Below are 57,671 nucleotides of genomic sequence, written 5' to 3'. Positions count from 1 at the left end.
GTCGGCCGGGACCCGAGCGGCCGATCACCGTGGAGCTCGAGCTTGGCGCCGACGTCAACGATGTGCGCCTCGTGATGCCGGCGGTCGGCACGGTCCGCGGGCGGATCATCGATCAAACGGGCGCCCCAGTCGCAAAGGCCGAGATCCAGGCCGCCTACATTGGTGGCCGTGCGCATGGGTTTGGGTCTGTGTACAGCAATGACGCCGGGGAGTTCGTGATCGAGGAGCTGCTGCCTGGCCAAACCCGGGTGACGGCGAAGTTGCCCACGCTCGGTCGCGGGGTCTCGCTGCGCAAGCCCGGGACCACCGACGACGATCTTCAAGGTGAGGTCGTCGAGGTCGTCGCCAACGAGGTCGTCGCGGTCACGCTGACCGTCGAATCGCTGACTGGCAAGCTCAGCGGTGTCGTCGTTGACGAGGGCGGTGGCCCGGTCGCGGACGCGTTCATCGACGTCGAGCGCATGTCCGAGAGCGCCGAGTCCAACGCCTCGATCGCCCGCCACAGCGTCCGCTGGGGCTGGGGCCACCGACCGGTCTTGACCGACGTCGAAGGCCGCTTCGAGATCAGCGACCTGCCCGAGGGCAAGTTTGTCGTCCGTGCCAATCGCAAGGGCGGGGGCGAGGCGCTGGCCGAGGGCGTCGCGCTTGGCAGCCACGTCGAGCTGATGATCGCGAGCACCGGCGAGCTGGCCGGCACGGTCGCGCTGGACGACGGCAGCGCGCCCGAGCGCTTCGCCGTCACGGTCGTCGACAAGGGCCAGGCGATTCGGGTGCGCGACCAGTTCTTTCGGACCGAGGGGGCCTGGCGATTCACCGAGCTCCCGGCCGGCAGCTATGAGATCAGCGTGAGCGCGAGCATGGGCAACGCGGCGCTCGAGTCCGCGGTCACGCTGGGTGCAGGTGAGACCCGCGACGGCATCGAGCTGATCCTGACCAACAAGGTCACGGTGCGCGGACGGATCATTGACCTCGATACCCGCGAGCCGGTCGCGGGTATCGAGGTCCGCGTGTCCGGCGGTTCGGCGTTTGGGGGGCACGACCCGGGCGCGGAGCGCCTCAACGTCAGCGGGGCTGACGGGCGCTTCGAGGTCGCCAATGTCCCCGCCGGTCGCAGCGAGCTGGCCGCTTGGTCGCGAGCTGGCGGACGCGAGCGCCAGTACGACTTCTTTCGCAAGCCGCTGCTCCTCCCGGCCGGCCCGGCCGTGCAGGAGCTCGGCGACATCGAGCTGATCTCCAAGCGCCTCGACCCCGAACAGACCGTTGGTGACCTTGGCTATACCGTCGCGCGCTGGGACCCGGCGAAGGATCTGTCCGACTGGGAGCCAGTGGTAGCGACGGTGCGCCCGGGCGGCCCAGCTGACACCGCCGGACTCGCGGTCGGCGACGTCATCGAGGCGGTCGACGGGCACGCGGTCCTGGGCGACAACTTTTCACGCTACCGCACGCTGACGTCCGTCCCAGAGGGAGCCACGCTCGCGCTGACGCTCGAGCGCGGAGAGATCGTGAAGGTGGTGGCCGGTCCACCCCATCGCTAGCGCTGCCCTCAGCTCGGGCGGTGTTTTGCGGTCTCGATCGCTTCGGCGATGATCGCATCGTGCTGCGCCGGGTCGGCCCAGCGCGCGCGCCCGGCCTCGGGCAGCAGATCAATCGGGTCGAAGTAGCAGTAGTAGCGATTGGGATCCACGTTGGGGCTGCGGTACACGGACACCCCCGTCACGCGGTCGTACCAATCATAGGAGTGCACGTCCCGCTTGCCGCCGCCGCCCGGCGCGTCGGTCACGAAGGTTGGGGTGTTGAACCCAGCCGTCATGCCGCGGATGTTTTTCTCGATGTCCAGCGCGGTCTGCAGCCGGGTGCGGAGGTTGTCCACGCCTTTGACCAGATCGTGCATGTACACGTAATAGGGGTGCACGTTCAGGTGGCTCAGGCGCTTGACCAGCAGCCCCATCGCCGCGGTGGTGTCGTTGACGCCACGCTGCAGCACGCTTTGGTTGCGGACCGTGATCCCGCGCTCGAACAGCTTGTTCATTGCCCGCTCGGTGATCTGCGTGAGCTCGTTGGGGTGGTTGAAGTGGGTGTGCAGGCAGACTTCTTTGTGGAGCTTGCGGCCTTGCTCGACGATGTCGGTGAGGCTGTCGATCCACGCGTGATCCGTGAGGATCTTTTGCGGCATCACGGCCGGGCCCTTGGTCGCAAACCGCAGCCGGCGAATGTTGGGCATGGCCAGCAGCCGCTCCCCGATCGCGCGGATGTGATCGCTGCGCAGGTTGTACGCGTCGCCGCCCGAGATCACGATGTCCTCGAGCTCGGGGCGCGAGGCGATGTACTCGTACACGCGATCCCAGCGGGTGTTGTTGGGCTTGAGGCTGACCTTCTCGACCTCGTCGGTGTCGAGCCCAACCGCGTAGCTGCGGGTGCAGAACCGGCAGTAGACCGGGCAGGTGTCCAGCGCCAAGAACAGCGCCTTGTCGGGGTAGCGGTGGGTCAGGCCGGGAACCGGCGCGTCGGCGAGCTCGTGGAGCGAGTCGAGGTCGAGCTTGGGGTGATCAGGCAGCAGCTCGGAGTTGGTGGGGATGAACTGCCGGCGGATCGGATCTTTGTAGGGGTCGGACCAGTCGATCAACGAGAGCAGGTAGGGCGAGACCCGCACGGCCATGGGCGCGTGGTGAAAGCCCTCGCGGATGTCGGCGATGAAGTCGTCGTGGGCGAGGTCCTGCAAGACCTCGAGCAGCTTGGCGACCTTGGTCACCGAGTGCTTCATCTGCCAGCGGTAGTCGAGGAAGGTGGCCTCGTCGATCTCGCGATACGCCGGGATGCTGCGCCAGAATTCGTCGCCAACGAGCTCGCGGTGGATCAACGTCGCGGGGTCGACGGGAGGCTTGTCCCGGTGCTCGCGCTCGGTCGGGCGCGAGCGGCCTCCGTCAGCGACGACGGGCAGGCTGGTCGAGGACTTCGGCGCATCGGCGGTCATGGGATACTCATTATGCCGGGGTGCGCCCTCGTTCCAGGCGTGGTCCGGGATTCGCAGCAATGAGCGTCAATCGGCGGGCGATCGTGGGTGAATTCATCGCCGCGTGGGGTCGCGACGTGACACCGCACGCGCCGGCGCCCGGCTCGGCGGTTGCCAGCGCGGGGGGCCGGGCGTGAGCGGGGCGCGACGCGCGTCGAGTGTCCAGGCCTCGACCTCGTCGTGATCGGCGATCGTCGAGCACGTCGAGCACGTCGAGCACGTCGAGCACGTCGAGCACGTCGCGCGCGTGCGTGGGTCGACGACGCGAGTGACGTGGAGGTCAGCCCTCGCGTGTCCGGCGCTAACCTGGACGACCGGTCTGCGGGCCGGTGTTTGTGGGACGACACGGGGCCGCTGTCCGGCGGCCTGCATCCGCCCCGACGCGCGGCCTACCATTGGACCAAGCGCGAGCCCTTTGCTCGCGCCGCGCTGCCCCCCATGGACAAGTCCGAACTGCTCCGTCAATCCCTCGCACGCATTCAGACGCTCAAGGCCCGCGTCGCCGAGCTCGAGGCCGCGCACGCCGAGCCGATCGCGATCGTCGGAATCGGTCTGCGCTTCCCCGGCGGGCTCGAGGATCCACGCCAGTTTTGGGCGGGGCTGTGCGAGGGCGTTGACGTGATCCGGGAGATCCCCGCGCAGCGCTGGCCCGAGGGCGCGGCCGAGACCGGCTTTGCCGGCATGCTCGAGCGAGTCTACGAGTTCGAGCCCAGCTTCTTCGGGCTGTCGGAGCGCGAGGCCCGGGCGATGGATCCACAGCAGCGCTTGCTGCTCGAGGTCGCCTACGATGGGATCACCGACGCGGGTCTGAGCCTGCATGCGCTGCGCGGCAGCTCGACCGGGGTGTTCGTGGGGGCGTCGGGCTTCGACTGGAGCCTGCTCGCGTTCGCAGAGGCCGACATCAACGGCTACATGGCGACGGGCTCGAGCCACGCGATCCTCGCGAACCGCTTGTCGTACACCTGGGATCTGCGGGGGCCGAGCGTGAGCCTCGACGCCGCCTGTGCGTCGTCGCTGGTCGCGGTCCACCTTGGCGTCGCGTCCCTGCGCCGCCGCGAGTGTGATCGCGTCATCGCGGGCGGGGTGCAGGCCCACCTGGTCCCGCACACGAGCTTGTCACTCTCGCGCTTTGGCATGATGGCGGCCGATGGTCGCTGCAAGGCGTTTGACTCGCGCGCCGACGGCTTCGTCCGGTCCGAGGGCGCCGCGGTGGTGGTGCTCGCCCGGCTGTCCGATGTCGATCTCACCCGCGACCGGGTCTATGCGCTGATCCACGGATCGGCGGTCAATCAAGACGGGCGCAGCAACGGCCTGACCGCGCCCAATAGCCTCGCGCAGGCGGAGGTCCTGCGCGCCGCGCTGGCCAACGCCCGCGTCGAGCCCGAACAGGTTGGCTTGATCGAGACCCACGGGACCGGCACCGCCCTTGGCGATCCGATCGAGTTTCAGGCGATCGAGAAGATCTACGGCGCCGCGCAGCGCCGCTGCTACCTCGGCGCGGTCAAGACCAACCTGGGCCACACCGAGGCGGCCGCCGGCGTCGCTGGCTTGGCCAAGGTCGCGCTCGCGATCCACCACGGACAGCTGCCGCCCAACCTGCACCTGCAGCAGGTCAACCCCGACATCGAGCTCGAGGGAACTCGCTTTCGTCTGGCCCGCGCGCTGCAGTCGTGGGGGCCCGCCCATGCGGCGGTGAGCAGCTTCGGGTTTGGGGGGACCAACGCCCACGCGATCCTGGGACCGGTAGCGAGCGCGCAGCCCGAGCCCGCCGCTGCGCCAGCGCGCTTGCTCGTGCCGATCTCGGCGGCGAGCCGCGAGTCATTTTTTGCCCACGTCGAGCAGCTGCGCGAGCTCGTCTTGGCTGGCGCGGTCGAGCCCGCCGACCTCGCCTACACCCTGGCCGCGCGCACGACCCATCACGCGTGGCGCGGACACGTGCTCACCGCGGCGTCCCCCGAGCCCAGCCCCGCGGGCCTCGCCGCCGCGCTCACGGATGTCTACCCAACCCGCGCGCCAAGCTCGGCGCCGCGGGTGGTGTTCCTGTGCGCAGGGCAGGGCGGTCAGTGGCTGGGCATGGGGCAGGCCCTCGCCGCCTGGTCGCCGGTGTTTCGCGCGACGCTCGAGCGCTGCGAGGCGGCGATCTTCGCCTGCGCTGGTTGGCGCCTGAGCGAGGCCCTGGCGTCGAAGGCCGCGCTCGAGCGTGTCGACCGGGTCCAGCCGGCGATCTTCGCGATGCAGGTCGCCCTCGCGCAGCTGTGGCGCAGCGTTGGCGTCGAGCCCGACGTCGTGCTTGGCACCTCCATGGGCGAGGTCGCGGCGGCGGCGATCTCCGGGCTCCTCAGCCTCGAGGACGCCGCCCGCGTGATCACGACGCGCAGCCGGATCGTCGCCGAGCACCTCGACACGCCCGGGGCCATGGCCACCGTCGCGCTGTCCGAGGCCGACATGCGCGAGCGGCTTGCTGCGCGCCGCTCCGACCTCGAGATCGCCGTCGTCAACAGTCCAACCAACGTGGTCATCGCGGGCTCGCCCGCGCCCCTCGTCGAGCTGCTCGCGGAGCTCGACGGCGAGGGGGTGTTCGCGCGCCGGATCCAAGTTGACTACGCCTCGCACTGCAGCCACGTCGACCCGCTCGCCGCGCTGCTCGAGGCCCAGCTGCAAGGGCTCGAGCAACCGAGTGAAGCCCCGCGGGCGCGGATGCTCTCGACCGTGACCCTGGACTGGCTCGAGGCCGCGAGCGCGCCCAGCTACTGGCAGGACAACCTGCGCAAGCCCGTGTTGTTGTGGCGCGCGCTGAGTGAGGTCTTGCGCCCGGCCGGCGACGTGATCCTCGAGCTCTCTCCCCACCCGGTGCTCACGGTGCCGCTCGAGGATCCGCTGGCCGCCCTCGAGCCCGCGGCCCGACTCAGCTGCGGGATGGCCCGCGACGCCGGACCCGAGGCGTTCCTCGACGCGCTCGGTCGGGTCTGGGCGCTGGGCGTTCAGCCGCGCTGGGAAGCTGTGTGGGAAGGGCACCGTGGGCGCGTCACCGGCCTGCCCAGCTATCCGTGGATGCGGCGTCACTATGGACCGCGGGTCGATCTTGGGGATCCCCGAGCGGGCCACGCGGTCGCCCCGATCGCCCGCGCGGACGTCGAGGCCCCCGCGCCAGCGCTCACCCACACGCTGACCGCGATCGACGTCGAGGCGCTCGTCGTCGCAACCTTGACCCACGAGCTCGGCGCCAGCGAGGCGCTGCCCATGGACGTGCCGCTGCGTGATCTTGGGCTCGACTCGCTGATGGCCTCGCGCCTGCGCGCGCGCCTGGTCGACCGCGGCTTCGAGCTGCCGCTGCTCGAGGTCATGCAGGCGCCCGGGATCGCGGCGCTCGTCGCCAAGCTGCGCGCGCTCGCGGGTCCAAGCCTCGATCACGACTCGGCGCCCGCGCGCTCGAGCGCCGTCGGCATCACCCGAGGCGCGTGCTTCGTGCGTCCGCGCCCGCGGCCCCAGGCAGATCAGCTGCTGTACTGCTTTCCCTACGGCGGCGGAGCGGCGAGCACCTATCGGCACTGGGGCGAGGCGATGCCGGCGTGGATCGAGGTCCGCAACGTCGAGCCCCCCGGTCGCGGGACCCGGTTTGGCGAGCCGCTGCCACGCCAGATGGACACGCTCGTGGCCGAGCTCGGCGAGGCGTTGCTCGACGACCTCGATGATCGACCCTTCTCGTTCTACGGTCAGTGCTCGGGTGCGCTGGTCGCCTACGAGCTCATTCACCAGCTCAGGGCCTCCGGGCGAGCGCCCCGCCACTTCTTCACCGCGGCCTCGAACTCACCGTCCCGCTACAAGGCCGATCTTATGCGGGGGTTCTTCGACGACTCGAAGCGCGACGAGCTAGGCGACACGCCGATCCTCGCGTTCCTCCGCCTCGTCGAATTTCAGGGCCTCGCCGATCTCGAGGGCGACGCCGAGCTGCGCGACCTGGCGTTCGAGACCATCCGCGCCGACAGCCGCATGCTGTTGGACTACAAGGCGCGCGCACGCACGCCGCTCGAGGTGCCGATCACCGCGATCGGTGGCGGGCGGGATCCCACGACCAACGCCTACGAGCAGTGGCTGTGGGCACGCGAGACCTCGGCTCGGTTCGACTGGCGGTGGCTGGCCAGCGGCAATCACTTCTTTCACATCGATCATGAGGCGCAGCTCGCCGCGTTGTTCGAGCAGGTGTTGCGGGTCGAGACTTTGCCCGAGCCGCACCCAACCACCAGCGCGGCGCTCGATCCCGTCAACGTCGTCCGATCGTTCTACGCCGCGTTCAGCGACGACCCCGCGGCCTGCGCCCGGTTTGCGGCTGCAGACGCGCGCTGGTGGATCCACGGGCCCGAGGCCAGGGAACTCGAGGGCGAGCGGCCGTGGCTTGGCGATCCTCGGGTGGGCTTGCGGTCGATCGGCGAGGGGGATCTGGCGATCCACGCGAGCGAGGAGGTCGGTGACACGACGCAGGTCCACGCGAGCGCGAGCCTGCAGCTCGAGGATCAACGCCGCGCCAGGCACACGGCTCGCTATCGCGTTCGCGACGGGGCGATCCTCGCGGCCGAGGTGAGCATCACGCTGTCAGCGTCGGGCTGACGTTCGCGTCACGCAGTCGCAGCTGATCGCCCAGTCACGTACTGCCGGGTTGGACAGTCGGCGACAATCACGACACTCTGCGTCAATCGACGCGCAACATCGTGGGCTGCGCAGGCTCGCGCGCCCTCGCGCAGATCGCTGGCGAACGACCACGCAGCTTTGATCTGAGCGCCTCAGGTGGCAGCTACATCGCCCTTGGGGGTGGTCTGGACGTTGCATTGTCCCGAGCATGGCAATGACCATCCTGCGCGACAGCACGCCCACGCTCTCGAGCCCCGAACCCTGCGCGGTCTGATGGACGCCGCGCTCAACCCGGTTCGTCCCCCCAGCTGGCTCGCGCGGAGCTGGGCTGTGCTCTACCACTGCGCCCGCGTGCTGTTTCTACGCTGGCCCAATTACACCTTCGACGACCTCGCCGGGATTCAAGACAACCTCGACGGCGCTGCTTTTTCTCGCGCAGCCGCGCAGATGTGGACCAGCCAAGAGGGCCGGCGACTGATGCAGGATCGCGCGCTGCTGACGGTCCGAGACGCCGATTGGGTCTACTTCAGCCAGCTGCCAATCGACAGCTTTGGCTACAATGTTTGGCATCACTTCTATGTCAATGATCTGCTCGAGGACGTTGACCTCGGGCCTTCGCGGCTGCGCTGGGACGAACACACCGAGTACGCAAAGGCCCGCTACCGGTCCAGCCACGACATGCGCCACGTGTTTCTTGGGCTCGGCGTCGAGTTGCACGAAGAGGTGAGCCTGCAGGTGTTTCAGTTCGCTCAGCTGCCGCAGAAGCTGTCTGCGCTGGTGATCTTCTTTGGCGCGCTCAAGCTGCTGTTTACGAGCCGCAATTGGGCGACATTCTGCACCCGCGCCGCGCGGGCGTGGCGATCCGGCAAGCGCGGCCGCCCGCTCCACTGCGTCTACTTTGAAGATCTGTGGGATCGCCCGCTCGACGAATTGCGCGAGCGCTATGGCATTACATCCGTTGGTGCCCGCTACCCCGTCGCCCAGCGCCACCCCGACGCCTACCAATTTCGCTACTCACCCCCGACCCCAGCCACGAGCACGCCATGAGCTGTTATCAGCTCGGGCGAGGGCTTCTCGCCCGCTTGCGGACACCTTCGAGGACTGTTTCACCGATGGCATCGAACGCTTCCAGTATTCCCGCGCAAGTCGACCCGCTGTTTCAGCGCCTGTCTCCGATCCGCTATCGCTCGCCGCTTCGCTACCCGCGGCTCGTGGGCCAGGTCCTGCGGCGCAAGCGTCGAGATCGCGCCGTGCTCAGCGCAAAGATCCGCGCGATGATGGCCGCAGAGGGCCTCGCGCTCGCGCCCGAGGTGCTGCACACCTATCTCGAGAGCATGCTGCTGCTCCACTACTTGCAGCTGTGCGACATCAAGGTCTACTCGATGCTCAAGCCCGAGCTCATGCACAGCCTCGCGGACGAGTGCGCCCGGGTCCTGCGTGCCGGGGTGCCCGGTGACTTCGTCGACGTGGGGGTGTGGAAGGGGGGCAGCAGCATGATCATGAAGTTCATCAATGATTTGCTTGGCGGTGGTCGGCGGCTGCTGTGCCTGGACATCTACGACACCATGGATCTGCGCGTGCTCGACGAGGCGGATCCGATCGACGACCGGGTCATCGTCTCGGCCCTCGAGCTGGCCCGCGTTCACTTCGACACCGAGGGGGTGCGCACCTCGATCTCCGAGATCCGCCAGAACTTTGGCGAGCTCGGCGTCAGCCTCGACGATGTGGAATTCCTGCGCGGCAACCTGATCTCGCCGGAGTTTCCGTTTGATCGCGTGCAGTCGATCGCGCTGATGCGGATCGACTGCGACTTCTACACTGCGACGAAGAACACCCTCGAGCGGCTGTACCCCAAGATCTCGCCGGGGGGCACGATCATCTTCGACGACTACTACCTCGAGGGCTTCGGGGAGCGGCGCGCGGCCGATGAGTTTCGCGCGCAGGTGGGTGACGACAGCCCGCTCGAGCGCGTGGGGCAGAGCGCCGTGTGGCGGCTTGCGAGCGGGTAAACGGGACCGCTTGGTCGCTCAGCCGTCGGTGATCACCAGGAACATGCGCACGTCGGCCACCGCGTTCTCCGGCTGATCGGCGAGCCAAAACGCCAGCGCTTCACCGACCACGAGCTCGTAGTCACGGCCGTCTAGCGTGACCGTCCGGGACGAGCGATCGAGGCTCAGCCCTGGGCCTGCGTCATCGCTGGCGCGCAGGCCAAACCGCCGCCACGTGTCGGCGACGAAGCCGTCAAAGGGCTCGAACGGGCAGGCGTCGTCGACGAGCTCAACGCGAGAGAGCGGGGCGAGCCAGTCCTCGGCGGCCGCCGGGTCGGTGTCGGGCGCCGCGATCCGATCCCAGGCCCAGCGCGGCCCGTCAGCGTCCAAGCTGGTCGGGGAGAAGCGCTGGCTCCCACCGGCGAACAACAGGACGCCGTCGAGATCCCGCATGGTGAACACGCTCTGGGCGCTGTGCGTGGAGACCCAAGCGTCGTGCTCGAAGCGAATGTCGACCTCGGTCCCGACCGCGAACTCGAGCATGCTCCCGTGCTCCTCCGACCACACCTGGAGCACGAAGTCGTCGTACACGGCCTGGTCGAGATCGTTGACGCAGGTCATCCAGAAGTTGACGAGCGGCATGCCGTTGTTTGGGAGGTGTTCGGAGCTGTCGATCGTGCAGCGGGCGCTCTCGATCCGAAGGAAGTCGTTGGGGCCGAGGGACATGGCCCAGGCGTCGGAGTTCATAGCGAAGAACACGGGCGCGAGTGCATCGTCCTGCGGGGTGCAGTCTGGAAACGCGTCTCCGGTGCCGGTTTCGGTACCGGTCTCGGTCTCGGTGTCCGTGTCGGTCGTCGACTCGGTGCTCGACATGGTCGTCGAAGCGTCGGTGGTCTCGGTGTCAGCGCCCGGTCCGTCATCGCTGCATCCCGCGACGGCGGCCAGGGCCAAGAGCGCGGTCATCGAGAGGGTGGTCGTGCGCATGTCGTGCTCGCGGTCTCGCATTTGGCGCGGGGCCGACATTCTAACTCATGGATCCGGCACACTCGGCTCAGGCGCGCGGTAGCTGCTACCTTCCACCCATGCCACGTCGCGCCGAACCGAACTCCAATCGGACTTTGCAATTCGGTACCGTCTCGATTGTGGCGCTGAGCTTGGCGCTTGGCTGTGATTGGAACACCGGGCCCGCACGGCAGCCAACGGCTCCGGCTCCGGCGACGGGCCCCCAGCAACCGGCCCAGCCGCGGCCCTCGAGCGCCAACGAGTTCGTTGAAGTCACCGCGGGCAACCAACACAGCTGCGCCCGCCAGAAGTCCGGCGCCGTGATGTGCTGGGGACGCAACACGTACGGACAGCTGGGCAACGGATCTCGAGACGACAGCACGGCGATGGTTGCGGTGACGGGGCTGGCGGACGCCGTGGAGCTCGTGGCCGGCGGAGACTTCAGCTGTGCGCGGCGCAGGTCCGGTGCGGTCGTGTGTTGGGGCAACAACCAAGACGGGCAGCTAGGCGACGGCCGCGGGGCCAAGGTCGGGGCCTGGAGCACGCGGCCGACAGCCGTCGCGGGCCTGTCCGACGCGATCGCGTTCGGGGCTGGTGAGGCGTTCGCGTGCGCCTTGCGACGTGGCGGGAAGGTGGTGTGTTGGGGAGCGGGCGCGAGCGGGCAGGTGGGCGCGGGTGGTGAGCGGGCCTTCGCGCTTCCGCAGCCGGTCACCGGGGTGGCCAAGGTCGTCTCGCTGGGCGTGGGCGGTCAGCATGTCTGCGCGGTCGAGCAAAGCGGCCGCGTGATGTGCTGGGGGCGCAACACCGAGGGCCAGCTCGGCGACGGGGGGATCGCCTCGCGGGTCAACGCGCGCGCGGTTCAGGGGCTCGCTGACGCCAAGTCGATCATCGCGGGCGGCCGTCACACCTGCGCGCTGCGGCGGCAGGGCGAGCTGGCTTGCTGGGGCGAGGGCCGACAGGGACAGCTGGGCGTCGCGGGGGAGGTCGAGCGTGAGCGGACCCCGATCGTGACGGGGGTGACCGGCATGAAGGACATCGTGGCCGGCGGCGAGCACACCTGCGCGCTGTTCTCCGCCTCCGACATGCGCTGTTGGGGCGACAACTCGGACGGGCAGATCGACGCCGGCCGCCGGCCGAAGCCCACCCCCGCCAAGGTCGACGGCGTGCGCGGCGTGGTCGACATCGCCGCAGGTGAACGACACACCTGCGTCGTGTCCGGCGGCAAGGTGTACTGCTGGGGCCTGGCGGACCGCGGGGCGTTGGGGCCCAACCCACGCAGCTGAGCCGTCGGCCTGGTGGCGCGCCGCGCTTCCACACCCTGCTAGACTCCGCCATCGCTTCTCCGCGCCAGCCAGCCGCCGAGCCGCGGCCCACGTGGCCGACCCCGAAGATCGTACAGGTAGCCGCGCTCGAGCGCGCCCGCGCTGCGATCACCCGCATCAGCGAGCGCCACCCCAAAGCGCTCGGCGTCGCCTTGGACGTGCGCGGTCGCGATGGCGCCCGGCTGCGCAGCGGCGACGATGCGCGCGGCGGCCAACTCGAGGGCATGGCGATCGCGCTGGGTCTCGACGGCGCGAGCGAGGTCCCGGTGTTGGTGCTCGAGCGCGCGCTGTTCCTCGACCCGCAGCTCGACCTCGCCGAGCTCCTCGCGCCGCTGTGGCAGGCGCAGCCGCCCCCGTACTTGGTGTTCGCCGACGCTCACCGGGCGCTTGGCGTGCTGGCGGAGCGCGGCGTTTCTGCGCCGGCTCGATTCGGCTGCGCGACCGTGGCGGGGACCTTGCTGGGCGAGGGCGCGGATCGTCGCCGCGATCATCGGCCGCTCGATCGATCCGTGCGCGAGTTCCTCGAGCGGGAGCTCCCCGATGGCTTGTTGACCCTGAGCTCGACGGGCACCCGTCTGGCCAGCGAGGCCGAGGCGCTGCTCGAGCTGCTTCGCACGATGACGCCGATGCTCCGCGATCGCAGCTTGGCCAAGGTCTACTCGTTCGAGTGCAGCCTGATCCCGGCCGTGGTCGCAATGGAGGCCGCCGGGATCGGTGTTGACGCGCCCGGGTTCGAGCGCATCGCCGGAAGCTGGGTCCGCGAGCGAGCCGAGCTCGACGTTGACGCCGAGACCGAAGGCGTGGTCGAGCGGGCCGCCCGACTCGACAAGTTGATCTCGACCTACCGCTATTGGGCGCGCGACTACGTTGGCCCGGATCAGCGCATGCGCTGTCGCCTGCACCCGCTGGCGGCCGACTCGGGCCGGTTCTCGTGCACCGAGCCCAACCTTCAACAGGTCCCCGCCGAGCACACCGCCCCGGGCCTGCGCGCGTGCTTCGTGGCGGCCAAGGGGCACAAGCTGATCATCGCCGACTACGCGCAGATCGAGCTGCGTGTGGCCGCCCACCTCGCCCCCTGCGAGGCCATGCGCGCCGTGTTTCGTGCCGGCCGTGATCCCCACCGCGCGACCGCGGCCAACCTCGCGGGCAAGCCCGAGCACGAGGTTGACAGTCACGAGCGCAAGCTGGCGAAGGCCGTCAACTTTGGGTTCTTGTTTGGGATGGGGGCGCGTCGGTTTGCGCAATATGCTCGGGATTCCTACGGGCTCGAGCTCGACGAGCGCCAGGCAGCGGCGGCCCGCGAGGCGTTCTTTCGCACCTTTCCCGGGATCGCGGCGTGGCATCGGCGGATCGGCGCGCTGTCGCGGGCAGGGGAGCGGGAGGACATCACGGTTGTCACCGCGATGGGGCGGCGGCGGACGTTCTTGGCTGGGAAGTTTTCGTTTAATGCGGCGCTGAACATCCCCGTGCAGGGGACCGCGGCTGAGGGGTTCAAGATTGCGATGTTGCGGCTTCAGCCGGCGCTGGCGGAGATCGGGGGGCGCGGGGTGTTGGTTGTGCATGATGAGTATATTGCGGAGGTGCCCGAGGAGCACGCGGAGCGGGGGCGGGGGATTGTCGAGCAGGTGATGGTTGCGGCGATGGGTGAGTTGGTGGACTCGGTGCCGATCTTGGTTGAGGCTGCGATCGCGGATCACTGGGGCTAGAGGGCTGAGCAGTTTGGAGTCGCGGCGACAAGATCGTCACGTCTCCCAACACCCGATGGTACGCCTAGACCGGAAACGGTGGCATCTACACGACCCGCGGGAACCCGGCAGCTTGGCGTGCATGGGAGGTTCGAGACGGAGTGCGGATTCGTGTAGCCTAGGAGCCAGCCACGGGCCGCGTACGTACGGCGTTCCCGGATCCGTCCGGCGCTCTCTTGGGCCCGCCAGGTCCCGCAGAGGAAATACATGGACATCGCAAGCGATATTCGAACCCTAGGATCCCGTTTCGTGGGACGCCTCGACGCAACGATCCTCGCAGACGCGCTGGAGTATCTGGACCACAACGAGTCGGGGCTCGCACTCGAGGTGCTTGCGGAAAAGCTCTGCGACGAGGGGGTAACGGTAGCGAGCGCCGAGTGCGACAGGTTCGAGGAGATCGCTGTCGGTATGGGCTTGCCGAAAGAGCGGTTCCAGTTCCTCCGCAAGCAGGTCGCCGAAGGCGGGTCAGGGTAGCTGCACAGGCGACGAGGGCTGGCGACCTTCAGGTGATCCTACAAACGATCTCAACGCCGATTGAAAGCGACGACCTCCAACTCCCAGGGAGCAGCGGAAACACGGAAGCGTCGAGGTCGGTGAATAGCGCGAAGTACACAGGCGCGTCGAATGGCGCGAGGACTTCGAGGATGCGGGACAGGGCGTAGTCACTGGCGGGCATGAGCATCCTGGGGGCTTGGGGGCCGGCCGGACTGAGGCGCCCCGGGAGTTGTCGTCATGCGGGATGAGGGTGACCCGCTCGAGCGTCGTCGCGGGCGGAGATCACCCGCGGTGACGTCGGACGGCGCGCTCAATCGCCAGCAGCACGCCAACCCCCGCGGCGAACACCAACCCGGTCAGCAGCGGAGACCCTGCGACACCACCCAACACGATCAGCACCGCCCCCGCGACACCGATCCCCAGCGCACGGATCACGTTCCAATGCCGCGAGATCGCCCCACGGAGCACGGCCAGCCGCCCCGGCGGATCACTCGCCGTAATCTGTGAGTTGGTCATCGCCATACAGCCCCACGGCCGCCAGCCCGCCAGCGCACGGAATGCACGCGGGTCCACCAGCCACACAACATGCGGCCATACCGGCCCCCACCACCCCTGCCCAAATATAGCGACTCGCGTTGAGGACCTTCTTGCCCCATTCACTGCATTTGAACGCTTCAGAGTCGGTAGTGAACGCGTCAAACAGCTCGTCACCTGCCTCGCCAGGTAAGCTGGTGAGCGCCGCGAGAGCCTGTGCGCTGGCCCCTGGGGCGCTTGATGTCCAGGTATGAACGCCGCCTGTCTCGTTCCAGCTCGAATGCACGACGGCCTCGCCTTCGACGTACACGTAGCCGTCACCGCGGTTGGCGTCGTCGGCGATCATGACAACCTCGGCGATCTGTCCATCTGGCAGCGTGTACGTCACCGAAGCCCAGCGGGTGCGGTGACCCTCGGGGCTGATGTACTCGTCCGCGACCGCGACAGGTGGCGGCTGGAACGCAGGATCGGAGGAGAGAGCCAGGAACAATATCGTGTGTGTCAGCATGCCGGAAAGACTATGCAGGCGGCATATTGGGGCAAACGCAATATTTTACGCTGATCGGCATGGCGTGCCGAGACACAGGGTTCGGCGAGCCATGTCGATCAGATCAGACATCGGGCGCGCGGGAGGCCACTCCTGCTCGGGGCGCTACGCCAACGTCGCCTGCCACGCCCTACTCACGCGCCTGCGAGTCTTCGCCCGAGGGCACCCACGCCCCCACAGACACCTGACTCGCCTGCGGGGGTCGTCAGCTCGACGCAGCTCAGCGGACCCAGATGGTCCAGCGAGACCGCGCGTTGTTCTGCTGGGAGCTGCAGCAAGTCGTGGACTGGTTGAGCGTCCCCGCCAAGCCACCGCCGCAACTCCGGCACCACGCGCTTGGCGAGTTGTTCACGTCCCCGTACATCGCGTAGCTCGAGTAGACCGACGGGAAGTGCAACTCGGTCTCTTGGTTCTGTGACCAGCTACCGTTGCTCGACGTGTTCTGCCAGTGCGTTCCGTAGTGGCAGACGCTGCCGGCACAGTTGCCCCAACCCAGGCTGGCAGCGCACTGGTAGGCGAGATCGCCGTTGGGCTGGGGGCCGACGAGCTTGGTGTAGGTCACCGACACCGACAATTGGTTGCAGGTCTTGTCCCACGCCATGGCGTTGGGCTTGGCCACCTTGATCGCCGAGTCGTAGTTGCTAATTGCGCAATCCTGGCAGTCGGCGTTCTCTTTATCGGCGAACACGACCTCGGTCGCGGCGGACCAGAACAGATCGATGTTGAATTGCCAGTTGGTCGCGCGCGGGGCATCGGGCACGCCAAGCGTCGCGTCCAGATCTGGCTGGCCGATATTGTCGGAGTCCACGCGCCGGTTGAGGATCAACGTCCAGCCACCGCCGTCGGTCGTCATGTCACAGTAGACCTGAAATGGATCGACGCCGCCGTCGCCGTCGGGATCGATCATGTACATGCCGTTGGTCGCGTTCTGATTCTGGGCCAGGATGTCCTTGCAGTTCGCGGTGATCTCGGAGGTGCAGTCGGACGCGCAGCCGTCATTGTTGTCGTTGTTGCCGTCGTCGCACTCCTCGTTGCCGGCCCACACGAAGCCGTCGCCGCAGACCGGGGTCAGGCACATGCCAACGCAGTCGTCGGTGTCGTCCATGTTGCCGTCGTCGCACTCTTCGTTGTTCTCCCACACGAAGGTGTCGCCGCAGGTCGCAGCCTCGCAGGTGTCGAGGCAGTCGTCGGTGTTCTCGGCGTTGCCGTCGTCGCAGGCCTCGTTGTCGAGCCACACGAAGCCGTCGCCGCAGCTGGCCGGCTGGCAGGTCGACGGGCAGTCGTCGGTGTCGTCCATGTTGCCGTCGTCGCAGCCCTCGCCCATCTGCACCACTCCGTCGCCGCAGCCCGCGAGCATGCAAGCGTTGGAGCACGCGTCGTCGTCAACGGCGTTGGCGTCGTCGCAGCCCTCGCCCGGGCCCACGTAGCCATCGCCGCAGGTCGCCGCGAGGCAGCCTTCGACGCACGCGTCCTCGTTCGAGGCGTTGCCGTCGTCACATTCCTCGTCGGCCTGCATGATGCCGTCACCGCAGACCGGCAGCGTGCAGGCGTTGGAACACTCGTCGGTGTCGACGGGGTTGCCGTCGTCGCACTCTTCGCCAGGGTCGACGGCGCCGTCACCACAGCCTCCGGACGGATCTCCGTCGCCGTCGCCGGACGGGTCGCCGTCGCCGTCGCCGGACGGGTCGCCGTCGCCGTCGCCGGTTGGGTCGCCGTCGCCGTCGCCGTCGCCAGACTCCGTGGACGTGGTGCCCGTGTCCGTCACGACCGCGTCATCGCTCGGGCATCCGACAAGGCCGGTGAGCACTGCGATGGAGAGAGTTAGTGAGGAGCCTTGCCATTTTTTCATCAGGCGACAGTACTCGAAACCGTTCTCGGATCCCTGGAATGTTCACTGTGCTAGCGAGAGCGTAAATGACGCGATTTACTATGGGTGGATCGCGCGAATCACCGAATCAGCTGACTAGGATCTCATCCACGTCCCATTTCCCACGTCAAAGCCGGGGGTCGACCCCGACCGGCCCGCCCGCGGCTACCGCGGGGTGCGCTCGAGGTTCAGCCAGCCCAGCGCGGCGACAAGTTTGAATTCGCGCAGGCAGGCGCATCCGACCCGTTAAAGAACAGAACAACACGACTACCGCGTCACCTCGTTCGAAGTCGATGTGGCGGTCATCGTTGGACGGGCCGCGCTGGCGGCGGAGCGTTCGGGTGAATGAGGCTCTCGATCGGCGGCTCGTTCGAGCAGTCGAACAAGATGACCTCGCGGCCATCGTGGCGGTTGACGACGGCCCGACCGTCGACGCTCCAATCCCAGACCTCGACCATGGCCAAGCCCAAGACCTCGGGGAGAATCCGCTCGACAGTCAGGGTGCGCTTGTAGCCGTCGACGACCTCGAATCGCTTGCGCTCGATGGGTAGCTCCCCCGCGAACTTGGTGACTGTCTCGACCCCGTTGGCGGTCGAGTACTCCCAGTGCTCGTTTGGTGAACTGAACAGCGGGACGTAGTCGCTGGGTCCCTTGCGTTGATAGATGTCGTCGGCGGTTCCGAGCGAGGCCGTGTCACGGTAGTCGGCTGAGATGCTGTCGACCCGGAGCAAGTCGTCGACCCAGGTATAGACCCAAGTCGAGTCCCAAGAACCATCCGCGTTGAACCTGTCGGTTCGAGTGATGCGGTCGCCATCCCACTGGTACTCGACGATGCTATCGAGTACGAGGACAGTGAGCGCGTGGGGGTCTCGGGAGTTGTCGAGATGTTCGTCCGTCTCATACCGAATCTGCGACACGACGTGGACACCATCATCAATCAACTGGTAGAAGTAGGTAACGGCCTCGCTCGATTCGATCGTGGTGGAAGGGTGCCCCCTCTCCTGCACAGTCTCCTCGGACAGCACGAGTGCGCCGCGTTGGTCATAGGATTCCTGATAGATTGAAACGCGCCAGTAAGACCCGGAACTGTGAGTTTGGAACTCTTGCAGAATGACCCTTTTGGCCGAATCGCGCAGGCAGCGCATTGTGTTCCGGACGCTCCCATCGGGTTCGATGTAGGCGAGGGCGGACATGTGACCACCGATATACTCAGCGCGATAGCCTCGGATCAGGTGACCTGCTGGGCTCTCCTTGGTGTACGCGCATGCCAAGGGAACGTGTGGACCAGCGGCGCAATACCTCTCCCTCATAGGCCCACTATTTCGATCCAGGCCGTCCACTTGCATGCGCACACCGTCGGCCTCCTCGGGGAACTTGGAAGGGGGCGGGGGAAGCTTCGACAAGTCCTTCGCTGCCGGCGGGGCAAAGTCGATGTTCCAGTCGGCTAGGTCACGCCACGCCGGGCTGGAGGCCGTCTCCGCAGGTGGTGTGTCCGGCGTCTGTTCTTGCTTTGCCTGTGGTGCCGGATTGGCGCCAGACCGGCTGGCACACGCACTGGATGCGAGCAAAATCAGAAGCGAGCCCATCGCTCGGGTGGAGTTCATACGGACTCCTCGTAGGCCAAACGAACGCGACGAACCATCGCGGCGGTAGCTTTGTCCACCTGGCCGTAGGCGGGCTTCGTTGTGATTTTGGGCCGGGGGTCCTGCATGTACCGAGTCCTGAATGCCTTGATGGCCATCTCTAGCATCTTCGAAAAGACATGACCGCTTCCATTTGCCTGGGTCGGGTCGGTCGGAATGGTGTATCCGATGAAGCGGAGGTCCTCGTGCAGTTCCAAGATCGGGCTGCCCAAGATGTCCGGCTGAGGTTTTCCGTTCCACACCTGTGCTAAGTCATTATCTCCAATGCGCAGAGAAATCGCTTCGCTATGGCCAAAGATGCCAGAGTAGGCAGACTGATGCCAATCGTCGGGCAACTCAACGAGTGTCGGATCCGGCACGACCCCTCGGGCCGCCAAGTAAGCCCACCCAAAGTACGGACCCGGGCATGTCACCAACCGCGCGCTCGGGTGTAGCGCCAACCCCCACGAGAAATCATACTCATAGCTGAGCTTGGCGGACCTTAGATGTGCCGCCACCTTCTGGGCAATCTGAGCATCCGTGAGTATCTTGCTGGTCTGACCCTTTTCTCGGTAGTGGTCATTCCTGGCAACCAGCGCGTCGCGCTTCTTATCCTCGATCCTCTTGACCAACTCCTTTTGCTCCTGGGTTCGGTTCGCCGGCGCGGTGTAGAGCGCCGTGCTCAGGGACGCCTCACTTTCGCCGATGCAGCGAACTTCTCCGTGGCCCGCGATGTTGCGGCCATCGATTCCAAATGCAGCCTTGAGCGCCTGCAAGAGGTTTCGAACCGCGCGCATCTGCTGCTTGGGGTTGGCATCCGGCGGCGAGCTCCATCCGTGCTCAATGCCAATCGCATGCGAGTTTATTGACTTCGTACCTCGCCAAAATGCGGTGTCGGCATGGTGGAGCGCGCGACTCTCGGGGCACATCTTGACGACGTGGCCATCGGCATCGACGATGTAGTGAACGCCTCCATTGCCCGTCTTCTCAAAGAACTCGATGAACGCGGCCCCGATATTGGAGACGTTGTCGAGCTGTGGGATGCCGATCGAGTGAAGCACGATATGAGTGGGCCTGCCGTCTTTCATCTCGTTGCTGCCGGCAGGCCGAATGTGAATATCGTTGTCTTTTCGCCCGCGGCGAAGCCAGTCTGGTCGCCAGTCAACCTCGACATTGGTGACGCCCGTGCCGGTCGGTAAGAGTTGGTGGCGAGCGGGGGGCGGGCGTGTCTGCTCGTACTCCTCGTCGTGCATGGCGCTGATCCGCTTTGCAGTAGGACTCGCTTCGGGCGCGTCCTCGACCTCGAACCAGAATCGGGCGGGGCGGACTTGATAGTCGAAGTTGTCGCTGGGGTGGATCCTGGGCGGAAGCGTGTTGACCTCGGCGCGCCCGGTGTCGGGCCCGGCGGGTCCGGCGGAGCGATACATGCTGTCGGCGGGTACATCGAGCTCCAAGAGGTAGAGGCGGCCTGGCTTCAGCCGGTCGAGGCCGGGCTGGATGTTCGCCGTCGACCCGTCGATCTCGTCCTGCCGCCAGTGTTCGATCATTTTGTCGCTGTTCGGTGCGTTGGGCGGCTCCATGATGCGACACGTGACCTGGCGAATGGGCGCGTTCTGGTGCGTCGACCAACGCCCCTTGAACGCGCCCGGAAGCCAAAAGCGCATGAACCACTCGACTTCGGTGCCTGCGTTCTTCGCGGTGCTCGTCGGGTTCTTTTTCACGATGGGATCATTCTCCGTGGTGGTCGTGGCCGTGGTCGTGGTCGTGGTCGTGGTCGTCCGGCTCTTGTTCGGGCCAGTCGTAGTCCTCGGGGTTCGGCTCTGGGCGCCGGCCGGCGACGTACCAGTCGTTCACGAGCTCAGCTACATCCTCGAACTTGCCCGTGGGCGGGATGCCCAAGAAGCGTTGGAACTTGATGACCGCGTGCTCGGGGTCGCCAAATCCGTCAAACCCGAGGTTCGCTAGCCGGCGGAGCACGCCTTCGTCGGTCTCGCCGTCCGTCGCCAGGTCGTGGTTGCTCCAATAGCGCTGTTGCTCGTCGTCGGGCGCGGCCCAGAGCAGCTTGATGCTCGTGTCGACGAGCGCCCGGGGGATGGAGGCCACGCCGTCGGCATCGGCGACCCCGGTCCACGGGCCGGCACGTGTGTTCACTTCGTACTTGGCGCTCGGCATGGGGTCGGCGTGTTCGTCGAGTAGCGTGATCCGCAGCAGGGCCTCGTCGGAGCTGACAGTGCCAAGGCGCACTTGCTGATAGCGGCCGCTGGCATAGATTTCATCACCCGGCGGGTCTTCGCCGCCGTGTTGGGCGGGCAGCTCGCCCGGCTGGAAGAACATGACCTCGACTCGCCGGTTGAGCCGCTCGGTGACGCCGTCTTGATCCGGCATGACCACGGGCCAGTGCTCTCCGCAGCTGATGATCGCTGGCTCGGCGAAGCTGATCGCGGCTCGCAGGGCCGGGAGGTGTCGAGGTTCGCACTCGAGGTAGCGGGAAACCGCGACATCATACAGGTCGAAGATCGCCAGCCAGTCGTTGACGTTCTGTTTGACGCCTTGGGCGAGCTCGGTGCCGAGCAGCTCGTTGCAGCGGCGTCGGAATTCAGCGCGTGCACGCCTGGCGGCGTCGTTCCACTCGTTGCCGAGCGAGCCGGGGTCGGTCGCCCAGGCGAAGCGCTCGGCCGCCCAGCGGTGGACTCGCTTGAAGTCCGCTCGCTGGTGATGCTCCTGAGCGTGCGCGGCCCAGGCCTCCCGATCGCCAGCGAGGTAGAGCGCGACGGTGCGGGCCCGTTCCTCAGATAGGTTGTCGTTGTGACCGGCGGCTCCGGCTGTGTCTGTGTGACCGTAGACGACAATTTCGCGCTCGGGGTGGTCGGCGGCGAATTCGAGCGCGGCGGCGATGACATGCAGCGGGGCGGCTCGAGGTGTGTCCGGCTGATGTTCGGGCGGATCGGCCAGCGGCAGCAGGAGCTCGCGGTTCGTCGCGAAGTGAAGATCTGCGAACTCTACGATGTAGTCGGGCTCCGCGATCACGAAGCCCGCCTCGTCGCGGTAGACCGAGTTGTGCTCGAGCTCGAGGAGGCAGGGGCCGTACTCCGCCGCGAGCCGACGGGGGGCTTGCTCGCCTGGGTGGGTGACGCGGCCATCCCAGGTGTCGTTGTGGGCTCCGTCAGCCGTCTCACTTGGAGAGAGCGCGCGCTGGTAGACGACGCGACCCGGGAAGCTGTCGGAGATGACCCTGAGCGTCACAGGCCGGCCTGCGAGCTCGCGCAGGAGGTACGTGAACCGCAGCGGTTCGCTGGCGAGGGCGGGATCACAGCGCGTGATGATGAGCGAGCGGTCGAGCGGTTCGAGTGGCTCGGGTGGAGCCGGTGGGGGTGACGAATCGGGTTCGACGATCTGCTCGTCGGTGTAGCGGCTCAGCTCGCGAGACCGCTCGACCACGCAGATGGCCCCCACGCGAAGGGACCGCTCGATCCGGCGCCATTGGTCGGTCGCTGTCCCCGGCAAGTTGCTGCCGAGGCCGGCGTCGGCCATGAACTGGGTGATGCTGCGCAGACGAAACGACAGACCGGTGGTCGCCGAACGCAGCACACGCAGCGCCTGGCCGGACTCCAGGACGACGCCTGGGACGGGGGGACCCGCGCACAGCCATTGCGCTGCCGGTCCGTGGTTCGGAAGCCTGAGCGCGCGGGGAGGTCTGTGCCAGGACACGTGCAGACTCTAGCACTCCGCGCCTGTCCGATACACAAGCCTCGACTTCACCCCGTTCGCCGCTGTTGGCGGCTCAGTTGTCCGCCGCCCCACCAGCGATCCAGTCGCGGACCGTAGCGACCAGCCCCGGGCTCAGCAAGAACGGAGCATTGAGCGGCATGTGGCTGACAACCGCCATATTCGCGTCGAGCGGCTCGCAGCGCGAGAGCTTCCGGTACAGCCAGCTCCCTTCCGGGTTGCCAGGATCGATCAACGGCAACGACGTGTTCGCAACCACGGGGTGCCCAAGCAACGTCGCGTGCAGGTCCCCCTCGAGGTTGAGCCCGCCCGCGCTCCCGCCGGAACCATGACAAGAAGAAAACCCACACGCGGGCACGAACACGTTGGCGGCCACATTGCTCAGCGTTGGCGAGAGGCTGGCGACCGCGTTGTCGGGGGTGTCCTCGCAGGGGGGAAACGGCGGCAGCCCTTGGTCCGCAGGGTCGATCGGCGGCAGGTACAGCTCCGCTTCGAGCTCGGCCGGGCTCGGCGGCCCGTGGCCTTCGGGCTTGGGCACGATCAGCGAGAAGCAGTCGCCCTGGAAGTGCGGGATCCCGTCGACCAAGCCGACCGCGCTGCCGCTGGAGGCGGTCGCCTGGCTGATGTTCGGGGTGTCGGCGAACCCAAACGCAATGCACATCTCTTGATCCCCAACGCCCCAGCCGATCAGCGAGTCGGTCCAATTGTCGTAGCCGCAAGTCAGGCGAATCCCGTCGGCGTCCGAGATGTCGAGCGGCGGATCAAACCGCTTGCCGGCCGGCGAGGCGTTGAAGCCTTCGACCTGGTGGAGCACCGCGCCATCCTGCGCGCCGCCAATGACCTCGACGCTGAAGTAGTTGCCCAAATAGTGGTAGTGCGGCAGCAGCCAGTGCAGGGCATAGGGCGCGGCGCCGGGGCTCGCGAGCTGCATGAACTCGTCACATTCGGCGACGAACCGGGACTCGGCCAGCGGCTGGATCTGCAAGTCCGTGTATTGATAGGCGAACGGCGTCAACACCACGTCGACGTCTTTGGGGTGGAGCAGGTCCAGGCTCAGGCGCAGCGAGGCGTCGAGGTTTGAGGGCGAGAGGTTGAGCAGGTGCAGCTCCGCGACGACGCGGTGCTTGGGCGGGATCTTGACGACCGCGCCGGGGTTGAAGCGCTGATCTTCAACCCACGACTGCGTGGACTGGGCGAACAACACCGTGCCCTTGACCGAAGCCTCGAGCGTGTCGAACCCACGGGACTTGCAATCCCACACGCCGTCGGGCCCGTCGTAGAGCGTGTCGGGCACGACAAAGCCGTTGCTGTGGTGAAACCCGCCCGTGTTGGCCAAGGTCACCGCCTGCACGTAGAGCGCCTGCTCGTTGTCGATTGTCCACGAGATGCAGGGCAGGCGCTCTTCGAAGGGATCGAGGCCGATCGGGTCGAACTGGTGGGCGATCGTCACGACCTCGGGCGGCGGGTCATCGCCGTCCCCGTCGCCGGGATCGCCGGGATCGCCGTCGCCGGGATCGCCGTCGCCGGGATCGCCATCGCCGGGCTCGCCGGGATCGCCGTCGCCATCCCCCGTGCTGCCAGTGTCCGCCCCGCTGGTGCCAGCGCTGCCCTCACTGGACGGCGGAGCGCTGCACGACAGCACGCACGCAAGACCAGCAGCGAGAGCCAACCAAACCCGCGAACGCATGCCCAAGCGTAGCAGCCTCTTGCCCTGCGCGGACCAGCAAGTACCCTGGCACCCATGGCCGCCAGCATCGACGAACTGCCCCCCCGTGTCCTGTCCGGGATTCAGCCGTCTGGCACGCTGCACCTTGGCAACTACTTTGGCGCCATGCAGCAGCACATCGCGCTGCAAGACGAGTTTCCAGGCCAGAGCTACTACTTCATCGCCGACTACCACGCGCTCACGACACTGCGTGACCCTGCGGCTCTGCGCCAAAATGTATTCGACGTCGCGCTGACCTACCTCGCGTGCGGCCTGGATCCCGACAAGGCCCTGCTGTTTCGCCAGAGCGACATCCCCGAGGTCACCGAGCTGACCTGGCTGCTGTCAACGGTCACTGGCATGGGCCTGCTCGAGCGCGCACACAGCTACAAGGACAAGGTCGCGCAGGGCATCAAGCCGGTCGCGGGGCTGTTCTTCTATCCGGTGTTGATGGCCTCGGACATCTTGATCTATCGCAGCTCGCTGGTGCCGGTTGGCAAGGATCAGGTCCAGCACATCGAGATGACCCAGGACATGGCCACGCACTTCAACGAGACCTACGCCAGTGAGGCGCCCGTGCTGCGCAGGCCAGAGTGGCGGCTGTCGAAGACCCCCTACGTGCCGGGTATCGACGGGCGCAAGATGTCAAAGAGCTACGGCAACACGCTGCCGCTGTTCTTGTCGGGCAAGAAGCTCAAGAAGGCGGTCGGGCAGGTCGTGACCGACTCGACGCCGCTCGGCAGCCCGCTGCCGCTCACGCGTACCAACGACGAGGGGGAGACCACCAAGGAGAACGTGTACGCGCTGCTCGAGCTGTTTTGCGACGACGCCGAGCTCGCGCAGATCCGCGGCTGGTACCAGGCCGGCAAGCGCGACGGTCAGGACTTTGGCTGGGGTCACGCCAAGCAATTTCTAGCTGGCAAGATCGAAGCCCACTTCGCGCAAGCGCGAGCGCGGCGCGAGCACTATCTGGCCCACCCCGAAGAGGTCGAGGCCGTGCTCGAGCGCTCGGCCAAGCAAGCGCGGGCGCTGGCGCGGGCAACGATCGACGACTGCAAGCGCGCGTGCGGGTTGCGGTGACGAAGATCGTTGGCGGCGAGCAGCTTGGGGAACTGAGCCAGCTGCAGGCGGTCGCCGAGTCGATCTTTGGTCGCGGGCAACGACAGCCCGGTTGGTTTCGGCGCAAGCTGACCCGCGCGGGTGTCGAGCCAGGGTTGTCGGCGGTCGCCATGCAGGGCGACGAGGTCCAGGGCTACGCGCTGCTTGGGCGGGTGGCTTCGCTCGGGTCGATCGCGCGTGGGGCCGGCGTGGGCGTGGTGGAGGCGGCACGCGGGCGCGGGCTTGGGCGCGCGTTGATCGACTTTGCTAGCGAGCGGGCGCGGGCGGCCGGGTTCGCGTCGATCCAATTCTTGGCCGAGCCGGAGCGACTCGACTGGTACCTGGGTCAGGGCTTCATCAGCGTTGACGCGCAGCTGTCGTTGCTCGGGTTTGGGCTTGGGCGCGAGCAGGGTGAGCCCCCAGTGACCGCAGCCGCGGGCGCGCGCTTGGGCCCGGCGCCGCTGTGGTCATGGTTTCCCGAGGCGTGGGAGCGAACCCCCGCCAACGAGCGCGCCCAGGTCGAGGTCGAGCACGGTCGGGCGTGGCTGACCCGCGAGGGTCGGGCGTGGCTGGTGCATCGCGCGGAGCTGAGCGCCGCGGGCAGCTCCGTCTCCGAGTTGATGCTCGCCCTGCGTCGGCGCATCGACGTCACCACGCCGGTGGTGGTGTATCCGTGCAGCGCGGACGCGGCGTGGCTCGAGGCGTTGTTGGCCAGCGGGTTCGAGGTCGTGCAGCGGTCCCACGTCGTGCGAAGGTCGCTACCTTTTTGACCCACCCCGACGCCGCGCCCGTGTGACACGTCTTGGTTGTCCCGCCTGCCCCGCCGGGCGACCGGCTGGTTAGGCGCGCCCGGCGGCCCGCGACGGCGCTGCGTGCTTGGTCGGATTCACGCCGAACCCGCGAGCTCGCGGACGCTCGCTCCGCTCGATTGAGTCGCTGAGGTGTCCCGTGCGGCGTTCCACACCCGCTTTGTTGGGCGTGCTGGCGAAGCCTTCGCGAGTGACCTCGGTGACGGGCGCATGCACGTCGCCGCCCGCAGTCTCCGCACTGGGCGAGTCTGACCGAAGCGGCCAGCGAGGTCGGGTACGCTAGCGAGGCCGCGTTCAGCCGATGGTTCAAGCGCGCGCCCGGGGCCAGCCCGCGGGAGCGACGGCGTGCACGAGCGGCGTGACCGAGCGCAGGAACAGCATGTCGAACAACGAGAGCGCGAACCACAAGTCCGTCGTCGTCCACCATCAGCTGCGCGAGGTCCAGAGTCGTCCGGGGTTTCGCACCGTGGTCGCGCGCTGCTCGGCGGAATTGGATCTCGATCCGATCCTCAACATCGAGCTGTTCCACATGTCGCAGCCGACCTTCGCCCCCCACCCGCACGCGGGCTTCTCGGCGGTGACGTACATGTTGCCGGAGTCCGACGGGGCGCTGCGCAACCGGGACAGCCTTGGAGACCGCAGCCTCATTGGCCCTGGCGCGCTGCACTGGACCCAGGCTGGCGCGGGGGTGGTGCACGAGGAGCTGCCCGACACGCTGGGGCAGGACTGCTGGGGGTTTCAGATCTTCGTGGACCTGGCCGCGGCCGACAAACAATTGGCGCCAACGATCCTTCGCGCGCAGGCCCACGAGATCCCCGAGATCGTCGCCGCCGGCAGCAAGCTTCGGGTGGTCGCGGGGGCGTTCGAGCAAGCGCGCTCGCCCGTGACCGAGCTCGCCGGACTGGCGACCGCGGTCGATCTGTTCGATGTCACGCTCGAGCCCGGCGCGACGCTGTCGCTGCCGCTCGCTGCCGGGCGGCGGGCCTTCGTGTTTGCGATCGACGGATCCGGCGAGGTCGGCGAGCAGCCGATCGATGGGCACGAGATCGTGGTGTTGTCGGAGCAGGGCGAAGGGGCGCTGCTGCGTGGACACGGGCAGACCTTGCGGGCGTTGGTCTGCGCCGCCACGCCGCTGCGCCAGCCGGTGGTCTGGGGTGGGCCCTTCGCGATGTCGAACGAGGCCGAGCTGCAGGCCGCGCGGGCGCGCTTCGAGGCTGGCGAGATGGGCCAGCTTTCGTAGCCGCTGCTACGAGCTCTGGGAGCGCAAGCAGGCCGCGTAGCGCTGGGCGTGGTGGGTCGCGTCGCCGCAGATCGTGCTGAGCGCCTGCAAGCGCTTGAAGTACAGCCCGATGTCGTGCTCGTCGGTCACGCCGATCCCACCGTGGAGCTGCACGCTCTGGCGGCTGACAAATTGCCCGCCGATCCCCAGCTGGTGCTTGGCCGCGCTGACGGCCGCGGCGCGCTCGGGCCCGTCTTCGTCGGCGCGGACCATGGCCTCGAGGCTCATCGATCGCAGCAGCGCGACCTCGATGAACATGTCGACGGCGCGGTGTTGCAGGGCCTGGAAGCTGCCGATCTTCAGCCCAAATTGCTCGCGGGTGCCCAGGTACCCGGTCGTCATGTCGAGCATCGCCGTGGCCACGCCCAGTCCCTCGGCGACCGCACCCGCGGCGCCATAGTCGAGCACGCGCGTGAGCACGTTGGCCGCTGGCGCGGCGCCCAGCAGTTGGTTGGGCTCGAGCGCGACGTTTTCGAAGCGCAGGTGGGCGCCGCGGTGACCATCTATCAGGCCAAGCGTGGTGCGGGTCAGGCCTGGCGCGTCAGCGTTGACGACGAACAGCGCGAGACCTTCGGGCGTGGTGGCCGACACGATCAGTTGATCGGCCGCGTGCCCGTTGAGCACGAAGCGCTTGGCCCCCGTCAGCGAGAACCCACCCGCGGCAGGCGTAGCTGTACAGCTGACCCTGGTTGGATCGAAGCGCGCCCCGGCCTCGGCCCACGCCAGCGCCAGGCTGGTCTCGCCCTCGAGCATCGGCGCGAGCCAGCGCTGCTGCTGGTCCTCGTCACCGGCGAGCGCGAGCGCGTAGCCGCCGAGCACGACGCTGGCCAAGTACGGCTCGGGGACCAAGTTCTTGCCAAGCTGCTCGAGGATTACGGCGGCCTCGATGAAGCTGCCGTCGAGCCCCCCGGCGGCCTCGGGGAACGGCACGCCCAGCCAGCCGAGCTCGCCCATTTGCTGCCAGCTGGCGGGATCCCAGCCGATGCCTTCGGCGTCGCGCAGCTCACGAAAGCGCGAGACAGGTGAGCGGGTCTTGCAAAAGTCGGCCACGGTCTTGGCCAACAGCTGTTGATCTTCGTTGAGGTCGAAGTCCACGGGAGTTCTCAGGCGCTGGGGAGTTGCAGGATGTGCTTGGCGATGATGTTGCGCTGGATCTCGTTGGACCCGGCGTAGATCGTGGCGGCGCGGTCGTAGCAAAAGCTGGGTCCGACCCAAGCTTCGTTGTCCGGGACCACGCCTGGGTCTGGCAGCCACGCGAGCGCGTCGTGGCCCATGACCTCCATGCACAGCTCGCCGGCTCGCTGGATCAGATCCGTGCCGACGATCTTCAAGATCGAGGTTTCCGGGCCAGGGTGGCGACCTTTTTGTTGCTCGGACAGCGCCCGGTAGATCGTCATTTGGTGGGCGCGCAGGCGCATCTCGAGCGCGGCGAAGCGCCGGGCCCAGGCCGGGTCTTCGAGCAGCGGGCGACCGTCGTCACCGATCTGCTCGGTCGCGATCTCGCGGGCGAGCCGGAGCCAGCGACGGACCAAGCCGGGTGACCCGACCAGCGTGCGCTCGTGGCCGAGCAGCGCCTTGGCCAGCGTCCAGCCGCCATCGAGCGGCCCGAGCAGGTTGGCCTTCGGGACCTCGACGTTGTCAAAGAAGGTGTCGCAGAAGGCCGGGCTGTGGCTGATCGTGAGCATGGGCCGGGCCTCGAGGCCCTTCGAGCGCATGTCGATCAGCAAGAACGAGATGCCCGACTGCTTCTTGCCCGCGGCGTTGGTGCGGACCAGGCAGAAGATCCAGTCCGCGTACTGGGCGTAGGTGGTCCAAGTCTTCTGCCCGTTGACGACGAAGTAATCGCCGCGGTCTTCGGCGCTCATCCGCAAGCTGGCCAGATCGCTGCCGGCGTTGGGCTCGGAGTAGCCCTGACACCACACCTCTTCGCCGCTGAGGATCTTGGGCAAGAAGCGCTCGCGCTGGGCGTTTGTGCCGAACCGCTGGATCAGCGGCCCGACCATGACCAGGCCAAACGGACTCAGCGGCGGCGTGCCGGCGAGCTCGAGCTCTTCGTTGAAGATGAAGCGCTCGGCGGCGGAGAAGCCCGGCCCGCCGAACGACTTGGGCCAGGCGGGCGCGGCCCAGCCCTTGGCCGCCAGGACCTTGTGCCAGCGCATCAGCTCGTCGTGGGTGAACTGGGCGGACGCGCGGGCCTTGACGGCCAGGTCTTCGGGGAGCGCCTCGGAGATCCACGCGCGGACGCGGGCGCGGAAGGCTTGTTCTTCGGGGGTGAAGTTGAGGTCCATCGGTGCGGGCGGGAGCTTAGCAGGCCTTGCCAGAGATCGTTGCCGCGCCGGGTGGGCCGCGACATACTCGTATCCGCGTGTCCTTGCTACCTGTGCTCGTTGGCGTGATTGAGCGGCGAATTCTCGTCAACTACCGGGTCCAGCCCGCGGCTCTGACCAAGCTGCTGCCCCCTGGAATGCGTCCGGTCGTGGTCAAGGGCTACGCCATGGCTGGGATCTGTCTGATCCGCCTGGTCCGGGTCCGGCCACAGTGCTTCTTCCTGGACATCGGGCTGCGGTCCGAGAACGCCGCCCACCGGATAGCGGTCGAGTGGGACGAGCACGGCCAGCGGCGCGAGGGCGTCTACATTCCGCGGCGCGACACCAACCTCTGCCTCAACGCGCTGGCAGGCGGGCGCATCTTTCCCGGCGAACATCACCCGGCCGTGTTCGAGGTTGGCGAGGACCCCGCCGCCGGGCGCTGGTCGGTGCACATGCGCAGCAAGGATCAGCAGACCGTCGTCGAAGTCGACGCGCGCTCGACCGCGAGCTTTCCCGCGGGGTCGGTGTTTGGATCGCTCGCCGAGGCGTCGGGGTTCTTCGAGCGAGGCGCGGCCGGGTACTCGGCGACCTCGGACCCGGGGCGCTTCGATGGGATCGAGCTGCGCTGTCCAAACTGGGTGTGCGAGCCGCTCGCGGTCGAGCATGTGTACTCGAGCTTCTTTGCGGATGAGGCGGTGTTTGGGGACGGGGTGGTCGAGTTTGATCATGCGTTGCTGATGCGGGACGTTGATCACAGCTGGCATGCGCTGGAGGACTTCGAGGCTGGTTGAGAACCGCCCCGCGAGCGGGGATTCGAGGTCTGGGCTGGGAAGTGAGCCGTTTCGGCTCGAGTTTCACACTGGGCCGGGCGAGCGTTCGTGCCGCTGCGGGGAACTGCGTGGGCAGCATGGAAGCTCTCGGGTACCATCTCGCGGACCCCGCGGGTCGCCAATGGCCTCGCGGTTGGACACGCTCACGCTACCGACCATGCAGACACCGTTCGAGCCCCTTGCCCTCATTGGTATTGCTTGCCGATTCCCAGGTGACGCCAATGATCCACGCCAATTTTGGGAACGACTGCGAATGGGTCATGACGCGGTCGCCATGCCTGGCCCGCAACGGCGGCCGAGCTTGGGTGGTGGCGCAATCGAGCCGGCGGGATATCTGCGGGACATCGCGGGCTTCGATCCGCAGAGCTTCAACATCTCGCCGGCCGAGGCACGCGAACTCGACCCCCAACAGCGACTGCTGCTCGAGCTTGGCTGGGAGTTGTTCGAGGATGCCGGCATTCGTCCGCAGGCGATGGCAGGGACACGCACGGGTGTGTTCGTGGGCGCGATGTGGAGCGAGTACGCCGAGCTGGTGGCGAGATCCGAGATTGGACCGCACACCGGGCTCGGGAGCGATCCCAGCATCTTGTCGGCTCGACTGGCGCATCATTGGGATCTGCGGGGACCGGCGCTGACCGTTCAGACGGCGAGCTCCTCGTCGCTGATGGCGGTCCACCTGGCTTGTCAGAGCGTTTGGCGGGGGGAGAGCGACGTAGCGATCGCTGGCGGCGTCAGCTTGATCGTCTCGTCGCGCTCAACCACGATCATGCAGGCCGCTGGGACCCAGTCGCCCCACGGTCGCAGTCGGGCGTTCGATGTACGCGCGGACGGCTACGTTCGGGGGGAGGGCGCTGCCCTGATCCTGTTGGTCCCGCTGCGTGAGGCGGTCGATCGTCGGCTGCCAACTTATTGTGTGCTTCACTCGACCGCCGCGAATCAGGACGGACGGAGCGAGAGCCTCACGCGGCCCTCGCTTGCTGCCCAGTTCAAGGTATTGCGCGCAGCCCAGATCGGGGCGGGGCTCGGCCCCAACGACATCACCTACATCGAGGCTCACGGGACCGGAACGGCGCTCGGCGACGCCACGGAGCTCGCGGCGTTGGCCGCTGTGTTTGGCGATCCAGGTCGCGAACAACGACCGCTGCGCGTCGGCTCGCTCAAGCCGAGCATCGGACATCTCGAGGCGGCCAGCGGCATCGCCGGACTCGTCAAGGCAGCGCTGAGCCTCGAGCGTGGAGTGTTGCCGCCAACCCTGCACTGCGAGCAGCCCTCGTCGGCGATCGTGGGCGAGCTCGAGATCCAGCGTGGGCTCGAGCCGTGGCCGCAGGGGCATCCACGCTACGCGGGCGTCAGCGCTTTTGGCTGGGGCGGGACCAATGTCCACGTGATCCTTGGGGCGGCCCCTGAAGGTCCCGCACCTGCCTGTGGGGCGGGCGATGAGCCAGAACGGCCGCATATGTTCGTGCTCTCGGCCCGCGACCCTCGAGCGCTGGAAGCCCGCGCTCGAGCCGTGCTCGAGCACCTCACGGTCGAAGGACAGGCGCCCGCGCTCACTGATCTCTGTCACACCGCTGGCTCGCTGCGAACCCACCACGAGTATCGGCTCGCGCACGTCGCAAGCACGCCCGACCAGCTCCGCGCTCAGCTCGAGGTCGAGCTTGGCGAGCTCAACCAGCGAAGCTCTGCCGCGGCGCGCGAGACCGGCCCCGTGTTCGTGTTCGCCGGCAGCGGCGGGGACTGGGCGGGCATGGGACGTGAGCTCTTGTCCAAGCAGCCCACGTTCGGGGTGGCGTGGCGTCGCTGCGACGAGGTCCTGCGTCCGCTGCTCGGAGCTTCGCTCGTTGACCGCCTGACTGAAGCCTCGGGTGCCCCGATGCCGCCCTCACTCGCGCAGCCGGCTGTGTTCTGTCTGCAGGTCGCGCTCGCCGAGTTGTGGCGCAGCTGGGGCATCGAGGCGGGCGTGGCGGTTGGGCATAGCTTTGGTGAGATCGCGGCGGCCCACGTCGCTGGTGCGTTGAGCCTCGAGGACGCGGCGAAGGTTGTCGTCGCGCGCGGTCAACTGATCGACGAGGTCATGGGTGCGGGGGCGACGGCGCTGATTGGGTTGCCGCCTGATCAACTCGGGGGCGAGCTCGAGGCGCGGCCCGAGCTGTCGATCGCGGGTCACAATGATCCCCGGACAACGTTGATCTCCGGCCGCAGCGCCAGCGTCGACGAACTCGTCCACGCCTTGGCTAGCCAAGGGGTGTTCTGTCGTAGGATCGAGATGCCGTTCGCGGGGCACAGCTCGATGATGGATCCCCTGCGTGATCGCCTTCGTGCGGCGCTCGCCGGCATCCGTCCTCAGCCAACCCATACGCCGCTGGTCTCGACAGTCACCGGCGAAGCGATCGCGGGCGAGACCCTCGACGCCGAGTATTGGGTCCGCAACCTGCGTGATCAGGTACGCTTTGCTGCGGCCATCTCCGGGCTCTCGAGCGCGGGCCACCAAATATTTGTCGAGCTGTCGGCGCGGCCGCTGTTGTCTTCATCGATTCGCGCGTGCGCGCGCGCGGTGGACCGGCGCTGCGTTGTCGTCGCGTCGCTCCGCGGTGACGGATCGTCGGAGTCCACGGTGATGCTCGAGGGGCTCGGGCAGCTGTACCGCGCCGGATACGAGCCCACGTTCTCGGCGATCGAGCCGAGCGGCCGCGCCGTCCGACTGCCAAGCTATCCGTGGACGCGCGCGCCCTACTGGCGAGAGGGCGGGGATCGGTCACGCGGCGCAGCGGGCCCCGAGCAAGCCAAACCAGCGATCGAACCCACGCGTGGCGGCCCGCGATCACGCGCTGGACAGCCAGAGCTGAGCGCCCGGATCCGGTCTCTGATCGGCGAGCTGCTTGGGCTTGGCGCGAGTGAGCTCTCGGACTCGCGGCCGCTGCGTGACTACGGGCTCGATTCGCTGTTGCGCATGGAGCTGCGCGCCCGCCTCGGGCGAGACTTGGGGATCGAGCTGCCGGTCTCGTTCGCGGTCGATCACCCGACGGTCGCGGCGATGGTCGAGGCGCTGCGTGCAACGACGCCGGTTGCGGTCGAGGTCAACACACCGATCTCCGCGCTCGACCCCGTGTCGGTTGCCAGCGACGACGCCATTGCGATCGTCGGGGTCAGCTGTCGGCTGCCTGGGGCCGACGATATCGACGAGTTCTGGCAGCTGCTCATGGCCGGTCGTGACGCGATGGTCGAGGTCCCGCCAGCGCGGTGGTCCCTCGCGGACTGGTACGACGAAGATCCGCGCGCCGAGGGCAAGATGTACATGCGCGAGGGCGGGTTCTTGCGCCAAGATCCCCGCGAATTCGACGCTGGATTCTTCGACATCTCGTCTCGTGAGGCCCGCAGCCTCGATCCGCAGCAACGCTTGTTGCTCGAGGTCGGGTGGGAGGCGCTCGAGGACGCCGGGGTCCCACCGACCTGCCTGCGTGGATCCGAGACCGGGGTGTTCGTCGGCGTGTCGACTCACGAGTACGGTCAGCGTCACATCGACTCTGGCAGCGCCGAGCAGCTCGACGCGTACAGCCTCACCGGGAACTCGCCGAGCGTGGCCTCAGGTCGCCTGGCGTTCGCGCTTGGCCTCGAGGGCCCGGTCATGAGCGTCGACACGGCTTGCTCTTCGGCGCTCACGGCCTTGCATCTGGCCTGCAAGAGCTTGCGCGATCGCGAGTGCGAGCTCGCGCTCGCAGGCGCGGTCGACCTGCTGCTCAGCCCGGTCTACGCGATGTACTGGTGTCGCGTGAAGATGTTGTCCCCGAGCAATCGCAGCCGCAGCTTCGACGCGGCGGCCGACGGGTTTGCGAAGGGGGAGGGCTGCGTGGTCGTGGCGCTCAAGCGGCTGTCCGATGCGCGGCGCGACGGCGACACAATTCGGGCAGTGATCCGCGGCTCGGCGGTCGTGCATGACGGCCGGGCTGGCGGCTTGACGGTCCCCAGTGGCCGCGCACAGGTCCGGGCGCTGCGCCGAGCCCTCCGCGACGCGGGGGTCGAAGCCGGGGCGCTCTCCTACATCGAGGGCCATGGGACCGGCGGCGCGGTCGCCGATGCGATCGAGGTCGAGGCCCTAGGTCAGGTGTTGGCCGAGACCCGCGGCACCGACGATCCACCGATCCACCTCGGCTCGGTCAAGGCCAACATCGGTCATCTCGGCGCGTCGGGAGGGCTCGCGGGTGTGGTCAAGCTGGTGTGCGCGCTCGAGCACGCCATGCTTCCGCCGCAGCCCAATTTTGGCGAGCCCAGCCCACATGTCCCGTGGCAGCGGCTTCCGTTTGTCGTGCCGCGCGAGCCAACCACGTGGCGGCCAGTCGCCGGTACGCGACTTGCCAGCGTCAGCTCGATCGGTCTTGGCGGAACCACGGCGACGCTGATCCTCGAGCAGGCGCCAACATACACTGCTGTGCCGCCCGCGGGTGCAGGTGGCGCGCACCTGTTCATGCTCTCGGGCCGCACGGAGTCAGCGCTGCGTGCCCTGGCAGGGCGCTGCGCGGACGCGGCAGCGCTGCGCGACCCAGGCGTCACGCTCGACGATCTCGTCCACTCGAGCGCGCGCGGTCGCGATCATCTTGGCGAGCGCGCCGTCGTGGTCACGCGCTCGCGCGAGCATCTGCGCGAGGCGCTGCGCGACCTCGCCGAGCAGCGCTCGCGACCCGAGGTCTTGCGCGGCCGAGCAGACATCGCGCCCAAGATCGTCTTTGTGTTCACCGGTGTCGGCTCGCAGTGGCCAGGGATGGGCCTCGACCTCCTCGGGCGCGAGGGCGAGTTCCGTCGCGCATTCGAGCAGTGCGAACAGGTCTTTCGCGCCCACGGTATCGCCTCGCTCAGCGACGAATTGCGGGCAGCTGGGGGGCGAAAACGGTTCGACAGTATCGAGATCGCACAACCAACGATCTTCTCGATCGAGGTCGCGCTCGTGGCCCTGTGGCGGTCTTGGGGGGTCGAGCCAGAGGTCGTCGTGGGCCACAGCATGGGCGAGTTCGCGGCCGCCCACACCGCCGGGATCTTGACCCTCGAGCAGGCGGCAGAGGTGCTCGTACATCGCGGTGAGCTACTGGCCACCGCTGCTGGTGGGGGGACCATGGCGGTCGTGGGTCTGAGCGGCGACGAAGTTCGTGACTTGCTGGGTGACACGGCACCCGCGCGCTGCTGTGTGGCGACGACCAACGGACCCAAGACCACTGTCGTCGCGGGGGTGCACGAGGCGATCGAGGGGCTCATGTCCGCGCTCGAGGAACGCGGGGTGTTCTGCCGCAAGCTCGAGGTCGAGGCCGCCTACCACAGCCCGCAGATGAACGGGCTCTATGACGAGCTCGTGGGTCGCATGCCCGACCTGCGACCGGCGCCCGGGCGGCTCGCAATGTACTCGACCCTCGACGCTGATTGGGCCGAGGGATCCCGCCTGGACATTCACTACTGGGCCCGCAACATGCGGGACGAAGTTCGATTTGCCGACGCCATGCAGTCGCTGATGGGCGAGGGGCCAGCGGTCATGCTCGAGATCGGCCCAAACCCAGATCTGCGCTGGGCGATGAACGAGTGCCTGCAGCGCGCGGGGACCGAGCAGGTCACGATCTTGCCGTCGATGCGGCGCGACCAGCCGGCGCAAGGCGTGCTGGCGACGAGCCTCGCGGCGCTGCATGTCTGCGGCGCCAGCTTCGACTTCGACGCAGTGATCCCTCGTGGGCGTCGCGTCGCGCTGCCTCACTATCCGTGGCAGCGACGTCGATATTGGCTGGAAGCGCCGCGGCCGGCTGCCGCGAGCGGCTTGGTTCCGACCCAGCCCGACCACGCGCCAGGTGACGAGATCGTGCCCACGATTCGCCACGCGAACCTGCGCGAAGCTTGGCGCGCCTGGCCGAACGGCGAAAAGCATCAACGCCTGCGCGACGCCCTGCGGGATCACGTGGTGTTGCAGCTCGCGCTTGGTTCAGACGACGAGCTGGGTCCGCACACCAGCTTCGCCGCGCTCGGCATGGACTCGTTCATGGCGATGAGCCTGGCCGACCAACTTGGCCGTGAGCTCGAGCTCGAGCTGTCGAGCACGTTGGTCTACGACTGCCCGGATCTCGAGCGATTGTTCGACTTCCTTCGCGGTCGTCTCGAGAGCGAGACCGCCACCTCGCCCATTGCTCCTCGCCCCGCGCTCGCCAGCGTCCCTCAGCGTCCGCGCGTGAGCAGCTCCCGGAGCGACGAAACGATCGCGGTCATCGGAGCGGGATGCCGGCTCCCCGGTGGCGTGGTCGACCTCGACAGCTTGTGGCAACTGCTCGACGAGGGGAGGGACGCGATCACGCAGATCCCGACCTCGCGCTTTGATCTCGAGCGTTGGTACGATCCCGAGCTCGCCCGCCCCGGCTCGATGTACACCCGAGAAGCCGGCCTGCTCGACGACGTCCGCGGCTTTGATGCGGCGTTCTTCGGCATCTCTCCGCGCGAGGCGGTGGCCATGGATCCGCAGCATCGGCTGACCCTCGAGGTCAGCTGGGAAGCGCTGGAGCACGCGGGGATCCGACCCAGCGAGCTCGACGGGAGCTTGGCTGGGGTGTTCCTTGGGATCTGCTCGAACGACTACAGCCGCCGGCACATCGACGCGGGGGTGCCCGAGCGGGTTGACGCGTTCAGCCGCATGGGCATCGCCTACAGCGTCGCCGCTGGTCGCGTCGCCTATGCGCTGGGCCTGCGCGGACCGGCGGTAGCGATCGATACGGCGTGCTCGTCATCGCTGGTTGCGATCCACAACGCTTGCGCGAGCTTGCGCAGCGCGGAGTGTGAGCTGGCCTTGGCCGGTGGCGTCAACGTGCTGCTCAAGCCAGAGGTGTTCGCCTCGCTGTGTAAACTCGACGTGCTCAGCCGCTCCGGCCGGGTGCGGGCGTTCAGCGCTGCGGCCGACGGCTACGTCCGCGCCGAGGGCTGCGCGATGGTCGTGCTCAAGCCCTTGTCTGCGGCCGAGCGCGACGGTGATCGTGTGCTCGGGCTGATCCGTGGCTCGGCTGTGGGGCACAATGGACGCAGCAATGGTCTGAGCGCGCCAAGTCGTGATGCCCAGGCTCAGGTGATCCGGGCGGCGCTGGATCGCGCTGGCATCGAGCCGGACCAGCTCGACTACGTCGAGGCTCATGGAACGGGTACCCGGCTTGGCGACGCGATCGAGCTGCAGGCGTTGCATACGGTGTTCGGCGAGCGAGACACCGAGCTGCCGGTCGGGTCGCTCAAGACCAACATGGGTCACCTCGAAGCCAGCGCGGGTGTGGCTGGTGTGCTCAAGGTGATCAGCGCCATGCAGCACGACTCGATCCCCAAGCAGCTGCACTTCGATCAGCCCAGTCCGAACATCGACTGGCGCACACCCTTGCGCGTGGTCGCCACGCCCCACCGCTGGGCCCGGACCGAAGGTCGGCTCGCGGGGGTCAGCTCGTTTGGTGCCAACGGGACCAACGCGCACCTGGTGCTCGAGCAGGGGCGGGCCATCGCTGACGCGGAAGTTGCGGCGCCGGGGCCGTACCTCCTGGTGCTCTCGGCCCGATCCGCGCTTGCGCTCGAGCAGCTCGCCGCCGCCTACAAGGCGCGCTTGGCCAGCGATCAGCACGCGCGCCTGGCCGACGTCTGCTTCACCGCGGCGTGCCGTCGCGACCACCACCAACATCGGCTGGCCTGCATCGCCAACGACGCCGCTGGCATGTATGCGGCGCTGGCTGGTGACCCGGGCTCGCAAGTCCCGCGGAGCCAAGACGAGGCATGGGCGGCGCTCGAGCAGCTCGCCGCGCGCTACCGTGGTGGCGAGCAGATCGACTTTGGCCCGCTCTACGGACAGAGGGGACACGTCGTCGATCTTCCGCGGTACCCGTGGCAACACCTCGATCATTGGCTCGAGCAGCCGGACTCGGGCTCGCTTCAGGCACGGACGACGGACGCGAACCATCCGCTCTTGCGCGAGCGCAGCGATCTCGGACTCGCGCCGCGAACCTGGGTCTGGTCGGTCGAGATCGACGCGGCGCGACAACCCTACCTGCATGGGCATCGCTTCCGTGGTCTGCCCGTGGCGACCGGCGCGATCCACATCGAGCTCGCGCTCGCGGCCGCGTCACGAGTGCTGGGCGGATCCGCTTCCTGGGTGGGTGATGTCGAATTGCCGCAGGCGCTGCTCGTGCCCGAGCGAGGTCCCCGACTCCTGCGCTTCGTGCTCAGCGAACTCGTGGGCGAAGACTCAACCACGCGTTGCGCGTTTCAGACCCTCGAGCTCGATCGCCACGGCGCGGGCACGCTGCTTGCGAAGGGCGAAATACGGGGTCCCGAGAACCAGCGCACACCGGCGACGACTCTCGATCTCGAGGCGCTGCGCCAAGCGTGCAATGAGTCGTGGCAACCTGAGCGCGTGTACGCCGAGCTGGCGATCCGTGGATTCGATTTCGGTCCGGCCTTTCGTCGGATCGAGCGGCTTTGGCTTGGGGAGGGCCAGGCGATCGCCGAGCTCTCGCTACCGATCGAGCTGGGCACCAACGCCAGCGCGCATGTGCTGCACCCGGCGTTCTTGGACGCCTGCACTCACGTGATGCTTCCTTTGCTTCCAAACAACGCCCACTATCTCGGGCTCGGGTTCAAGGCGCTCGTGATCCGTACACTCCCGCGACCAGGCACGTCCACATGGGCGATCACGCGATTGCGCGAGAGCGCCGATGCGAGCTCGCATCGCGCCGACCTCACGCTCGTGGACGCCGCTGGTCAGGAGCTACTTCAAGTCCGAGGCTTGTGCTTCAAGGCGCTCGCTCAGGTGACGCGTGGCCCCGAAGGTCCGGCGTCCGTCCCCTCGCACGAGATCGTGACGGCGGCTCAGCTCGAAGCAAGGATCCGCGATGCAGTCCGGCGCGTCGGCAATTTCCCCGCGGACCACCCGCTCTCGCGTGACCAACCGTTGGCCGAGCTCGGCTTCGACTCACTCATGATCGTCGAGCTGCTCGCGGAGCTCGAGTCCGAATTTGGTCGGCGCCCGCGCGACCTCGTGCCGAGCGTTGCCTCGCTGTGTGCGGCGCTGCAGCCAACCTGACGCCAGCTTCACAGCCGATGGATGCCGCCGATGCGCCGCCACACCGCGACGACGAGGAAGCGGTCGTCGCCGATCGTGACTGGCGGCGAGCGGAGGGTCAGGCGATCGTCGACGATCTCGAATTCGCGGCTCTGCTGGGTGCCGATCCAGTTCGGGAACAAGCTGCCCTCGAGCGTGTGGACGACCACACCTCGCTCGTCGTCGAGGGTGTAGCTGCCAAAATAGCCCATGTACCCGACGAAGGCCGCGCGGATCTCTTCTGGGGTCCCGGCGCCGGGGCTGTCGGTGGCAAAGCGGGGCCGGTCGCTTCGCATGCCTTGCCCGCAGACGTGGCCGGCTGCGTCGTACACGAGCATCGCCACCGGGTTGGGGCCAAGGGGGAGCTGGCGTTCACCGCTGCGACCGATGCCCTCGAAGGTCTCGAGCCTCCAGGTGCCGATGATCGGATGCATGCCGTTGATGTCGTCGTTCATGAGATCCTCATGTGATCGCTGCGTCGGTTGAAAATTTGAAGCAGCTGCGCAGCTGCGCTCGGATGTCCCGCCACGCGAGCGGCCGGTCGGCTGCGTCGAGCGGCGCGGTCTCGGGTGTGAACAAGGGGCCGCCAGCGGCCCAGTCGCTCGGATCGGCGCTGATCGACCACGCGTCGAGCCACCCGGCCTCGACCAGGGCTGGCAGCGCCTCGGGGTGAAGATCCTCGACCATGAGCAAGAACAGCGCCTGCGCGACCTCTTCGACGATCGCCCCATGGCGGCGCCAGAGCCCGACGAGGTCGTCACAGCGAGCGTGACTCGCGAGCAGAATCTCGCCCAAGAAGGGGAGCTCGAGGTAGTCGATCCACGCGTAGGTCTGGGTCGCGTCGCGGGTGCTCGCGGCCGCCCAAGCATCGAATAGCTCGAGCATGGTCTCATACAGCGCTCGGTATCGCGGTAGACCGGCTTCAACCGGAGCGTCGCGCAGTGTCGCGTCTGTCAGGAAGCCGGGGCGAAACACACGATTGAGCAGGTTTGGCGAGCCGAGCGCGGCGACATAGCTAAAGTCCCACAGCACCTTGCAAGTCGTGATCAGCGTGTTGCCGAAATAGGCGTAGGTCCGCTGGAACGCAGGCACGACCCACTTGGCCCACCCGCAAAACTCGGCGTTCACGTGATCGCAGTGAGCCTGCTCGAGCGCACCCGCGGCGTCGAGCTCGACGAGCTCGACGATCATCGAGTTGATTGTAGCGATGCCGTTGATCGCGCCCGAATACAGGGGATCGACCACGCAGGCGGCTTCGCCCGTGCACGCCCAGCGGTCGAGGGACACCACCTGGGTCGGCACGAAGCCGGTGTACCTGCGCATGACGCCGAACCCGAAGGCTTGCTCGTGTTCGAGCGCTTCGAACACCCTGGGCTCGTGTTCGCGCAGCCACGCCTTCGCCAGCGCGAGTGTATTGAAGCTGGAGAACGCGTGATCGGACTCGCGCGTGACGATTCCAATGCTGGTTGCTGGTCCGGGCAGCGGAATGATCCACACCCAGTATCCGGGACCGACGATGTGTTGCGTCGAGTTGACCCGGTAGCCCCCAGGCACCCGAGCATGCCAGTCACGCTGGGTGGCCGGGACCCAGTCGCTCACGTCGACGCGGGTCGGGACCCGAAACCAACTCGAGCTGCAGTCGCTGTCCAAGGGCTCATGGACGCCCAACTTGCGCTGCACAAAGCGCCGACGACCGGTCGCATCGACGACCCACTGGGCCTCGAGCTCGCGCACGGTCTCGCCATCATCGACCCGCAGATGATGGGGCGCTCGACCGGAGGCGAGCTCGATGTCCAGCAGCTTGTGACCCTCACGCAGAGAAATTCCCGCGGCGCGGACTCTGTCGCGTAGTTCGTCCTCGAGCGCGCCGCGATCGAACTGCCACTCGTTGATCTCTGGACGGAAGATCGAGCGACCGAGCTCCGGGCGGGTCGAGAAGTCGGCGCGGGGATCGCCCATGAAGAAGCGCAGCCCGAGCTTGTGAACCTGCTCATGGGCGAGATAGTCGTGCATGCCCAGCACGTGATGGAGGTAGTCAGCGCCGCCGACGACCGTCGACTCCCCGACCTTGTGGGCGTGCCTGGGCAGCGGAGATAGCTGGCGGTCGAGCACGACGATGTCGTGACGGGGGAGGCGGCGGTGTAGCTGGAGCGCCAGGGTCAAGCCGGCGAGTCCGCCACCAAGGATCACGAGGTCGTGGGGCATCGCATGACTCTAGGAGATCGATGCACTACGCGCACTGTGCGCCGGCCGCGCGATGTTGTGCCGATTGTGGGGCTTCGGCAAATCAGCACCAACCCGTGATCGACCCACCCACGCCGTGCAACAGACATCGCATGGCCCGCTTGAACCTGCGCCCCTTCTTGCCCCTCTTCCTCGCCGCCGCCGGCTGCGGCCAGGAGTTCATCGGTGACGAGCTCGACGAGCTCGGTGACGGCGAGACGGCCGCCGACACCGACCCCGGCACGGACCCCGGCACCAACCCGGACCCGGAGCCCGACCCCGAGCCGGCCCCGGACTACGAGGATCTCACCGAGCTCGAGTACGCGACCTTGCGGGCCCAGCTGTACTGCGAGGCCGTCCGGGCCTGCGAGCCAGACGCTGCCTGCAACATCGTCCCCGGCACGTTCATGGCCGGTGACTGTGAGGGCTACTCGCGCGTGCAGGCGTCGACCTGCCTGACCGACGCCGACAACATGCTCGCGGCGATGAACGCCTCGCCCTCGGAGTCCGAGTGCGTCGCGGCGATGAACCCGGTGTCGTGTGGCGCCGTGCTCTTCACCGACGAGTCGAAAGAGACCTGCATTCCACCTGGCAACGAAGAGGGCCGGCCGATCCGCGAGCAGGGCCACGCGCTGCTGCCCACGCTGGTCAGCGGCAACGGCTGGGCCCAGGGCGACTGCGATCTGCACAACGATCGCGCCGCCCGAGCCTGGACCCGCGCGGCCCAGAGCGAGCACGGCTCGATCCCCGCGTTCGCGCGGCTGTCCCAGGAGCTCATGGCTCACGCGGCGCCGCCCCAGCTGATCGCCCGCTGCCACGCGGCGGCGCTCGACGAGATCGCCCATGCGCAGCTGTGCCTCGACATGGCGCGCAGCTTCGGCGCCGGCGAGATCGACTTTGGCGCGCTGCCGATGCCCAAGCCGCGGGTCGCCACGCTCGAGGAGCTCGCGCTCGAGGCCCTCGAAGAGGGGTGCTTGGGTGAGGGCGTCGCGGCGATGCGGGCCCGGATCTCGGCCGAGCGCAGCAGCGGCAAGGTGTCCGCGGTGCTGACCCAGATCGCCGAAGACGAGACCCGCCACGCGGAGCTGGCTTGGGCTACCCTCGACTGGATGCTTGGCCAGGACGCCAGCTTGGCGCCGATCTTGACGGCCCGTCTCGCGCAGCTCGAGGCCCAGCGCGAGGTCGTTGATCCTTCCACCGATGGTCCGATGCTCGAGCGCTTCGGCCTGCTGCAAGGGTCAACCCGCGCGGCGGTGTCCAACGCGGTGCTCGACCAGATCATCGCGCCCACGCTGCGCTGCTTGATCGCCAAGCACACCCGGGCGCAGGCGAGCGCGGCCGCGGTCGCCTGAGCGTGACATCGGTGGGACGCACCCCATGATCGCTCGCGTCACCCGCCTGTGCCGAGCCCTGCTTGCGGGGCTGGCCCTGGCGGTGACGGGGTGCGAGCCGCCGGGTGCCGAGCCCGAGCCCGAGCCCGAGCCCGAGGTCTGCGAAGTGCAGCTCGAAGGCGCCGGGCTCGATGTCGATTGTTCGCGGATCGCCGCGGTCGTCGCGACGGGCACCAAGCTCTACGACGATCACGGGCTGCGTCGGCACGTTCGGCTCGAAGGGGACGCTGGCGAGCTGCTTGGGGCCGAGTACGGCGCGTGCTTGGTCGTGACCAACGCCGACTGCGAGGTGCTGCCAACCACGATCGAGGCGGCGACGAGCAGCTCGATCACGGCGTTGTTGCTGCTGCCCGCGGCTGACCCCGAACAGGCCGTCGAGCTGCAACAGGCGGTCATGGCGTTCGCCCACGCGCGGCCAGCCAATGAACGGATCGCGCTGTTTCGCTGGGGCCAGCGGGTCACGCAGATCTCCACGCCAACCACCGAACGCGCCAGGCTCGAGCAGCTGCTTGGGAGCGGGCTTGGCTCGCGCGACGCGGACCCGCTCGCGCTCGCGGCTGCCGTTGACGCGATCGACGACACCCTCGCGCGGGTCCAGCCCGATCACGCGAGCGTTCGTCAGCTGCTGGTCGCGGCTCCAGCGGAGCTGCTTGATGGCGCAGAGCTGGCAACGAGCGCACCGCTGCGGGTCGACCTGGTGTCGCTTGGCGCGTCCCCGAGCGGCTTCGAGGCGGCGCTGCTGGAGGGGGCGACCCGGCTCGACGCAGACCTTGCCGCTGGTGAGCACGTCGTCAGCTACTGCGCGCTGGATGTGGTCGAGGGGGCGACCTTGCACGTCGCGGGCGGCGGCCCTGCGCTGCCGCTCGATCACGTCGCGGTACCGGGCGCGGAGCCGGGCATGAGCTGCGCGCCCGGGGCTGGCGAGCCGGTCTACCCCGAGGTGATCGAGATCCTGTTGTCGCCGTCGCAGCGGATCGAGTACGACGCCCGCGTCGCGGAGCTCAGCAAGGAGCCGTTCATTGGCAAGATCCGCACAGATCTGAACGCGCCCGATCTGACCGCCCCGGCCAAGCTCAAGCTCCGCGGCAACAATTCGCTCGCGTGCGAGCGCAAGTCCTACTCGCTCAATTTCGAGGATGACCAACCCCGGCGCTGGTTCGAGGGCTCGGCCACCGACGAGTTCTTCTTGCTCTCGATGTGCCTGGATGATCGCTACATCACGCAATTCACCGCCAACCAGCTGATGGCCGCGCTGGGCCTGTTCGCGCCCAAATTTCGCATGGTCGAGCTGGTGCTCAGCGGCGTCAGCCAGGGCGTGTATCTGCTGGTTGAAAAGCCCCAAGAGGAGCTGCGGCAAGACAACACCGGGGTCCGGTTGATCGTCCGGCGCGCGGCCGACGTGGAGGGCGAGCTGCCCGAGGCCAAGCACAGCGCCGGCTCCGAAGCGCAGGCGCTGGCGGACTACGAGGCGTTCACGAGCACGGCCGAGACGACAACCGGCGACGCGCTGCTGACCTGGCTAGAGGCCAGCATGGATCTCGAGCAATACCTGCGCTGGATCGCGTTGATGAGCTTGCTCGAGTCGGGCGACTACGTTGACGAGGTCTACTTCATGTCAACGGACGTCACCGGCGAGCCCGGGATGACGCGAGACTACTTCAGCATCTCGACCTGGGATCAGGACGACATCTTCTCGCCTTGCCACAACAACGGCGACTTCGCGATTCAAGATCCCCACGAGCTGCTGTATTGCTCGGAGGGGCGCCTGGACTATGCGATCTTCGCAGAGCCGGCGGTCTATGATCGGTTTGTGGACACGCTCGAGCAGACGCTCGAGTGGCTGGATCAGGCGCGCTTCAACGCGGCGACCGAGCTCAGCGTGGACGCGCTGCTCGCCCGGCTTGGCGGCGAGCCAGCGCGGGCGGCGATGATCGAGCTGCTGAGCGAGAACCCCGACGCGATCGGGTTTGGGGTGGTGGAGGACGAGGTGCAGGCCAAGGCTGGGGCGCTGCAGGCCGCGTACGCGGCACGGCGGGCGCTGGTGGCCGAGCGGATCGCTGCGTACCGGGTGGGGAACTGACGCCCGAGGTCGCCAGCGTCCGAATCCGCTATCGTGAGCGCCCGTGCGCTCCGCCACCGCAACCTCGCTCGTCGCGCTCGCGCTCGCCGCTTGCACGCCACCCGCCGCGAGCGACGAAGCCGACACCAGCGAAGCGACGGACGCCGGCACGGAGTCCGACACCGGCGGCGAGCCGCACCCTTGCGATCCCGCGATCGAGCTCCCCACAAGCTCGCCCGCTGCGATCGCGTGGCAGCCGATCGGGGAGCTCACGATCGACGACGCCGGCCACAGCGGGTGGATCGAGATCCCGATCGCCGCCGGCCAGCGCTACCTCGCGGTCCGCAGCGTCAACCTGAACGGCGAGCCCACGACCCACGAGCTGCTCTGCCACGATCTACTCGAGGCCCGGCTCAGCGACGGAACGGAGCTGATCCCCGCCGCCAACGCCGAGCTCCTGCCCACCCACCAGCGCAGCTACCAAGGCCCTGGCGCGGGCGTGTTCGTGTTCTCGAGCGCTCTCGAGCCGCTCGCGGGGCCGGATGTCGTCGAGCTGCGCGTCCAATTTCGGGACTGCGCGCTGCGGGTTGGCGCGACGCGGCTGCGGTTTCCTGACATGCCCACGCAGATCCGCGTGGACGCGGCGTCCGAGCCGATCCCAAGCCCCGAGGCGTCCGCGCGCGTGGCCGTGCGCATGTTGATCAGCGAGGACAGCGGCTGGGCGCCAACGACCGAAGACCCCGCGCTCGCGCAGGCGTGGGCGGTCGCGGTTCAGCGCTTCGCGGCGATCGGCGTGCAGCTCGAGCTCGAGGCCGAGGGTCGAGTCGGGCCGGTCGGTCAGCTGGACTACGAGGGCGAGATGTTGCCGATGCGGTCGCTGCACGACGAGGTCCTGGCTTGCCTGCGTCGGGACGCCGACGACGCGCGCTTCGTGCCGGTGGTGCTGGTCCCGTGCATCCACCTCACGGATCAGATCCAGATGACAGCCAGCTTTCCGCTGGGGCAGGCCACGCGGATCCCCGGCGCGCTCGATGACGCGACCTCGCCCTCGGTCGTGGTCGTGGCCGCGGGCGCGTGCGACGAGGACGGCGAGCCGGCCCCCAGTCAGTCACCCGAGCGGCACGGCGTCGTGCTTGCCCACGAGATCGGCCACTACCTCGGGCTGCATCACAGCGATGCGCCGCTTGGCGAGCACGCGGCCGGCGAGGCGAGCGAGCAACTGATGAGCTCGGGCATCGCGACCTCCGTGGAGGTGGACCAGGCGTGGTTCTCTGCGGGGCAGGCACAGATCCTGCGTCGTCACCCGGACCTCGTGTTCGAGTGACCCCCGATCACCACCACGAGCGCGACACGAGATGAGCAACGAACAACGAGTCGCAATTATCACTGGCGCCGCCAACGGGATCGGCCTGGCCACCGCGCAGGCGTGGGGCTGTACGGAAACTTTGGCCAGACCAACTACGTCGCGGCCAAGGCGGGGGTGATCGACATGACCAAGGTCTGGGCGCGAGAGCTCGGTCGCTATGGGATCACGGTCAACGCGATCGCGCCCGGCTTCGTGGCCACGGACATGGTCCGGCAGTTGCCCGCGCACGCGCTCGAAGGCATGGTCGCGCGCACGCCTGTCGGGCGGATCGGCGAGCCCCAGGACATCGCGCGGGCGTACCTGTTCTTGGCGGATCCAGGCTCGGGCTTCATCAGCGGGGCGGTGCTCAGCGTCGACGGCGGCATGATCGTCGGGACCTGAGCGGCCAGGGCGAAGCCGGCGGCGACATCAGGGTAGACAAGCGCCCCCGGTTTGCGGGACGCTCCCCGGCATAGACCCACCCGGAGACCTGCCATGCGCTTTGTGAACTCACCCTCGATGTCGACCCGCCTGCTTCCTTTCTTGTGCCTGTCCGTGTCGTTGATCGTGGGGTGTGGCCCCGACGCGCCGGCCGACGAAGACGCGGGCGAGACCACGGCCGCCTCCGGTACCGCCAGCGAGACTGCAGCCGATACGTCGACCGACGACGGCCCCGATCCCAGCACGACCACGACATCAACCACCACCGACGGCAGCTTCGTGTCCGACGAGGGGCCCGACTCCGGAATGGACACCGCCGCGCCGGGCAACCTGGGCGACATGTGCATGTCCGACTCGGAGTGCGCCGAAGATCTGTTCTGCAATGGGGTGCCCGGGTTTGGCGGGGTCTGCTCGGAGTGCGGCAGCGATTCGGACTGCCCCGACGGCAGCAACTGCACGTTCTCGGGCGCCTGGTTCGCGTGCGGCGACGGGGGCCAGGGCCAGATGTGTGAGAGCGACAACGCCTGCGCCGACGGCCTGTACTGCGCCGAGGTCATCGATCTGGGCGGGCTGTTCAACGGGAACTTCTGCTCGGAGTGCGCCGAGGATGGGCACTGCCCGCCCGGCCAGCTGTGCGCCCCGCAGGTCGACTTCATGGATCTCATGAACATTGGGGGCCAGCGCGCGTGCATTGATCCCGGGACCGCCCCCAACGACTCGCTGTGTGACGCCAACGGCAGCGGCAACGAGCAGTGCGAGGGCTTCTGCACCACCGCGGATCTGATGGGCTTCATCCAGCTCGGGGTCTGTGGCGAGTGTGAGTCCGATGCCGACTGCCCGATGGGCAGCTGCGTGCCGGCGATGATCGGCTTCGACGGGTTCTCGGGCTCGGTCTGCGGCTGAGGGTTTGTCGGGGTCTGTGGCGAGTGTGAGTCCGATGCCGACTGCCCGATGGGCAGCTGCGTGCCGGCGATGATCGGCTTCGACGGGTTCTCGGGCTCGGTCTGCGGCTGAGGGTTTGATGGGCCGTGACTTGGTCCGCCCCCCTCGTTCTCTGTATACTCGCGGCATGAACCCCGTTGGATCACGTTCAGCGCAAGCCCAGGGGCTGGGCTTGCTCGCCGCGTTGCTGCTGTGCACGACCGCCTGCACCAACGAGATCACCGCGACGCTGAAGATCGATGACAAGAGCTTCGTGCCGACCTCATGTCGCGCGGGGCAGCTCAACGGCTTCGCGGGGGTTGATCTGATCGACGACGCCGGGCAAACGCTGCGGCTGGTTCAGAGCCCCACGAACGAGCCAAATGCGATCCTGCTTGGCGACAAGGCCGTCGAGTTTGGCGCGTGCGGGAGCTTCAGCGTCGAGCGGCAGACCTCTTCGGTCAATGACATCACCAACGTGATGGGTGAAGCCAAGCTCGAGTGCGAGGCCGAGGGGCGCAAGGTCTCGGGCACGGTGACCTTCAAGAATTGCCACTGAGGTGTTGCTGGGCTCAGCCCAGGTGGATCTGCCCAGCCTCGACCTTGGCGATCTGCCCGCCATTGATCAGCACCTGATCCGCAGCAACATGCGCCGCATCGCTGGCGCGGTAGTCGATCACCCCAGCCTGCACCTGGTCGAGCTCGGCCACCGTGCGCAGGCTGGTCTTGCTCGACTGCACCACCCGATCCGCGACGGTCTCGATCACCTTGCCCACAAACGTGGAGTTGGTCACGTGGGAGAACATCGATCGCAGCACGGCGGTGCCCTCGTCGAACACCATCCGCGCGAGCTTGGCTTGCACGCGGACCTCCGCCCCCGTGATGCCAACCTGCGCGTCGCTGCGCAGCTCGACCCCCGCGCTCGCGTGAACATCTAGCTGACCGTTGACCCGCAGCGCAGCGTCGCCATTGACGCTCAGGGTCGCGACCCCGGCCGCCTCGGCGCGCTCGAGCACAGCGAGCACGAAGCTGCGCTCACCTTGCGCGACGAACCACACCTCGTCGCCGATCTCGGGCTCGAGCAGGCAGCTGGCGGCCCGCTTGGCCTCGAATTGCCGCCCGTCTGCTTCCAGCGTCCAGCTGCCGCCAGAGCCAGATCGCCCAACCGTGATCGCGGTCCCCTGGCGACCGGGGGCAGGCGTGGTGTTGGTGACGAGCTCGAGTTCGCGCAGGTGGATGTTCATGGTCAGAACTTTGGCTTCCAGTTTTGCGCCGCCGCGAGCTCGGGATCGGTGCCCAGCGTGACGGCGCGGTTGGGGATCACGGCGCCGTCCTCGACGACGTTGTGCAGCTTGGCGCGAAACATCTTTGCGCCGGTGAAATCGGCCTGGCTGATGTCCGCTTCGGAGAAGTCAGCGTAGATCAAGTTGGCGCTGGCAAACGACACGCCCTTGCACGTGGCCTTGTGCAAGATGCACTGGTACATGCCCGCGCCCGCACAGCTGGCGCCCTCGAGGTTGGCGTTGACGAAGATCGACTGGCTGAGCTTGGTCTGGCGCAGATCAGCGCCGCGCAGATCAGCCTCTACGAACAGCGCGTTGTTGGCGTTGGCCTTGGCGAACAGCGCCCCGGCCAGCTTGGCGCCCTTGAAGTTGGAGTTGTGAAGGTCTGCGTCGCTGAAGTTGCAGCCCTCGAGCTCGGCGTCGGTGAACTGGGTGTAGGCCAGGCTCGCGCCCGCGAAGCTCATGCCGCTGAGCTTGGACTCGAGCATCATGACGCGGTGGAAGCTCGCGCCCTCGAACAGGGTCGAGCGCAGATCCGTCTGGACCAGCGTGACCGCGTCCAGCTTGCACCCGCGAAAGTCCACGCCGTCGAGCGCGTCCTCGAGGTAGATCGTGCGCTCGAGCTTGGCGTCGTTGAACAGCGCGTTGCTGAGGGTGCACTTGGCAAACACGGTCAGGCGGGCGTCGGTGTTGCGAAAGTCCGCCCCGGTCGCGTCGACCTCGTTGAACTTGGCGGTGGTCATTGCGGCGCCGCTGAGGTTCGCGCCAGCGAGCTTTGATCCGACGATGTTGGCTTGGTGGAGGTTGGCGCCAACCAACGAGGCACCGTCGAGCGCACACTTGATGAAGCTGACCTCGCGCAGGTCCGCGCCGTCGAGCTGGGCGTTGGACAGCTTGGCCTCGCTGAACACGCCGCCGCACAGGTTGACGCCGCGCAGGTCCAGGCCGCTCAGATCGTAGCCAACGATCTCGCGCCCGCCGTGCACGAAGGCGGCGAGCTCGTCGGCGGTCTTGGGCACCTTCCACTGGGTGGGGTCGTCCATCTTCCGCGTCATGCTGGCTCACTTGCTTCGACGTGGCGGGGATGGATCCGAACCTTGGTCAGCAGCGCCTCGCCGAGCTGCACGGTGGCGTCGGATCGGACCCGGGCCATGTCGGCCCCGTGCAGGTTTGCGCCGCGAAAATCGGCGCCGTAGAGGGTGGCGCGGGCAAAGCTCGCGTTCATGAAATTGCCGGACATCAGCTCGGCGTTGCGCAGATCCGCGACCTCGAACTTGGCCTCGCGGGCGACGACTTGATAGAGCTTGGCGTCTGCCAGATCGCACTCGGTCAGGTCCGCGCGATCCATGCTGGCCTGGCGCAGATCTGCGCCACGCAGCGACATCCCGCGCAAGTTGGTGCCCAGCAGCGAGGCTTGCGTGAACACGGCGCCGTCGAGCTTGGTGCCCTCGACGAAGCGGGCGTTGTCGAGGCGCGCCCCCCGAAATCCGACCTCGCGCAGATCCGAATTGAGGAAGGTTGCCCCGACCAGCGAGGCGCCGTCGAAGCTGGACCCGCGCAGATCGTTCTCGAGCAGGATGCACTTGTCGAGCATCGCCCCGGCGAAGTCGGTTGCGCTGAACCGGGTCCTGGCTAGCACCGCGGTCTCGGTCTTCATGCCGCGGGCGTTGACGCGCTCGAACTGGGCCCCGAAGAAGGTCACGCCGACCAGCGTGGCCCGCTCGAAGCTGGCGTCCGCGACCTCGGCCTCGAACAGGGTCGCCTTGCTGAGATCCGCGCCCGTGAACACGGCGCCGCTTATCTTGGCCCGCCCGATGTTTGCGTTGACCAGCGAGGCGCCATCGAAGCGGGTACCCGTGAGCTTGGCGTGGGCGAGCACGGCGTTGTCTAGGTTGGCGCCGCTGAGGTTGGTGCCTTCGAGAATGGCGCTCTCGAGCAGCGCACCCGACAAGTTCGCGCCCGCCAGATCCATCCCGCTCAGATCCGCGCCGGTCATGTTGAGCGTTGCAAAGTCTTCGCCGTTGGCGATCGCCATGCGGACCCGCTCGCGCGTGGGCGCGGTCAGCTCGGCGGGCATCGGCGGGGCCGGAGACTGGAGGTGGGCCTGGATCCGGTAGGCCTCGAACTGCTTGCGCTCGGACTCTGCCCACTCGGCGTAGAGCTTGTCGTTGACGATCATCCCCTCGATCTCGTCGTTGATCACGCCAGCCGAGCGGGAGTCCATTGCCAGCTTTTGCAGCATCCCGAGCATGAAGTCGGCGGTCCAGATCGGCGGACCGACGTGGCCTGGGCCGGCCTGCTCTTCGCGCACGGTCTCGCTGGTGAAGCCCTCGATGTTGGCGTCGTCGACGATCTTGTCGATGTCGGCTTGGGCCTTGGCGGCCTTGGCCTCGAGCTCGGCCTTGGTCACGGCGGCCTCGGCCTTGGCCTTCTCGAGGGTCGCGGCGGCCTCTTGAATGCTGGGCGCGGGCGGCAGCGGCGGGACCTCGAGGGGACCGTGAATGTCGGGATCGAGGCCATGGCCGGCGACGATCGCCCGCGCGTCGTTGGCGACCTGAACCTGACGACGGTGGAGGTTTTGCGCCGCGAAGTTGCCAAACTTGGCGAGCTCGACGTCCTCGTCGAGCGGGGAGGGGGCCGGGCCGAGATCCTGGGGCAGCAGCTCTTCATCGCGCAGCGAGGCGATCGGTCCATTGTCGGGATCGAGCCGCGCAGCCATGGCCTGGCGATAGTGCTCGAGCTCGCGGGGCCGACCTTGGTGCTCGGCGGCGGCCATCAGGTGCAAGATGTCCTCGCCCTGCTCCTCGGCGATGATCGTGGAGCCCGACCAGATCAGCACGGCGAACTCCGCGTCGGGAAAGAACCACAAGGTCTGCAGCGCCAGCGGAATCTCGTCGATGACCTCGGGCGCGACCTTGACCTTGGCCTTGGTCTCGGGGATTGGCGGCCGGGGTTGACCGACTTGGTGGGAGCGGCTCACGAACACCCGGGCGCGAAACCGGGGCAGCTCACCCTCAACGACCTTGCTGGGGTGCAGGTTGTCGAAGCGGTAGCGCTCGCCGCCCTCCCAGAACCCATCGCGCCGCTGATCCGGGCAGGCGATGTTGTGGATCTCCCAGTCGACGTCGCGGGCAAACCCAGGGAACAGGTTCTCGAGCCAGTGTTGGTCGTAGGTGCCGGCCAGGGCGTTGCGCTGGGGCCAGCTGATGTCCAGCGGCCCAAACCCGGCGGGGTCGGGTCGGTCGCCGGGCGCCGAGATGGGCTCGCGCGGGGCTTCGATGTTGGGCAGCGGGACGATCTGCACGCCCTCGATCTCGACCTCGCTGACGCCCTTGCCGTGGGGATTCTTGGCGTAGTCCTGGCCGCCAAACGCGTGGGCCCAGTCGAGCGGCATCTGGGTGAATGGCCGCGGCTGGGTGGCGCTGCGACCGGTCCAGTAGCGGTCACCGTAGACCGCGAGGTCCTTTTGCAGCGAGCCAACCGCTGCCCGCACGGCGATCGCCGGGACCGGCTGGCCGCCGGGTGCGAACGCGCTGCCGTTGACGAGGAACTCGCCGCGCGACTTGGGGATCGCGGCATCGAGGGCGCCCTCGGCCCCGAGCCGCTCGGCCACGAACTTCCACATCGCGACCTCGTGCAGCATCGAGTCGGTGCGCCCGAGCTGGATGAAGCTGAGGGCCGAGACGCCCATGTAGAAGCGCCGCCCGTGCTCGAAGCAGCGGGTCAGGATTCCGAGCTGGCCTGGCTTGAAGACTTTCACAGCAGTGACGAGAGGCCGAAGCTCCAGATCCCGATGGCGCCCAGCGCGACGGCTTGGCCGCGCGACTCGATCACCATTGGTTCGTTGGCCATCGCCGCCATGGCGGTGGAGATCGAGATGTTGCAGGCCTCGAGCTTGGTGCCCGTGGTTGCGATCGCGAGGCCGACGACGTCGAGCTTGATCCCGGCCATGCCGATCTGCCACGAGAACGCGTCACCCTGGCCGCCGCCGACCTTCCAGAAGTCCACGTCGACGGTCTTGGTGCCGCCCGGAGCGAGGACCGTGAAGCCGCCGGTTGCGGTCACCAGCATGGAGCCGGCGGTGGTCATGTTGATGCCGCCCGCCGCGGTGATGTTGAGGTTGGCCGGCGTCGTGGTCGTGATCCCGCCGGTGATGGTCTCGGTGAGCGAGCCGGTGATCGTGTCGTTCACGCCGCCGCTGACGGTGCGCGTGACGCTGCCGCCGATCGTCTCGGTTTGATCGGCCGCGATGTCGCGGGTCTCGGTCGCCGCGAAGGTCTCGGACACGGCGCCGGTCACCGTGCGGGTCTCGGTGGCGTCAATGGTCTCTTCGAAGTCGCCGACGACGTGGACCGTGCGGTTGCCCGAGACGGTCATGTCTTGGTTGCCGTCGATCGTCTCGCTTTGGTTGCCGTGGACGGTCTGGGTCTGATCGACGTCGACGTTGTTGGTTTGGTTGTTGCCAACCGTGGTGTTGTGGTCGTTGAGCACGACCTCGTTGAAGTCCTTTTGGGCGTGGATGTAGATCTCTTCCGCGCCCGCCGCGTCCTCGAAGCGCAGCTCGTTGAAGCCGCCGCTGCCCGGCGAGCTGTCGGACTTGATCGTGCTCTTGGTCTTGTCGCCCGGGAGCGGGTAGGGCGTCGCGTTGGCGCCGTTGTAGAGGCAGCCGGTCACGACCGGTCGATCGGGGTCGCCCTCGACGAAGGTCACCGCGACCTCCATGCCGATCCGGGGCAAGAACACGAAGCCCCAGCCGTTGCCGGCCCAGGGCTGGACCACGCGGATGAAGCACGAGGAGCTCTCGTCCGAGGCGCCGTCCCGGTCCCAGTGGAACTGGACCTTGATGCGGCCGTGCTCGTCGGTGTGGATCTCTTCGCCGGCCGGGCCCACGACGGTCGCGGTCTGCATCGCGTGGATCCGCGGGCGCGGGGTCTTGCGAGTGGGCCGCCACTCCACGTCGATCGGCACGCACTCGAACCGGTTGGTGTACGAGTCCTCGGCCGGCGCATCGCTGGCTTCGCCGCCGTCGGCCTTGCTGGACCCGCCGCTGGCTCCGCCGGTCATGTAGTTGCCGGCGCTGTGGTCGACGCTGACGACCAGGTACTGCCCGTCGAGATCGGGCTGGGGGTGATCGAGCAGCTCGAACTTCATGCCCGGGCTGAGCCCGGTCGCCGAGGAGACGCCGACGCTGCGGGTCGCGTCGCGTTGGTGAACGACCCGGCGCAGGCGGACCTGGTTCTCGACGGCCGCGAAGTCCAGGCCGGCGCTGCGATACCCGTAGAGCGTGGTTGGCTCTTCGTGCTCGTAGTCTTCGCGCTCGGGCCCAAACTCTGCGCCGTTGACGAAGCCGAGGTCGGTGACGGTGTCGTCTTCGCTCAGCTGCGCGGGGCCAGGCGCCATCCAGTCGAACACGGCGGTGCGGGCCACGGTCTGGCGCAGCTTGGACTCGCGGCGAAACCCCTGGATGTTCTCGCGCATGCCCGCGCCGTCGCCCCGCAGGACCACGGGCAGCACGCCGTCGTCGTTGCCGTGGGAGATCAGATCTTCGTAGGCCGAGGGGTCGTCGATCAGGGTCAGGGTCTCGACGTCGGTGTGCCGGAAGCAGTACACGATGCCGTACTCCTCCATGAGCCGATCGACGAACTCGAGGTCGGTCTCGCGGTACTGGACCGTGTACTCCTGCGGCTCGTAGCTGCCGGTCAGGAAGTCGGTGTTGACGCTGCGCTCGAACGGGGCGAGGCCCTCGTCAAACACCTGCGCGAGGATGTCCGGGATCGTCATGTCCTGGAAGATCCGGCTGGTCTTGCGATGCGCGAGGGCGATCAGCGCTGGGACCACCGTCAAGTTGGCGACCACGTGATCGGCCTGGCTCAACCCATCTTCGACGGACTCGATGATGCCGAAGAACTCGCGCTGCATCGTGCCGCGCTCGACGGTGACGTTGCACGAGGCCCCGAGCATGGCGATTGGCTCGGCGCCCGGGTCTTGGGTGCGCAGCTCCACGCGGAGCTGGTAGGGCTCGTTGAAGCGCTCCGACAATGAAAAGCCCGAGACCTCCCATTGGATGTCGGAGCTGGCGTCGCAAAAGAAGCGCAGGCGCACGATCTGTTGTTCGGTAGGTTCACTCATGGCGACAAGATCAGGACCTTGACCTGGCTGGGCACGGCACGAACACCCGGACAGTTGGTCGAGTTTTGCAAAGAGGCACTGGTCACGCGGGTCGCAGGCAGGCCACCCACCAAGGTCGTGAAGGCGCCGGTCAGGTGGCGCGACGGGCCCATCACAATGCCCGAGGCGACGCCGGTGGCGACGCCCGCGTTGTCGCCATTGGTCATGGGGATCGACGTGCCCATGTTGTGGGCCGGGGCGCACATGAACAGCACGTTGTAGGCCGCGGGCACGCCCATCGGACCGGCGGTGATGTTGGGGTAGGGGATCGGCACGGGCCCGGCTGGGCTCGGGGTCAGGCAGACATCTGGAAAGCCAGTGTCCATGCCCATCATCTGCGTGTTCGCGAACATTGGCGGGTCTCCGGTGGCGGCAGATTCTATCATCAACACGCGGGCGCCATCGCGAATTTGGAGCGGCCTCGCCAAGATCGGCGGCATCGCGGCTTTGAGCGGTCTAATGGCCGCTAATGGAGCGTCAGCGAGAGATCATCACGGACGCGATGCACATCTCTTTGTCGTCACCCCACCACTGATCTCGGGGGGCTTCGCCGTCCGGTTGGTTGGCCTGGTTGTTGTCGAAGTGGCATTCGACGTACAGGCGATCTCCGAACTGCACGGTCACCGGCTCGGTCAAGAAGTACTCGCCCTGCCAGGCGAAGTCCCAGTCTTCGATACGACCTGATACGACCCGATGCGACCTGCCACCGGTTGGCCGCCGACCAACGTTCTGCGTCAGTCGTTGCGGACGATCGGCGGCGCGACGCGATCGAGCGCGCGCTCGAGCTCCGAGCAGCGCACGCGGATCGTTGCCAGCATGTCGCGGATCTCGGTCAGGTCCTCTTCGCTCATGCTGGCCGCCGCGTCGAGATCACCAAACAGCTCGTCGGGGGCCTCGGCGGTCTTGCGCAGGCGATTGACCGATTTCACGAAGCGCGGGAGCCTGGGCCGGCCGCCACGACTGGCGCGCGCGGGGCTGCGCTTGCGGGCGGCGACGGCTTCGCGCTCGAGATCGGCGACCGTCCAGGTCTCATGGATCGCGGCGTCGAGCAGGCGACGTTGGTCGAGCTCGGGCAAGCCCAGGACCAGGCGCAGGTGGCTGATGCCGAGGCCCGCCTCGGCCCAGCGCTGCAGCCCACCAAGCCGCGAGCTCAGCTCGTACAGGGCGATCGAGCGATACAGCGCGGAGCTGCTCACGGGCAGGTCGCTGCGGCGCGAGAGCGAGCGCAGCGAGTGGGTCTTGGGTCCGCGGCCGCGCCAGCTCGAGAGATCACCCTTGTACAGGCGCTCGACCACGAGCCGACCGATCTCCACGGCCTGCTCGACGCTGAGCTCCTTGCCAAGCTCCGACAGCTGCGCGGCGAGATCGTCGATCCGCGGGGGCGGTTCACCTGCCGACAGGCGGGGACGGGTAGGGGACGGGGCCGGGGCTTCGACAATGGAAAGGTGGCTCATGGGGCTCGGTGGAGCGCGGGGCTCTTACCGGTAGTCACGGCGCGTCGATGATTGATTGCTTTTTGTTGGTGGCTGCTTGGATTCGCCACTAGAGACGGGGAAACACGAGTCCGCTCAATCGCAGCGCGATCGTGAACCCGTCGACCCAACGTCGATCCAGGTCGCTCGCGACCCAATCGCCCGGCGCTGGCTGGCAACCAGCGTCCACGCAGTGTTGCCAATGGAAATTGAGCTGTGTCGCGAACTCGAGACCGATCGAAAAGTCGGCGAGGATCCAGCCGTCCAGGATCAGGGCGGGCCGAACCAGCGCGCCGCTGGAGCTGAGTTGGAGGGGGGCGACGTCGCGCGTCAGCACCCGCTGCGACCAGCCCAGGCCAAGCTCGAAGCCCAGGTCCACGCGGCTGTCCGCCCCGGTCGGCGTTGCGAGAGGAAGGATCCCGCGGACCGCGAGCATGCCGGCGTCAGACGTGCCCGTAGCGAACGAGCCACCCGGGCGATGCGCCTGGCGAACCCACGCGCCCGAGAGGTACCAGTTGGGGTTGAAGCGCCAGCCAGCCCCCAGCCGCAGCGCGACCCCCGGCGCGGGGCCACGGCCCCCGGCTTGGCGCCGACACACACCCGCGTAGAGCAGCGCGGGCTGACACAGGGCGAGCCCGATCGCGACGTCGAGCCCGATCCCGTGTCTCACCGGCGGGCCGTATAGCGGCGACGTTCGTGGGTGTTCGGCGGGCTCGTGACGTGGGGGCTGGGGCTGGGGCTCGTGGACCGGGCTCGCGGGCGCGGACGC

At 67.7% G+C, this 57,671-nt stretch carries 38 protein-coding genes and 1 pseudogene (1 of these 39 running past the window's edge); 18 read left to right on the top strand and 21 right to left on the bottom strand.

The annotated features are described in order from the left end of the window. Positions 1–1,535, top strand: partial view of a carboxypeptidase regulatory-like domain-containing protein gene (locus DB30_RS11440; RefSeq protein ID WP_146658529.1) — the 3' portion only. It extends 1,477 nt beyond the left edge of the window; 1,535 of the gene's 3,012 nt are visible here — the last part of the coding sequence; its start codon lies off the left edge, out of view; it ends in the stop codon at positions 1,533–1,535. 8 nt (positions 1,536–1,543) lie between these two features. On the opposite strand, the gene DB30_RS11435 is transcribed toward DB30_RS11440, so the two are convergent. After that, on the bottom strand, positions 1,544–2,971 hold the full coding sequence (locus DB30_RS11435) for a KamA family radical SAM protein (RefSeq protein ID WP_146658528.1): 1,428 nt from the start codon (positions 2,969–2,971) through the stop codon (positions 1,544–1,546). Positions 2,972–3,448: 477 nt separating this feature from the next. Here DB30_RS11435 and DB30_RS11430 point away from each other — a divergent pair, with 477 nt between their 5' ends. The 3 genes from DB30_RS11430 to DB30_RS11420 all read left to right on the top strand — a co-directional run bounded on the left by DB30_RS11430 (position 3,449) and on the right by DB30_RS11420 (position 9,645). Then, complete coding sequence (locus DB30_RS11430; RefSeq protein WP_146658527.1) at positions 3,449–7,615, top strand: type I polyketide synthase; 4,167 nt, start codon at positions 3,449–3,451, stop codon at positions 7,613–7,615. A gap of 294 nt (positions 7,616–7,909) precedes the next feature. Then, on the top strand, positions 7,910–8,683 hold the full coding sequence (locus tag DB30_RS11425) for a Coq4 family protein (RefSeq protein WP_052548438.1): 774 nt from the start codon (positions 7,910–7,912) through the stop codon (positions 8,681–8,683). 65 nt (positions 8,684–8,748) lie between these two features. Continuing rightward, a complete protein-coding gene (locus DB30_RS11420; RefSeq protein WP_052548437.1) occupies positions 8,749–9,645 on the top strand; it encodes a TylF/MycF/NovP-related O-methyltransferase in 897 nt (298 codons plus the stop codon). An 18-nt stretch (positions 9,646–9,663) separates the two neighbouring features. Here the strand turns inward: DB30_RS11420 and DB30_RS11415 are convergent, their stop codons facing one another. Further along, positions 9,664–10,608: a hypothetical protein gene (locus tag DB30_RS11415; RefSeq protein WP_240480214.1), complete on the bottom strand. Its 945-nt coding sequence runs from the start codon at positions 10,606–10,608 to the stop codon at positions 9,664–9,666. Positions 10,609–10,706: 98 nt separating this feature from the next. Here DB30_RS11415 and DB30_RS11405 point away from each other — a divergent pair, with 98 nt between their 5' ends. From DB30_RS11405 to DB30_RS11395, 3 genes are all read left to right on the top strand, one after another. Beyond that, positions 10,707–11,909, top strand: coding sequence for an RCC1 domain-containing protein (locus tag DB30_RS11405; protein WP_165703712.1), 1,203 nt, complete (start codon positions 10,707–10,709; stop codon positions 11,907–11,909). Positions 11,910–12,106: 197 nt separating this feature from the next. Beyond that, complete coding sequence (locus DB30_RS11400) at positions 12,107–13,654, top strand: DNA polymerase (protein ID WP_146658522.1); 1,548 nt, start codon at positions 12,107–12,109, stop codon at positions 13,652–13,654. Between the two features lie 246 nt (positions 13,655–13,900). Then, positions 13,901–14,167, top strand: a complete 267-nt coding sequence (locus DB30_RS11395) for a MafI family immunity protein (protein ID WP_146658521.1) — start codon at positions 13,901–13,903, stop codon at positions 14,165–14,167. 303 nt (positions 14,168–14,470) lie between these two features. Here DB30_RS11395 and DB30_RS11390 read toward each other — a convergent pair whose 3' ends face one another. The 7 genes from DB30_RS11390 to DB30_RS11360 form a co-directional block, all read right to left on the bottom strand. Next, positions 14,471–14,704 carry a hypothetical protein gene (locus tag DB30_RS11390; RefSeq protein WP_146658520.1) on the bottom strand — a complete coding sequence of 78 codons (234 nt, stop codon included), beginning with the start codon at positions 14,702–14,704 and terminating at the stop codon, positions 14,471–14,473. Then, a complete protein-coding gene (locus DB30_RS11385) occupies positions 14,676–15,230 on the bottom strand; it encodes a hypothetical protein (RefSeq protein WP_052548429.1) in 555 nt (184 codons plus the stop codon). The genes DB30_RS11390 and DB30_RS11385 overlap by 29 nt, the downstream gene beginning before the upstream one ends. 259 nt (positions 15,231–15,489) lie before the next feature. Then, positions 15,490–17,076 carry a DUF4215 domain-containing protein gene (locus DB30_RS11380; protein WP_165703711.1) on the bottom strand — a complete coding sequence of 529 codons (1,587 nt, stop codon included), beginning with the start codon at positions 17,074–17,076 and terminating at the stop codon, positions 15,490–15,492. A gap of 362 nt (positions 17,077–17,438) precedes the next feature. After that, positions 17,439–18,329, bottom strand: a complete 891-nt coding sequence (locus tag DB30_RS11375) for a hypothetical protein (RefSeq protein ID WP_146658518.1) — start codon at positions 18,327–18,329, stop codon at positions 17,439–17,441. Positions 18,330–18,736: 407 nt separating this feature from the next. Continuing rightward, complete coding sequence (locus DB30_RS11370; RefSeq protein WP_052548426.1) at positions 18,737–20,479, bottom strand: N-acetylmuramoyl-L-alanine amidase; 1,743 nt, start codon at positions 20,477–20,479, stop codon at positions 18,737–18,739. Positions 20,480–20,486: 7 nt separating this feature from the next. Next, on the bottom strand, positions 20,487–22,466 hold the full coding sequence (locus tag DB30_RS11365; protein WP_205632963.1) for an OmpA family protein: 1,980 nt from the start codon (positions 22,464–22,466) through the stop codon (positions 20,487–20,489). A gap of 73 nt (positions 22,467–22,539) precedes the next feature. Next, entirely contained in the window at positions 22,540–24,126 is a 1,587-nt protein-coding gene (locus DB30_RS11360; RefSeq protein ID WP_052548424.1) for a hypothetical protein, read from the bottom strand. Between the two features lie 99 nt (positions 24,127–24,225). Here DB30_RS11360 and trpS point away from each other — a divergent pair, with 99 nt between their 5' ends. From trpS to DB30_RS11345, 3 genes are all read left to right on the top strand, one after another. Then, entirely contained in the window at positions 24,226–25,269 is a 1,044-nt protein-coding gene (gene trpS / locus DB30_RS11355; RefSeq protein WP_052548423.1) for a tryptophan--tRNA ligase, read from the top strand. Continuing rightward, entirely contained in the window at positions 25,266–26,057 is a 792-nt protein-coding gene (locus DB30_RS11350) for a GNAT family N-acetyltransferase (RefSeq protein ID WP_146658517.1), read from the top strand. The genes trpS and DB30_RS11350 overlap by 4 nt, the downstream gene beginning before the upstream one ends. 418 nt (positions 26,058–26,475) lie before the next feature. Next, positions 26,476–27,336, top strand: a complete 861-nt coding sequence (locus DB30_RS11345; RefSeq protein ID WP_165703710.1) for a pirin family protein — start codon at positions 26,476–26,478, stop codon at positions 27,334–27,336. A 6-nt stretch (positions 27,337–27,342) separates the two neighbouring features. On the opposite strand, the gene DB30_RS11340 is transcribed toward DB30_RS11345, so the two are convergent. Next, positions 27,343–28,470, bottom strand: a complete 1,128-nt coding sequence (locus tag DB30_RS11340) for an acyl-CoA dehydrogenase family protein (protein WP_052548419.1) — start codon at positions 28,468–28,470, stop codon at positions 27,343–27,345. An 8-nt stretch (positions 28,471–28,478) separates the two neighbouring features. Further along, positions 28,479–29,663 (bottom strand): acyl-CoA dehydrogenase family protein, encoded by a 1,185-nt coding sequence (locus DB30_RS11335; protein WP_052548418.1) that lies wholly within the window; start codon positions 29,661–29,663, stop codon positions 28,479–28,481. Between the two features lie 77 nt (positions 29,664–29,740). Here DB30_RS11335 and DB30_RS11330 point away from each other — a divergent pair, with 77 nt between their 5' ends. Further along, positions 29,741–30,475: a DUF2071 domain-containing protein gene (locus DB30_RS11330; protein WP_205632962.1), complete on the top strand. Its 735-nt coding sequence runs from the start codon at positions 29,741–29,743 to the stop codon at positions 30,473–30,475. Further along, the gene (locus DB30_RS11325; RefSeq protein WP_146658515.1) at positions 30,447–39,581 is read left to right on the top strand and encodes a type I polyketide synthase; all 9,135 of its coding nucleotides are present in this window, start codon (positions 30,447–30,449) and stop codon (positions 39,579–39,581) included. The genes DB30_RS11330 and DB30_RS11325 overlap by 29 nt, the downstream gene beginning before the upstream one ends. An 8-nt stretch (positions 39,582–39,589) precedes the next feature. On the opposite strand, the gene DB30_RS11320 is transcribed toward DB30_RS11325, so the two are convergent. Continuing rightward, a complete protein-coding gene (locus DB30_RS11320; RefSeq protein ID WP_052548416.1) occupies positions 39,590–40,054 on the bottom strand; it encodes a lipocalin-like domain-containing protein in 465 nt (154 codons plus the stop codon). A gap of 7 nt (positions 40,055–40,061) precedes the next feature. Next, positions 40,062–41,804 carry an NAD(P)/FAD-dependent oxidoreductase gene (locus DB30_RS11315; RefSeq protein ID WP_052548415.1) on the bottom strand — a complete coding sequence of 581 codons (1,743 nt, stop codon included), beginning with the start codon at positions 41,802–41,804 and terminating at the stop codon, positions 40,062–40,064. A 131-nt stretch (positions 41,805–41,935) separates the two neighbouring features. Here DB30_RS11315 and DB30_RS11310 point away from each other — a divergent pair, with 131 nt between their 5' ends. The 6 genes and pseudogenes from DB30_RS11310 (at position 41,936) to DB30_RS11285 (ending at position 48,538) form a co-directional block, all read left to right on the top strand. Continuing rightward, positions 41,936–43,174: a hypothetical protein gene (locus DB30_RS11310; RefSeq protein ID WP_052548414.1), complete on the top strand. Its 1,239-nt coding sequence runs from the start codon at positions 41,936–41,938 to the stop codon at positions 43,172–43,174. A 25-nt stretch (positions 43,175–43,199) separates the two neighbouring features. Further along, positions 43,200–45,293, top strand: a complete 2,094-nt coding sequence (locus DB30_RS11305) for a CotH kinase family protein (RefSeq protein ID WP_052548413.1) — start codon at positions 43,200–43,202, stop codon at positions 45,291–45,293. A 43-nt stretch (positions 45,294–45,336) separates the two neighbouring features. Next, a complete protein-coding gene (locus tag DB30_RS11300; RefSeq protein ID WP_052548412.1) occupies positions 45,337–46,596 on the top strand; it encodes a hypothetical protein in 1,260 nt (419 codons plus the stop codon). Positions 46,597–46,698: 102 nt separating this feature from the next. Continuing rightward, positions 46,699–47,019 (top strand): annotated as a pseudogene (locus tag DB30_RS11295) (SDR family oxidoreductase); the annotation flags it as partial. A gap of 117 nt (positions 47,020–47,136) precedes the next feature. Next, complete coding sequence (locus tag DB30_RS11290) at positions 47,137–47,961, top strand: hypothetical protein (RefSeq protein ID WP_146658514.1); 825 nt, start codon at positions 47,137–47,139, stop codon at positions 47,959–47,961. Between the two features lie 166 nt (positions 47,962–48,127). After that, a complete protein-coding gene (locus DB30_RS11285; RefSeq protein WP_052548410.1) occupies positions 48,128–48,538 on the top strand; it encodes a hypothetical protein in 411 nt (136 codons plus the stop codon). A gap of 13 nt (positions 48,539–48,551) precedes the next feature. On the opposite strand, the gene DB30_RS11280 is transcribed toward DB30_RS11285, so the two are convergent. The 8 genes from DB30_RS11280 to DB30_RS11245 all read right to left on the bottom strand — a co-directional run bounded on the left by DB30_RS11280 (position 48,552) and on the right by DB30_RS11245 (position 57,572). Next, positions 48,552–49,223 carry a DUF3540 domain-containing protein gene (locus DB30_RS11280; RefSeq protein WP_052548409.1) on the bottom strand — a complete coding sequence of 224 codons (672 nt, stop codon included), beginning with the start codon at positions 49,221–49,223 and terminating at the stop codon, positions 48,552–48,554. 2 nt (positions 49,224–49,225) lie between these two features. Further along, a complete protein-coding gene (locus DB30_RS11275; protein ID WP_052548408.1) occupies positions 49,226–50,317 on the bottom strand; it encodes a pentapeptide repeat-containing protein in 1,092 nt (363 codons plus the stop codon). Then, the gene (locus tag DB30_RS11270; RefSeq protein WP_052548407.1) at positions 50,314–53,022 is read right to left on the bottom strand and encodes a DUF2169 family type VI secretion system accessory protein; all 2,709 of its coding nucleotides are present in this window, start codon (positions 53,020–53,022) and stop codon (positions 50,314–50,316) included. Before DB30_RS11270 ends, DB30_RS11275 begins: the two co-directional genes overlap by 4 nt. After that, positions 53,019–55,391, bottom strand: a complete 2,373-nt coding sequence (locus DB30_RS11265) for a type VI secretion system Vgr family protein (RefSeq protein WP_146658513.1) — start codon at positions 55,389–55,391, stop codon at positions 53,019–53,021. Before DB30_RS11265 ends, DB30_RS11270 begins: the two co-directional genes overlap by 4 nt. Continuing rightward, positions 55,388–55,783, bottom strand: a complete 396-nt coding sequence (locus DB30_RS11260; protein ID WP_052548405.1) for a DUF4150 domain-containing protein — start codon at positions 55,781–55,783, stop codon at positions 55,388–55,390. The genes DB30_RS11265 and DB30_RS11260 overlap by 4 nt, the downstream gene beginning before the upstream one ends. A gap of 124 nt (positions 55,784–55,907) precedes the next feature. Continuing rightward, complete coding sequence (locus DB30_RS11255; RefSeq protein WP_153258292.1) at positions 55,908–56,066, bottom strand: hypothetical protein; 159 nt, start codon at positions 56,064–56,066, stop codon at positions 55,908–55,910. Between the two features lie 98 nt (positions 56,067–56,164). After that, the gene (locus tag DB30_RS11250; protein WP_052548404.1) at positions 56,165–56,884 is read right to left on the bottom strand and encodes a large conductance mechanosensitive channel protein MscL; all 720 of its coding nucleotides are present in this window, start codon (positions 56,882–56,884) and stop codon (positions 56,165–56,167) included. A gap of 88 nt (positions 56,885–56,972) precedes the next feature. Beyond that, the gene (locus DB30_RS11245) at positions 56,973–57,572 is read right to left on the bottom strand and encodes a hypothetical protein (protein WP_052548403.1); all 600 of its coding nucleotides are present in this window, start codon (positions 57,570–57,572) and stop codon (positions 56,973–56,975) included. Positions 57,573–57,671: the final 99 nt, after the last annotated feature.

This window comes from Enhygromyxa salina, assembly GCF_000737335.2.
GTDB lineage: Bacteria > Myxococcota_A > Polyangia > Nannocystales > Nannocystaceae > Plesiocystis > Plesiocystis salina_C.
The sequence above is the reverse complement of the archived record's forward strand: the minus strand, read 5'-3'. Positions and strand labels throughout refer to the sequence as shown.

What these genes read in the sequence shown, in the direction of transcription:
- DB30_RS11325 (WP_146658515.1), top strand. Translation starts at nt 30,447, where the DNA reads ATGCGCTGGAGGACTTCGAGGCTGGTTGAGAACCGCCCCGCGAGCGGG.
- DB30_RS11395 (WP_146658521.1), top strand. Translation starts at nt 13,901, where the DNA reads ATGGACATCGCAAGCGATATTCGAACCCTAGGATCCCGTTTCGTGGGA.
- DB30_RS11345 (WP_165703710.1), top strand. Translation starts at nt 26,476, where the DNA reads ATGTCGAACAACGAGAGCGCGAACCACAAGTCCGTCGTCGTCCACCAT.
- DB30_RS11290 (WP_146658514.1), top strand. Translation starts at nt 47,137, where the DNA reads ATGTCGACCCGCCTGCTTCCTTTCTTGTGCCTGTCCGTGTCGTTGATC.
- DB30_RS11435 (WP_146658528.1), bottom strand. Translation starts at nt 2,971, where the DNA reads ATGACCGCCGATGCGCCGAAGTCCTCGACCAGCCTGCCCGTCGTCGCT.
- DB30_RS11320 (WP_052548416.1), bottom strand. Translation starts at nt 40,054, where the DNA reads ATGAACGACGACATCAACGGCATGCATCCGATCATCGGCACCTGGAGG.
- trpS (WP_052548423.1), top strand. Translation starts at nt 24,226, where the DNA reads ATGGCCGCCAGCATCGACGAACTGCCCCCCCGTGTCCTGTCCGGGATT.
- DB30_RS11310 (WP_052548414.1), top strand. Translation starts at nt 41,936, where the DNA reads ATGGCCCGCTTGAACCTGCGCCCCTTCTTGCCCCTCTTCCTCGCCGCC.
- DB30_RS11375 (WP_146658518.1), bottom strand. Translation starts at nt 18,329, where the DNA reads ATGTCCGCCCTCGCCTACATCGAACCCGATGGGAGCGTCCGGAACACA.
- DB30_RS11260 (WP_052548405.1), bottom strand. Translation starts at nt 55,783, where the DNA reads ATGTTCGCGAACACGCAGATGATGGGCATGGACACTGGCTTTCCAGAT.
- DB30_RS11280 (WP_052548409.1), bottom strand. Translation starts at nt 49,223, where the DNA reads ATGAACATCCACCTGCGCGAACTCGAGCTCGTCACCAACACCACGCCT.
- DB30_RS11430 (WP_146658527.1), top strand. Translation starts at nt 3,449, where the DNA reads ATGGACAAGTCCGAACTGCTCCGTCAATCCCTCGCACGCATTCAGACG.
- DB30_RS11335 (WP_052548418.1), bottom strand. Translation starts at nt 29,663, where the DNA reads ATGGACCTCAACTTCACCCCCGAAGAACAAGCCTTCCGCGCCCGCGTC.
- DB30_RS11305 (WP_052548413.1), top strand. Translation starts at nt 43,200, where the DNA reads ATGATCGCTCGCGTCACCCGCCTGTGCCGAGCCCTGCTTGCGGGGCTG.
- DB30_RS11390 (WP_146658520.1), bottom strand. Translation starts at nt 14,704, where the DNA reads ATGACCAACTCACAGATTACGGCGAGTGATCCGCCGGGGCGGCTGGCC.
- DB30_RS11315 (WP_052548415.1), bottom strand. Translation starts at nt 41,804, where the DNA reads ATGCCCCACGACCTCGTGATCCTTGGTGGCGGACTCGCCGGCTTGACC.
- DB30_RS11415 (WP_240480214.1), bottom strand. Translation starts at nt 10,608, where the DNA reads ATGCGCACGACCACCCTCTCGATGACCGCGCTCTTGGCCCTGGCCGCC.
- DB30_RS11285 (WP_052548410.1), top strand. Translation starts at nt 48,128, where the DNA reads ATGAACCCCGTTGGATCACGTTCAGCGCAAGCCCAGGGGCTGGGCTTG.
- DB30_RS11420 (WP_052548437.1), top strand. Translation starts at nt 8,749, where the DNA reads ATGGCATCGAACGCTTCCAGTATTCCCGCGCAAGTCGACCCGCTGTTT.
- DB30_RS11250 (WP_052548404.1), bottom strand. Translation starts at nt 56,884, where the DNA reads ATGAGCCACCTTTCCATTGTCGAAGCCCCGGCCCCGTCCCCTACCCGT.
- DB30_RS11265 (WP_146658513.1), bottom strand. Translation starts at nt 55,391, where the DNA reads ATGAGTGAACCTACCGAACAACAGATCGTGCGCCTGCGCTTCTTTTGC.
- DB30_RS11405 (WP_165703712.1), top strand. Translation starts at nt 10,707, where the DNA reads ATGCCACGTCGCGCCGAACCGAACTCCAATCGGACTTTGCAATTCGGT.
- DB30_RS11425 (WP_052548438.1), top strand. Translation starts at nt 7,910, where the DNA reads ATGGACGCCGCGCTCAACCCGGTTCGTCCCCCCAGCTGGCTCGCGCGG.
- DB30_RS11385 (WP_052548429.1), bottom strand. Translation starts at nt 15,230, where the DNA reads ATGCTGACACACACGATATTGTTCCTGGCTCTCTCCTCCGATCCTGCG.
- DB30_RS11275 (WP_052548408.1), bottom strand. Translation starts at nt 50,317, where the DNA reads ATGACGCGGAAGATGGACGACCCCACCCAGTGGAAGGTGCCCAAGACC.